The sequence below is a fragment of the Puia sp. genome, assembly GCF_036500295.1.
Lineage (GTDB): Bacteria > Bacteroidota > Bacteroidia > Chitinophagales > Chitinophagaceae > Puia.
Window position 1 is genome coordinate 57672 of the sequence record NZ_DASYCH010000003.1, and the last position, 57671, is coordinate 115342.

A 57671-nucleotide genomic window follows, 5' to 3' on the forward strand; every position below is an offset into this window, starting at 1 on the left:
TGACGATCGGATAGTAGCCAGATTCTTTTAACCGGAGCATGACCCGGTTGTCGAGCAGCCGGATATCCCAGAAGATGATGTCTGCGCGGTGTTGGGTGACCAGCGGGTAGAGATCGGCTGCCGATCCGCATTTGCCGGAGAAGGAAAGCTTTGGGGTTTTGGCGATATAGTCCTTGAGGAGGGCGCTCTGCTTGTTGTTGTCCTCCACCACGATGCAGTTGAACACCCCCATCAGCGGGAATCCTTTCATCTGCTGGTGGAGATCAAGCATATTAGTCAAATTTCTTTCCTTTTGTATACCAGATGGAGCCGTAGTTTATAACAAAAGTGACGTTGGCGTAGTTCTCGCGGATCAGCTGGTTCTGGGTGGTGCCTTTTATTCCGTACTGGAAGACGATGGAATAGGCGAGGGGCGATTTCAGGGAGTTTACCCCGAAGCCCACGGTGACGCCCATGTCCCGGATCTGCTTGCCGTTGATCTGCAGATAGGAGTTGCTGTAATAAAGGCCGGTCTGAAAATAACCAAGCTCTACTTTGTTGTTATAGTAGTTCCGCTTTTTGGAGATCTCGAAGCCGAGGGAGCCGCGTTCGCTGCTGATGATCTGGTAATCCTGGCCCGGATAGGCATTTTTGCGTTGTACGCCGTTCCAATCCTGGTAGCGATAGTCTGCGAGCCAGGTATATTTATCGTTATGGGTGATCGAGATGCCGGCGCCGTAGCTGTTGGGCAGGGTCAGATAGGTCTCGATCAACTGTTCATTCTGGATGGGGCCAAGAAGGGAGTCCGAGCCTGTGCCCTGTACCTGTTTATTATAGGAGGCCAGCAGATCGGCTTTCTGGGAATAGACACCGCCGAGGACATAGGACCAGTGCTTGCCGAGATTGCCATAGACCTGCATTCCATAGGTCATGTAGAGATTCTGCAGATTGACGTCGTTTGTCGTGGAAGTCTGGGATGTTCCGGTTCCCAGGTCCTGGATGATATCTTTCTGGTTCAGCTGGCCAAAGATATAGCCGGCATCCACCCCGATGGAAATGTGGTGGAAGAACTCATAAGAGTTGGCCCAGTAGGCTTTGTTGACGCTGCCATGTCCCTGGTAGTAGTGGTTGGCTGCTTCGTTATTACTACCCTGGATAAAATAGGGTACGTTGAATTCGTAGTTCTGGGTGCTGAAGGGCACCAGGCCGATGCTGGTCCCCCAGTTTTTTGCCGCTTTGATCCCCATGGCAAGCCGGCGGAAGGTGATATCACCGGATTGGGTGCTGGCGGGTGTGACGGGACTGCCGGAATATTGGATAAAAGAACCGCGGAGACTGGTCTCCATGGTGAAATACTGGTTGGCCAGTCCGGAGAAGGCAGCGGGGTTATTGTTGATGAGGAAGCGGTTGCTCCGGTAGGCGATACCTGTGTTTCCGAGGCCGGTGGTACGATTGTAAAAGCCGTCCTCCACATCCCCGATACCCATCTGGGAGTATGGCTGGAAGTTGTTTTGCGCCATCACGCATAAAGATGTTACCGTGAGCAGCGAAAACAGGATCGATATTTTTATCCGATTAGGTATCATTTATTTATTGATGGGGATATAACGAAATATAGTAAACGTTCAGCATGATCCTTTGGGACACGGGATAGGACTGGTCGGCGACGATCAGCCGGTTGAAGGAGGATACGTTGGCCGGTGCGGGTACACTGAGGATCACCCCGGTTTGGGTGGCGGTGGGTCCCTGGTCCAGGAGCAGCGCCTTGATAAAGGCGGTGACGTCATAGGTGTAGAGTGTGTTCTGGGGGTGGAAATAGTCGATCGTCAGATTGCCTGTCTGGCTTCCTGCAACGCCGGTGGCGGGAATGGGCTGGAGGAGCAGGTTGTTCTGGTCCGTGGAAAAGATGCCTACCTGTTGGGGCATCCGCCAGGTGGTGGTATAGCTGCCCGGCACGGGTCTCACGGTCAGGGTAGCCCGTAGCAGGCCGATATAGTCCGGCCGCAGCGCGATCGAACTGATATTCGGGAAGGTGAGTTTGACGCTTAGGCCGCCGATGTTCTGTACGTACCCCACGTTGCCGACTTTGGAGGACACGGTCGCGGGAGGCGACTGCGGGTTACTGGTCGGGAACTGAAGATTGTCGATCGGTTTTCCAGCAAAGGAGGGGTGTCCTGAGAAGTCGGGCTTGCCGCCGTAATGCCTTGCTATCTGGTTGAATTGAAAACCCTTATCTGTTATATTGAAATCGATGAATTTCCCTTCGCTGCTGACGCCATTTTCCCGGTAGTAGATGCGCATAATGGCGCTGTCCATGAATCCGTAGATGAGGTTGGACGGGCTTGTTTCAGGTGTTGATAGGCACAGACCGGGAAACCAGCGTTGCCATTTGGTGGTGTTGATGAGGGTGTCGGATTTGTTGTAGACCATGTTGTACAACTGTTGGCCGAGGGCATAGTCCATGGGGATGCGGACGGTGTCACCGGTGCCCTGACTGGTGTTGGAAATGCCATTGGTTCCCGGCCGGTTGGGGAAGATGCGGACACTGGTATTGCCGAGCTCGGGGCCGAGGGGCAGGCTATTGTCGCTGAACCAGCCGTTCTGTCCATTGGCAAAGTCAAAGATGGTATCTATCTGGTTGACGGCGTACTTCTGGAAGGCGGTGGTATCCCCATAATAAGGATTGCCGGTCTTCGCGAACAGGACGAGGCCGATGGAGTCGTAGTTGTCTGCCCTCGGGTCGAGTGTGGGCAGGGTCGCCGGGGGGAGGAGGCGCCAGTAGGCCCGGCTGCTTACTCTGCCGAGAAAATCATCATTATAGGTGCCCGACATGAGAAAGCCGGTGGAAGAGGTGGCAACGGAGTCCTCGTCTATTGTGGAGACCACCACGGTAGAGCTGTCTACAAGAACAATATTGGCGCCGGTGCCTTCGTCGGTATAGGTGCTGCCGAAGAGAAGGTCAGGCTGTTTTTGGCAGCCGATTAGAAAGAGCGAGGCCAAGAAGGAAGAGGACAAAAGAAAAAGCAGGTCTTTTCTCAAATATTTATGTATAGTCATGCTGGTTTTCTTAATCGATCCAAAGGCCAGAATGTTACGGCTTCGGCATTGGAGGCGCAATTTGCGCCTTTTTGGCGAATTTGTGCAATATTAGGGGCGTCAGTTGTTACTATTTTGTTAGTATGTATCAAAGATATCAAAAAAACGACCAACCGCCCTTTTTTATCTACCAATGGAAAACGTTCCACGCTCTGTCCGGGTCTTGAAATGGGCCTGTCGATCCTTTGTTAATTGTTCTCTTTCAGAACGATAGAAGATGGCCGGCGTTAACAAAACGGCCGGTTGGGAAAAGCCGCGTGGAATTGCGCTTTGTATAGAAAAATCCGGGGTTCATCTATTAAATCTTTGTGAAAATACATTTTAACGAATTTCCTATGTCCACAAAGAATACTTTAGCGCAAAATATCAAAAAAATTATGAAGCGGATCAACATTACTTTGTTCGCGTTAATGTTACTAGGTATCCTGTTTTCCTGCACCAAAGCTAGCATCAACTATACACAAAACGGCAACTGGGTTGGCCGTGCCACCTTCCCCGGACAGGTTAGTGGTTTCGGGGTTGCCTTCACCATCGGTGAAGCTGCCTATGTAGGCACAGGTATCAATCCGCAATTTCCCAACCAGCGTCTCAACACTTTCTTTAAATACACTCCCACTACGATCCCCGATCCCCTGCCTTCGCCTACCTATTATGATAGTACGCTTGGTACGTGGTCCAAATCGGCAACTTTCCCCGGCGCTCCCCGCAGTAATGCAGTTGCGTTCACTGTAGGCGGTATCGGCTATGTCGGTACGGGTGTCGGCAACGACGGTTATACGGTGCTTGCGGACTTCTGGGCCTACAACCAGGCTTCGAACAGCTGGTATGCGATCGATTCGCTCCATGACCAGGGCGGTGTCGCCCAGCCCCGCCTCGATGCGGCTGCATGGGGTTTTGACACCGTCGGTTATGTACTTACCGGTACCGACAACCTGAACTTTTTCGTCGACGTCTGGAAATACAGCCCCGCCACCAACAAATGGACTCCGAAGCCCTACCTGCCTGGTAACCCCCGCAGCGGTGCTACTACCTGGGTTTACAATGGCAAAGGTTATATCTTCGGCGGCTTTACGACCAGCGGTCAGCATGAGGTCAACAACTACGCCTATGATTTCTGGGTATTCGATCCGCAGAAGGCAGAGACCGATACGCAGCATATCTGGAGCCAACTTCGGGATATCTCCAATACCAACAGCGGCACTTATGACGATGGATATACCAACATCGTCCGGAAATACGGCGTAGGCTTTACCATTGCCAAGACGGCAACCGGCGACAAGGGATATATTACGCTTGGCCAGAACGGAACGTCCATCACCTATACCTGGGAGTATGATTTCGCCACCGATCTGTGGACGGAAAAAACGCCTTATGAAGGTGCACCCCGCAGCGGTGCTGTCGGCTTTACCCTGCAGAATCGCGGCTTTGTCGGTACGGGGGTCAGTCAGGGCAATTCGGGAGCCTTCCAGGATCTGCGTGAATTCTTCCCCAATCAGATCTATAACCAGTTTGATTAATGGCTTTTCTGCGCAAATGGGGTCTTTCGATTCTGATGCTGCTGGTCATCATCGGGACTTTTTCCTACGGGTTCTACAAGCGTAAGAAATGGAACAACGATCACGTACTGCTGGAGTTGAAGGCGATACCGGTGAAGAACGGCTGGGGTTATGATATCCTGCAGAACGGTCATCCCTGGTGTCATCAGGACTATATTCCCGCGGTTAGTGGTTACCGGGTCTTTCGGACGAAGGAGGATGCGCTGGCGGCAGGCAAGATCGTGTATGACAAGGCGATAGCCGGGAAGCTGCCGGACATAACGGAAGCGGAAATGCGGAGTAAGGGCATTTATATCCCGCCGGTGGACTCCACCGCCAAACCGCCCGCCGACCAGATAGTCGGGGTTAAAAAAGATTCTACGAAACTGAAGTAATCATTTTTTTGATATCTGCAAAGGAAACCCCGCGCCACTGCGCGGGGTTTTTTATCTTTAGGTTATGAGAATCCTATTTACAATTCTGATTGCGCTTTGCGGCGGCGGGTTGCTGGCGCAGACGCCTACGGTGTCGAAATTCGATCCACACAAAGCATTCGATCCACTTTTTTATCCTTCGGGGGGTACGGTTTACCGCAGTGCCGGCGGTGCGCCGGGTGATAAATACTGGACCAACCGTGCCGACTATGCGATCCACACGACGCTGGATACCACCCAGCATTCGCTTAGCGGCGGGGTGACGGTGACCTACACGAATAACAGTCCCGATGCGTTGCCATGCCTCTGGCTGCAACTGGACCAGAATATCTACCGGGCCGATTCGCGTGGCGAGGCCACCAATCCGGTGACGGGCGGCCGGTGGTCGAACAAGAAATTTACAGACGGAGATGTCATCAAGTCGGTCATGCTGTTGATCGATGGGAAGGAAGTGAAGGCGGACTATGTGGTTTCGGATACCCGGATGCAGATCCGGTTACCGCAGGCCCTGAGGGGGGGAGGCGGCGTCCTCCGGTTTCGGATCGACTATTCCTTTTCGATCCCCGAATATGGTACGGATCGGATGGGGAGGCAGTTGATGTCGGGTGGCTGGATCTATGAGATCGCCCAATGGTATCCCCGGATGGAGGTGTATGACGACGTCAGCGGGTGGAATGTGTTGCCGTATCTCGGCCAGGGCGAGTTCTATCTTGACTATGGCAATATCGACTATACGGTGACGGCGCCGGCCAATATGGTGGTGGCGGGTTCGGGGGAACTGCTGAACCCGGCAGAGGTGCTGACTGCGACGCAACAAAGCCGGCTGGCCAAGGCGAAGACCAGTGATAAGACGGTGGTGATCCGGTCGGCAGCGGATGTGAATGATCCGAAGGCAAGGTTGCCGAAGGCGATGCTGACCTGGCATTTTCGTTGTAACCGGACCCGTGACGTGGCCTGGGCGGCTTCGCGGGGTTTTATCTGGGACGCTGCCCGGATCAATCTTCCGGAAGGAAGGAAGGCGCTGGCGCAGTCCATCTACCCGGCGGAGAGCAATGAGGCGGCTTCCTGGCAGCGGAGCACGGAATTTGTAAAAGGCTGTATCGAACTCTATTCCCAAGAATGGTTCCCCTTTACCTATCCCGTGGCTACCAATGTGGCCGGTCTGGTGGCCGGAATGGAATATCCGGGTATCGTCTTCTGCAGTAGCGGCGAACGGGGCGGTGGATTGTGGGAAGTGACCAACCATGAGTTTGGTCATAACTGGTTCCCGATGATCGTCGGGTCCAACGAACGCAAGTATGCGTGGATGGACGAAGGATTCAACACCTTTATCAATGGCGTCGATACCAAGGTCTTCAACCGGGGCGAGTTTGCGCATAAGTCGGACGCGCAACGGGCGGCACCCTTTATGTTCGGGGATAAAAGTGAAGCGCTGCTTACCGTTCCCGATGTGATCCAGGCGCAAAACCTGGGTTCGGCGGCCTATTCCAAGCCTGCCATGGCGCTGGACCTGCTGCGAAAATATGTTTTGGGTGAGAAGCGCTTCGACTATGCTTTCCGTGCTTATATCCGGCGTTGGGCGTTCAAGCATCCAACGCCGTGGGATTTCTTCCGCTGCATGGAGAATATGGGTGGTGAGGATCTGGGCTGGTTCTGGCGGGGATGGATGCTGCATAACTGGCGGCTGGACCAGGGCGTGAAAGGCGTCAAATATGTGGAGAGTAGTCCGGAAAAGGGTGCCGTGATCACGATCGAGAACCTGGAAGAAATGGCTATGCCGGTGGTGATGGTCGTCGAGCAGGAGAACGGCAAGACGGATACGCTTACCCTGCCGGTGGAGATCTGGCAGCATGGCCCCACGAAGGATGTTGCTTATCCTTCGACCTCGAAGATAAAACGGATCGTTATCGATCCGGCGCATGATTTCCCGGACTTCAATCCTGCCAACAATACCTGGACCGGCGCGGCCGCCGAAAAACCTGTTCCTGCGGGGGTATCGGCTACTACGGTGATCGACAAATTCCTGAGCGCCATTGGTGGCCGGGAGAAGATTGCGGCGATAAAGGACCTGGAGATCGTAGCCACGGCGAACGTTCAGGGGCAGGCCGTGATCGAGACCATGAGGTTCATCACGCCCGATGCTGCGACGCTGGACATCGAGTTGCCCGATATGAAGATGCATGCCGTGCATCTGTCCATCAGCAAGGACAGCGTTACCCTGTCACAGGGGGGGCAGAGTCCTGCGCTCGATGAGAAAACGAAGACAGAGATGCGGGAGAATACCGCTCCTTTCCCTGAGGTGAACTTCTTAAAAGAAGGATATAAGACCGAGCTGACGAGTATAAAGAATCTGGATGGAACGGATGCTTATGAGTTGAAGGTGACCGGGCCGACGGGGAAGGTGAGTCTCTATTACTATTCGGTGGAAAGCGGACTGCGCATCCGGGCGGTAAAACGTACGGGGCAGGGTGAGACGACGACCGATTTCGGTGATTACCGGGAGGTCAGCGGCATCAAATTCCCCTGGCATATCGATGACAACCAGGGTCAGGTGGATCTGGATATGACGGTGAAGACGATAAAAGTTAATTCAGGGTTGACGGCGGCGGATATGAAGTAGGGGCCGCCTGTGGACGGCCCAACGATCAGGTTCCGTGAAGAAACTGATTTTGGATATAATCGACAACGGGCACCAGTTGCTGACCCGAATCCTGGTAGATCTTTAGCTGCCGGTCGGCGCCGGTGCCCGTTTGTAATATCTTCTCCGCGAAATGGGTATCTTCCCGGCTGCCGAGGTGGTCGACGACGTCGTCGACAAAATTCAGCAGTTCGTAAATGAGTGCGCGGGTGTTGACCTCTTCTTCCTTGCCGAAGTCGATGAGATGGCCGTCGATGCCATACCGGCTTGCCCGCCATTTGTTCTCGTTGATCAGGGCGCGGGAATACTGGATATAGTTCATATTCTGCAAACGCAGCTTATAGATCTTTACGCAGATGGCCTGGAAGAGGGCGGTGATGCACATCGTTTCGTCGATGGTCATCGGCACGTCGCAGATGCGGAACTCGACTGTGTTGAAGAAGGGATGTACGCGGAGGTCCCACCAGATCTTTTTGGCATTGTCGATACAATTGGTTTTCACCAGCAGCTTTACAAAATTGTCATAGGCTTCGATGCTTTCGAAGTATTCGGGGATGCCCGTGCGCGGGAATTTATCGAATACCTTTGTCCGGTAGGATTTGTATCCGGTCAGTCTCCCTTCCCAGAAGGGGGAGTTGGTGCTGAGTGCATACACGTGCGGCAGGAAGTAGCGGGTGGAGTTGGCGATATGGTTGGCCATTTCCCGGCTTTCCATGCCGACGTGGACGTGGAGGCCGAAGATCAGGTTGCTGCGGGCGGCTTCCTGGAGTTCGTTCACGATCTCGCTATACCGGGCATGTTCGGTGATCAGCTGGCTTTCCCAGTGACTGAAGGGATGGGTGCCCGAGGCGCCTATCTGCAGTCCCAGGTCGCCGGCAATTCTGGCGATGGTGCTACGAAGGGTAGATACGTCTTTTCGCGCCTCGTGGATATCCTGGCAGATATCGGTGCCCACTTCCACGACGGCCTGGTGCATCTCCGCTTTTACCTTGTCGCGGATGACCTTCTGGCCTTCGGTTACGATCTTTTGTTCATGACTTCTGAGCTCTTTTGTCGTTGGGTCGAGGACCATGTATTCTTCTTCGATGCCCAGAGTGAAATTGCGGTAATTGATGTCAGCCATTCGTGCAATTTATAAGGTGAGGTTACGGTGTCCGATGCTATATTGAAGATATTTGCCCCAGGTGAGGTTGTCGGTATCGTTCTGGTGGTTGAGCGCCCGTTCGATGGCGTACTCGGCGGAGGTGTCCACTACCCAGTTGAAATTGTCCTCGCCTACGCTGGACTTTTCCGCGTCGGGGGCGGGGTTGCAGAAATCGATGGCATAGGGGATGCCATCGCGGACCGCCAGTTCCACCGTGTTGAAATCGTAGCCCAGCCAGGCGTTGATGCGAAGGACGATCTCTTCCATTTCCTGCAGCCGTTCGGCGGAGGGGCTGAAATCCGCGCTGTACCGGAGGTGGTGCGGGTTGCGCGGCTCATAGGGCATGATCCTGACATATTTTCCGCCGATGCAATAGCAGCGGTAGTATTCGGTGAAGACGATCTCTTCTTGTAGCAGCATCACCAATTGGCCGGTTTCGGCGTGTTTCTGATAAAACTCTTCGGCGCTGTGAAGTTTATAGACGTTTTTCCATCCGCCGCCCGCAAATGGTTTCATATAGGCGGGGAAGCCGATATAGTCGAAGATGCCGGGCCAGTCGAGCGGGAAGGCGAGGTTGGAGAAGGATTGATCGGTAGTGTCGGACGGCAGTTCGCGGGACGGGATGATAACGGTCTTGGGTACCGGAACGCCGGTGCGGGTGGCGAGGCAGTTGTTAAAAAATTTTTCGTCGGCGCTCCACCAGAAAGGATTGTTGATCACGGCGGTTCCGCAGAGTGCTGCATTCTTCAGGTAGGCGCGGTAAAAGGGAACGTCCTGGGAGATGCGATCGAGGATGACGGCATAACCGCTGCTCTCGCCCTGGACCACCTTATCGATCCGCACGGGCTCGGCGGTGATGCCGGCGATATTCTTTCTGTTGACGGCTTCGATAAACGCCATCGGAAAGCTTCTCTCTCGTCCGTAGAGGATACCTATTTTTTTGTTGACGCTCATAACCTATACAATTTTTTGGAGGTAAAGGGGGAACATTTCTTTCCATACGGGCCAGTCGTGGTCGCGTCCGCTGCGCATGTCCAGCCAGTGGGGGATGGATTTGGCCGCGAGCAGGCGGCTTATCCATTCGTTCTGTCCACGGCAGATGTCGTGTTCTGCGGTGCCCAGCACGATGCCCATCTGCCAGAGAGCGGGATCGTTTGCGCCGGCGATAAAATCTACGGGATTATTGAAATAGACGTTGTCGTCGTAGTAGCCGTCCGTGAACGAGCGGATGTCGAAGACCCCGCTCATCGAAAAGCAGTAGCCAACGTGGCCCGGATGGCGGAAGGCGAAATTGGCCGAATGATAGCCGCCGAAGCTGCAGCCGGCTACGGCTACGCGGCTATGGCCGGTGTCATGCAGGGCGCGGGGCAGGACCTCTTCGAGGATCAGCCGGTCGTAGACCGAATGCCGCCAGGCTCTTTCCGCGGGGGATGCCGATTTGTTATACCAGCTTTCGCTGTCGAAGCTATCGGGGCAGTAGATCTTTATTTTTCCGTTTTCCAGGAAGCAGCGGGCGGTCTCGATCAGTCCCTGGTCTTTGTTTTGGTAATACGTTCCGCGGGAGGTCGGGAACAGGATGACGGGATAGCCGCCCTTTCCAAACACGAGCATTTCGAAGTCCCGGCCGGCTGCCGGGGAATGCCATTTATGATATTCTTCGTCTAAATCCATTTATGTTTAAATATACTATTTTTGACGCTATGTCGATAGAAAAGAGCACGAATATCAGAAGGGAGACTATGGCGTTGGCGTCGGTTTCCCTGGGCCGTACGGTGACGGTGGATTTTTACCTGCCGGTCAGCCTGCAGGATATGCGGAGTGCGAGTCTGTTGCTGATCAATGACGGGCAGGACCTGGCCCGGTTGGGGCTGTCCGGGATCCTGGATGACTTGTATAACCGCGATCAGCTTGCGCCCCTGCTCTGCGTGGGGATCCATGCGGGTGAGGAGCGGAATATGGAGTATGGGACGGCGGGTCAGCCGGATTACCAGGGCTGGGGTGCGAAGGCGGGCGGCTATACCCGGTTTATCTTTGATGAATTGGTTCCTGCCGTGAGGCGGAAATATCGTGCACCCGATTTCCGGGAGAAGGCATTTGCGGGGTTCTCCCTGGGTGCTCTCAGTGCGATGGATATCGTCTGGAATCATCCGCAGGAGTTTTCCAAAGCCGGCCTTTTCTCAGGCAGTTTCTGGTGGCGGACGAAGGATAAGAACGACCCTGCTTATAATGAGCATACCGACAGGATCATGCAGGCGGAGGTTCGGGGGGGCGGCTACTATCCGTGGTTGAAATTCTTTTTCGAATGCGGAACGGAGGATGAGCAGGAGGATCGCAACGGGAATGGGGTCATCGATTCCATCGACGATACGCAGGAGCTGATGCGGGAGCTGGCGGTAAAGGGATATGATGCGGCGCGGGATATCCGCTATCTGGAGATCGCCGGCGGCCATCATGATGTGGCAACCTGGGCGAGGGCGATGCCGGAGTTCTTACTATGGGCGTTTGGTAAATAGATGATTTTAAAAAAAGAACCCGGCTTTTGGCCGGGTTCTTTTTTTATTAGTTGAACAGGTAACGAACGCCGAACTGCATCTGCCAGCGGGAAGAGATCGCGGTGCTGGGAGAGAAGCTGTTGACGAGCGGTACGAGGTTCTTGGCATCGGAGTAAGGGAAGGAGAACAGTGGGGTCTTGCCGTCTGCGCCCATCCCTTCGAAACGCAGGAAGTTGTTGATGTTGGTCGTACGGACCACACCCCAGTTCCGGTTCAGCAGGTTGCCGACGTTCTGGATGTCGACGCTGAAACGCAGGGTGTGTTTGTCCTTGCTGCCGCCATTCTTCGTAAAGAAGTAAACGTCTTCCGTCACGTTGAGGTCGAGGTGCTTATAGTAGGGCAGTGTAACGGAGTTGGACTCTGCGTAGTGACCCTGGTGCTTGTACAGATAGTGGTCCTGCTGGATGAAGTTGCTCAACTGCGTCCAGATCTGGGCAGCGGTGCGGGGATCGGCAGCGGTACCGCTTGTGGAACCGGTGTGGCTGGTCTTGTTGTAGGAGCCGGCATCGATCAGGCTGATGTCGGAGGCGCTCTTCGGGATATAGATCAGGTCGTTGCCTGTGTTGCCATCGCCGTTGAGGTCACCGTTGTAAACAAAGGAGGTGGCGCCGAAGCTTTGTACTTCGTATACGGCGCCGATGGAGGTGGCGAAATGTCCGCCGTATTCTTTGCGCCAGTTGATGTAGGCAATGACCCTGTTGGGGCTGTACCAGCTCGGACGGCCCAGCGTTGCGGCGTTGGGGTTCGTATTGGAAACGGCGCGGGTGGACCAGAGTGTGCTGGCGGTGCTGCCGTTCTCCATGGTGGACTTCACATCCTGGTGGGTGTAGGAAGCGCCTACCTGGAAGTTGCGGATCGTTCTGCTGATGCGGGCGGTGGCGGCGTAGGACCAACCCTTGTTGGCATTGCCCAGCCAGATCACATTACCCAGGTTGGGGTTTTGCAGGGTGGCAGGAGCCGGCGTTCCGCTGTAATAGGTGTTGCTGGCGTTGTAGCCGCTGGTAGCCGTCGGGTCGCTGTTGTAGCGGGTGCGGGTATCCCCGCCGTTGTTGATGGCGAAAGCGCTCTTTTCCGTATTCAGGTTCTGGTTCGCCATATAGGTGGCGTTGATGTCCTTCGAGTAGGTGAACTCACCGGTGACGACCCAGTCATCAGGCAGCTTCTTGTCCAGGCCGACGCTTGTGCGCAGCTTGGTGGGATATTTGAAGTTCTTCGAGATAACGTTGACCGAGTAGCTGGTCGGTGTGGCGGTCTGGCTCTGGCCTTGCAGGGCGTTGTTCAAACCGGCTTGTGCGCTGGGGAAGAAGGGCTGGTTCTTGTTGTTGAAGGAACCGAGGAGCACGCCGTTGTTGGCGGCCTGGTTCTCGATCCATACGAAGGGCGGAGCGCCTTCGAAGATACCGGCACCGCCGCGCAGTTGCCAGGAACGATCGCCGTTGATATCCCAGTTGAAACCAACACGGGGAGATACCACCAGGAAGCCCGAGGGCGCATTGCCTACGTCATAACGAGCGCTATTCTTAAAGGTAAGGGCATCGAAGTTGGGGTTATCCGTGAACTTGTTCTGGTAGCTGGTGTAGTCGAACCGGATACCATAGACCAGGGTGAAGGTGTTGGTGACCCGGTATTTATCCTGTGCGAAAACGCTCAGGTTGGTGGCACCGGCATAGGCAAAGGGGAAGGCGCCGCCCTTCAGCGTGGAATAGGACTGGGAGTAGGTTTGTGCAGTACCGCCGCTGAGGAACTGGTCGAGGCTGGCGAACTGGTAAACACCCTGGTAACCGGGGGCGAAGGCATTCGAGTATTTCTTATAGCTGTTCTGAGTACCGAAGGTGATCTCATGTGCTCCTTTGTAGAGGGTGAAGATATCCGTCAGGTTGTAGGAGTCCATGTTCAGCACGTTGTTGTACGTGAACGGCTCGTAACCGAATGAGGTGTAGACGTTGCCTGCACTGAGGATATCGACAAAGGGCATGGTGGAAACGGGGGAATGTGGGGTGCGGAAGTCCCGTTCGCGGGTGTAGCCAACCTGCAGTTTGTTGGAGGCGGCATTGCCGAAGCGGGTGTTCAGCTCGGCGATCCAGATACCCAGGTTGTTGTTGATTCGATAGCCCGCAGAGTAGAAGGGCATTGCGAAGGTACCGGGACTCTGACCGCCAACGAGACCACCGGCGCCGATTGCCCGGCTGGTGCTGGGCTGCTGATCCTGGTAGGATTTCAGGTAGTTATATTTCAGTGTCAGCGTGTTGGCGTTGTCGATGTTGTAGTCGATGCGGGCGTTGACTTTGTAGCTATTGGTCTGGAAGGAATAGCCCTGGAAGGGACCCGGATCGTAGTTGTAGTTCGTTTTGAGGAAGCTGGCGAGTGCGCGAAGGGTATCGGCGTTGGCCTGGGAAACCGAGCTGCCGGATGGCGGATGGCTTGCATCGGAAGCGATCACGCTGGTAGCGGGAGCGGTTTGGATGCTGCGTTCGGCATTTACAAAGAAGAACAGCTTGTTCCTGATGATCGCACCACCGAAGCTGGCGCCTTGCACTTTCAGGCTGAGGGGTGTTTTGAGGACCACGTTGTCATCTGCCTTGTAGCCGATGTTATTCTGATTTTTGAAATAGTCATAGATAGACCCTCTGAATTGGTTGGTACCGCCGCGGGTAACGGTGTTGACACCGGCGCCGGTGAACCCACCCTGACGGACGTCATAGGGGGAGACGTTGACCTGAACCTGGTCGATGGCATCCAGTGCAATTGGTTGGGCGCTGGCCTGGCCGCCGAGAGTTCCCGAAAGACCGAAGGAGTTGTTGAAGTCGGCACCGTCGACGGTGATGTTGTTCATGCCGGGGTTGGCGCCGGAGAAGCTCTGGCTACCGAAGTTGAGTGTAGCCGTAGGTTCCAGCCGGGTAAAGTCCTGCAATGAACGGGCAACTGTCGGCAACTGTTCCAGCTGAGAGCGGTTGACGATCTCCTGGCTACCGGTATGACTGTTATTGAAGATCTTATTCTGACGTCCTGCTGATACCAGGACACCAGCCAGTTCTTTGGATTCGGGGGTCATTTTGGTATCCGAGGTGAAGTCCTGACCGATGGAGAGAGAGATGTTTTCCTGTGTTTCAGTTTTGAAGCCGACATAGCTCACGGTGAGGGTGTACGGGCCGCCTACACGCAAGCCGGCCAGGTTGAAGCGGCCATCTTTCCGGGTGGTGGTGACGTATTTTGTTCCCGTCGGCACGTGCAGGGCCGTTATAGTCGCTCCGCCGAGGGGGGAGGTTCCGTCGGAAACGCTACCCAAGATCTGGGAAGTCGTCTCCTGGCCAAATGAATACAAAATGGACAGAAGGGTGAATGCTGATAATAGCAGTCGTTTTATCATATAAAGTGGTTTTTGCGGGTGCAAAGGAATACAGAATTTATATGACTGTACTCATAAGCAGATTATGAAATCATTAACAGATAGCAGGCAGATGCAAATTTTTCGCAGGATGGAGGACGGAGAGTGGACTTGTTAAAGAAACGCAAACATAGAAAAAGGCTGCTCGATCATGGTTAATTAATATTGACAATTTATGAACAAAAATGGACCTTTAGGGCCGCTAATGGTTTTTGGGTATCCGAGCGCAGCGAAGGATAGGAACGAGGAGGACCGTGGCGAAGCAGGTCCGACGAAGTTCGGAGCGCAGCCGAGGCGGGAGGACCGTGGCGAAGCGGGTCCGACGAAGTTCGGAGCGCAGCCGAGGCGGGCAACTGGGGGTGGGAGTTGGCCGTTTATAACTTTCCCGGGTATTTATTGTTATTTTTGTAATTAAACAAGGATTTTGATGCTATCTAGTATTGAGAGCGCCATTGAAGCCATAAAACAAGGAAAGCTGGTTATCGTTGTGGATGATGAAGATCGTGAGAACGAAGGGGATTTCGTCACTGCCGCGCGCAATGTGACGCCCGAGATCATCAATTTTATGAGCAAGGAGGGCCGTGGATTGATCTGCGCTCCGCTGGTGGAGGATCGGTGTGATGAGTTGGGTCTGGAGTTGATGGTCAATAAAAATACGGCGCTTCATGAGACGCCTTTTACGGTGAGCGTGGATCTGCTGGGTCATGGCTGTACCACGGGTATTTCGGCCAGCGACCGCGCCAAGACGGTGCAGGCCCTGATCAACCGTGCCACTCAGCCTGACGATCTTGGCCGTCCAGGGCATATCTTTCCCCTGAGGGCAAAGCGTGGAGGGGTATTACGGCGGGCTGGTCATACGGAAGCCACGATCGATCTGGCGCGACTGGCTGGTTTTGAACCGGCGGGGGTGCTGGTGGAGATCATGAATGAGGACGGGTCGATGGCGAGGCTGCCAGAGCTGCTGAAGATAGCCAAGAAATTCAACCTCCCCGTTGTTTCGATAAAGGACCTGATCGAATACCGGTTGAAGACCGACTCCCTGATCGAAGAGGTTGTGAGGGTCGAGATGCCTACCAAGTATGGAGATTTCAAACTGATCGCGTTTCGCGAGAAGAACACCAATAACGAACACCTGGCGCTTATAAAGGGCAGCTGGACGTCGGGCGAACCGGTGCTGGTCCGGGTGCATTCCTCCTGTTTTACCGGGGACATCCTGGGATCGTTTCGCTGTGACTGTGGCGAACAGCTTCACGAGGCGATGCGGCTGGTGGAAAAAGAAGGGCAGGGTGTTATCCTTTATATGAATCAGGAAGGACGGGGTATCGGCCTACTGAATAAGCTCAGGGCCTATAAGCTGCAGGAAGAGGGAATGGATACGGTGGAGGCCAATCTTCATCTCGGTTTCCCGATGGACAAGCGGGATTATGGGGTGGGGGCGCAGATCCTTCGCTACCTGGGGATCTCGAAGCTCCGGCTGCTCAGCAATAATCCGCGGAAGCGGGCTGGTCTGCTGGGTTATGGGCTCGAGATCGTCGAAACGGTGCCGATCGAGATCCATCCGAATCCGCACAATGAAAAATATCTGCAAACAAAGAGAGATAAGCTTGGGCATGAGATACTGAAATAAACAATAAACCCTGCGTCAGCAGGGTTTATTGTTTAGTAGTTACGGGTGGCGGTGGTGGGAGTGGGGGCTGCACCGTTTTCTTCTTTTTCTTCTTTTTAAACAGTTCGTCGAGGCGATCGAATTCGCGGCGGTAGGAGATGCTGGTGCCGCTGCTGTTCTGCGTGTGATTACCGGTGGACAGGTAGTTATATGAATCCCGGTAGAAGAAAGTCAGGGCCACGCGGCCGTCGGCGGTGATCTTGTATTCCGCGTTGATATCGGGCAGGAACTGGAAGGAGGACACTGCAGTTTGTGCCGCCGTCATCCCGAAATCGAGGGCGCTGCCGACGGTGAGCGTCAGCTTTTCGTTCATGAATTGCTTGGCGATGGAAACGTTGAGATTTGTGCGGTTGTAGTTGAGGCCGCTTTCGTCGGGATTGTAATAGATCAGGTAGTTGCCGTTATAAAAATTGGTGTTGAAGTTGACCCGGAGGCTTTTATCCTTGAAGATGCTTTGCAGCCGTTGGGATACCAGTTTTGAGAAGCCGTTGGATACGGCGCCTGAGATGGTGTTGACGACGACATTGCCCACCGCGGAGGATGCGTCGAAGGTGTTGGTGCTGTTGGACAGCGGGACGAAGCTGTTGAGTACGACCAGGCAGGACACCTGTTTGTTGAGTTCGTTGGGGTCGTTTTGAATACGGGCAAGCAGGGTCTGGGCATCCTGATCGTTCCGGAGGGGGCTGCCCGGCGGAAGATCGATCTGGAAGGCGATGTTTGGCGACATCAGTTTCCCGGTGAGGTTGGCCGTCACGATAATATCACCCCGGTAGCGGCGGACATTCTCGTCCTGGATGCCGACGGAGTTATTGAGTCCCAGGTCACTGAACCGGACGTTCTCGGCGCGGAAGGTGGCGGCGATGCCGATGGTCGCGTCGTAGGGATTGCCGTTCCACTGGATATAATTACCCACGCCTTCGCTGAGGATAAAGGGCTTATGGATAAAGGACTGGAAGGTGAAGTTGTAATTCCCGCGATCGATCTCATAGCGGCCGTTCAGGGTAAGGTCGTCCGTCGTTCCTACGCGCATGACGAGGTTGCCATGTCCATTGGTTTTTATGATATCGCCGCTCAGTGGGTCGAGGATCATATAGACATTCGCAAAGTTGTTGGCATACATGTCGAGATTCACGAGCAGGTTGGAGGACTTTCTGTCCGCCAGGCTATGTTTCATCTCCTTCCCATAAACGCGCCATTCGATGAAATCGGCTTCGCCGCTTTCTCTGCTGAAGGAAGGGGGCAGGTAGATGTTCGAGCTGTCGGTGGGTTCCCCTTTGATGTTCATGATCATGTTCTGTTCGGGGCCGGTTAACGTCATTTTTGCCTTGCCGATCACGGTACCATAGAACTGGCTGTTGTCGGTTGCCCGGGTATCCAGCAGGAGAAGCCGGTTGGTGTTGAGTTCGAAGTCAAAGCCCAGATCGTCGAAGGCATGGTGCATCAGCCGGCCGTGGAGCAGATCGGCGGTGTGACCGAGCCGGTCTTTTAGCTGCAGCGTCCCGAAGTCGATCGTATCCTTTTTAAAGCGGATGGTCGCCGTGGGGATCTTATAGGTGCATTGGGTGTAGGCTACTTTCAGGGAAGCGTCCTTTAACTGGACCGTTCCGAGATAGTAGAGATGAGAAGGGGGGCCGGTGATCTGCAAGGTGCCGCTGGCGTTGCCTGTCAGGTTGGTGAAGATACCGCTGAGGTATTTTTCCAGCATGTTCACTTTCATCGTGGCGACGTTCGTCGTGATATCGATGGGGGTGCCGGCGTTGTCGGCGGTATTGATCACGGCCTTTGTATCGAAGTGATAGTCTTTGTTGTCGGAGTGTACGGTGGCGTTGATGGCGCCGGTAGACTTCTGATAGCCCGCGGTGAGGTCGAGCCGGCCGATGGAGTCGTTGTCGAACCGGAACTGCTCGACCTGGCCCTGAAAATTGATGGTATGGTTACCGAAGGGGTTGATGATGTCCGTGCTGCCTGTCAGCAGTCCTTCGAGCCGTTCGGACTTGACAAGATAGGGGGTGAAGTCGCCGATATTGATCCTTTTCAGATCGATATGGATATCGTTCCAGTTGCCTTCGCCGGACGGGTGTGTGGTTATGGCGACGGACTGATCGCCGCTGTGGATATTCATGCCGTCGGCTGAGAGCACGTTGCTGGTAAAGGCCAGTTCTCCATCCTTGTCGATGACCCAGGTCTTGCTGTTGATATCGAAGGTTGATGGGTCAAAGGTGAGTTTTACTCCGGTGGGCAGGGTGCGCACCTGTGCCGAGATATTGGCGGAGTTGAGGGTTTGGTTGGCGCTGGTCTTTACCTGGAGGCTGGACAGGTCGTTGGAACTCCGAAGGTGGATCACGGTACCTGGAAAGTGCAGGCTGTCATTGATCAGCACGTCCCCGATGGTGGTTTCCATGGAGATACTGTCGAGATTACCGGTCCCTTTCAGGACGAGGTTATTAAAGACGACGCTCTTGTAGCCGAAGGAAGGGATATCCGCGTTGAGGTCGAGCAGGTGTTTGTCGCGGGTGTCGATGCGGCCGGCGATGATGGAATTGTTAAAGCCCTTCAGGTCTTTTTCGAACAGGTCGATGTATTCATCCACTTTTTTTGTGGAGATCACGAAAGTGAAGTTCTGATTGGCGAGTTCCGTCTTTGCGGGCTTTATATAGCTGGGATAGTATTTATTGAGAAAGGTCTGAAAGGAGGCGGGCAGGTCTTTTATGGAGAATTCCCCGGCGATGGCGCCGTCGAACTCATTACTTACCAGGACGATCTTTTTGTTGGTTCCCTCTACGCTGGATTCGAGGGTGAGCGAGTCGAAGGAGACCCGGTTGCCGTTCTTGAACAGGGAGGCGTCGTAGATGCTGGCGTGACCGAGGAAGTTGTCGACGTCGTCCCCGGTGAAATTGCATTTGAACTTCCCGTCGAATTCCACTTCCTGGTTCGCGAAGTGCAGCCGGGTGAGATTGGCTTTGGCCACTTCGGCCTCGAAGTCGAATTTTGGCTGCTGCTGGCTGAAATCGACCAGGCCGAGAAGGTGGGCATCGAGGTTCGGGTCGCTTGCGATCAGTTCACCATTGAAACGTTTTTTTGCGACGGCGCCATTCACCTGGATATGCTGGTAGGTATAGCCGTTGAATTCGATGCTGTTGATCATCCCGTCCAACGTAGCGCTGAGGGTGCCGGTCCTGAGGCCCGTGCCGTTTATTTTTCCCTGGAAGGCGATGCGCCCCAGGTTATCATTGTCAAGGAAGGAACCCAGCCGAAAGCTGTCCGTTGTGATCGTCCCGGAATAGATGGAGAGACCGGACGGCGGGAGCTTCATGTCGAGGTTTGTTTCGATGGTGCCCAGGTTTGTTTCGAGGGTACCTTTTGTGACGAAGTCCCTGACGGTCCCGGTAAAGTCGCCCCTGAAGCGCAGCCATTCGACGTGGTCGAGGCGTGGTTGCCGTACCTGTCGCAGGGAGGGGATCAGGGTGGACATGTCTTCGTAGGTGGTGCGAAAGTCGTTTGACTTGAATTCGATAAGGGTCTTTTCGATATCGGGCAGTCCTTTCAGGTGGATATCCCCATTGAGCAGGGTGTTCTTGCCGGCTTCGACGACTACCTTGCGTCCCTGGAGATCGGCAACGGTGCCCTGCAGGTTGCCGGTGATACGAATACGTTTATTCCAGCCTTTCAGCCCGGGTGCGAACCAGGCGATGTCGTCGGTGTCGATCTCGGAGTCGTTGAAGTCCCCTTCCATCCGGATCTTTGTTTCGAAGTCGGACATGTCGTCGAGGGTCTTGAAGCGCATGGCAAAGAAATGCCGGAGGTGGCTCTTATTTGTCTGGAGGTCGAGGCGGGCGAATTCCATGGCTTCGGGGAACCACTTGATGCGTGCATTGAGCTTTTTTACTTCGAGTCCGCTGCGCTCTTTTGTACTGAGCGAGAGTTGTGCGGTGAGGGTATCGCGATTGAGCCGGAAATTGGCGAAACTGGTGTTTATCTCGTAAAAGCGGATATGGTTGCCGTCAAAGTGCTTGTTGATGACGGTATCGCCGATTTTCCTATTCTGAAAGGAGCCGTTGTGGATCGTGATGCGGCCGGCGGTAAGGTCCCATCCGGCCGGATTTAGCCTCAGGTGGAGGGGATCGTTGATGATGGGTATCGTATCTAGCGGCGGGTGAGCACGCCGGCCGGTGTAATTGGAGAGGATAAAGTCGGGCTGGGTGAAATCGAGGGTGCGGATGCGCGCTCGTTTGTCGGTGAGATCGATGGTATCGGCGTCGAGGCTTAGCGATCGCAGGTGCAGGTCCATGTCTTCGCCGCGCCATGCGTCATGCTTGAGAAAATGGACACTTGAAAGCTCCACCTCTTTCAGATCGAGTTGAAGGCCTCTGGCTGTATCCTTTACTTTTTTTAGGGTGGTATCGGTATCGGTGAAATAGTCGACGAGGAACTGATAGTTCCAGACCGAGTCGGTGCGCTGGAGCTTTACGGTGGCGTCTTTGAGACCGATATACTGTAGTTGGGCTTTGTCTTTGAAGAACCACCAGTCGGTGATGTTCACCCTTACCGTGCCGGCGTACAGAAGCGTGTCGCCTTTGTTGTCTTCGACCAGCGTACTTTCGAGCAACATTTTGTTAAAAAGCGAGAAGTCGACGCTTTTGACATGGATGCGGGTGTGAAGGTCATGCGAAAGCCTTGAAGTTACGCGGCCAACAAGCCAGGTTTGAACGGCAGGCAAGTGGATAAGACCCCATAGCGAGAGCATTAATAGTAATAAAACCAGTAATGTATTACGGAGTATTTTCCAAATCTTTCTCAGGGGCTATCCTTTTCTGGTGGCAAAATTAATGCTTAAAGGGGGATGTGTGCAAATTAAGTACCAATTTCCCCCTTTAGAGACTGCGCACCCCGTTAAAAGTTTACGCCCTCAGCCCTTGTGTTTTTCTTGCATGTGTTTGTTGAAAGTCTGTGATTCTCCTTTTGGGATGGACAGGCTTTTCCAGTTCTGATCGAGGATCATCTTGCCGATATAGACGATCTGGCCGACATGGTGTGGATAGTGGGCCAGTTGCCGGTTGATGGCATCGATCGCGATGAGTGGTTCGCGGCGGATCGTGATGGTTTTGAGCAGGTCTTCGTCCGTTAGGGACCGCAGGGTCTCCATCAGGCAGCGCCAGCCTTCTTCCCACATGCGGATGAGCTCTGCTTTTGAACAGGCGGGCGGGCTGAATTCTTCGTCCCGGTTGCGGCCGGGTTTCTCGCCGTCTTCCGTCAGGAAATTGGTCCAGCGGCTGCGCATATTGCCATGCATGTGCTGGATGATGACGGCGATGCTGTTGGAGGAATCGCCTGGAGCAAAGTAGAAGTCTTTTTCTTCGAGCTGGGTGAAGGTCATGTCGCCCAAAACCTTATAGGTGAGGAAGCGTTTGATGACGGATTCGAGATAGACTGTGCCGAGCGTATTCATAGAAAAATATTTTTAGTATCCTGCTGCGGTGTCGTCGCCGCGGCGATCGCCGACGGCTTCGATCCTGTGGTCGGGGTGGATCTGGATGACCTCGGTACGGCCGATGCTACCGCGCCGTTTGATGGTATAGCCCATGGCTTTGAGTTGCTCTTCCACGTCCGTGGGGAAACCCGATTCGATATAGAGCTCATCGGGCAGCCATTGGTGATGGAATTTGGGTTTGTTGACTGCGTCTTCGGGGCTGAGGTGGAAATCCAGGATGTCCACCAGGGTTTGGAAGACGGAGGTGGTTATGGTGGTGCCGCCGGGGGTTCCCACGACGAGGCTGACCTTGCCTTTGTCCAGAACGAGGGTGGGGGTCATGCTGCTGAGCATGCGTTTGCCGGGGGCAATGGCGTTGGCTTCGTTGCCTACGGCGCCGTACATATTGGGGACGCCGGGTTTGACGCTGAAGTCATCCATTTCATTGTTGAGAAAGAATCCGGCGCCGCCGACGACCACTCTGCTGCCGTAACCGCCGTTGAGGGTAGTGGTGATGGCGACGGCGTTGCCCTGGTCGTCCACCGCTTCGAAGTGGGTGGTCTCTTCGGACTTCGGGTTCAGGACGCCGGCGCTGATCTCTTTGCTGTTGCCGGCCTTGTCATCCTGAAAGGCTGTCATTCTATGCCGGAGGTAGGTCTTGCTGGTGAGCGTATCTACGGGTACGGAATAGAAGTCCCGGTCGCCAAGGAATTCGGCGCGATCGGCATAGGCTAAGCGTTCGACCTCGGTCATGAGGTGGACGGCTTTTACGGACTCGAAGCCATAACTGCCGAGGGGCCGGTCTTCCACCATCTTCAACATCTGCTGGAGCACTACGCCGCCGCTGCTGGGCAGGGGCATGGTGACGATGCTGTATTGCTTATAGGGGAACACGGAGGGTGTCCGTTCCTTTGCAGTATAATTTTTCAGATCGGCGGTGGTGATGATGCCTTTGCCGCGTTGCATCTCTTCGAGGATCAGCCGGGCCGTTTCCCCTTCATAGAAGCCTTTTGCTCCCTTGTCGCGGATCAGGCGGAGAGTTTTGGCGAGGTCCTTTTGGATGAGGGTGTCGCCTGCCTTCCAGCCGGCTTCCCTGACAAAAACGGGTGTGACGGTGTTGTATCTTTTGAATGCCGACTGCGTACCGTTGAGGCTGCGGGCTTCCGCTTCGGTGATGGCGAACCCATTCTCCGCGAGATCGATGGCGGGCTGGATCAGGGTGGCGATGGGTAGTTTGGCATATTTCAGTTCGGCGAAGACGCCGGCGATAGCGCCGGGGACACCCGATGCAAGATGGCCGTTCTGGCTGAGGTCGGTGCGGGCGTTGCCTGCCGCATCGAGGTACATGTCACGGGTAGCCGCCGAGGGGGCCATCTCACGGTAATCCAGGGTGATGTTCTTACCAGTGGCGGTATGTGCAACCATAAATCCGCCGCCGCCGATATTGCCCGCCGCGGGATAAACGACGGCCAGTACGAGTTGGGTCGTGATGGCGGCGTCGAAGGCGTTGCCGCCCTTTTTGAGGATTGCCACGCCGGCATTACTGGCCAGCGGGTGGGCGGAGACGACGGCGCCGTGGGAGACGACGGCCTTTTTTTGAACGCTGTATTGATAAGGGGTTGACTCCTGTGCATAGAGGCGGACACTTATTGATATTATTAGTGTGCAAAGGATCGAAAAGCGGATGAGCGGTTGCCGCATAGAGAAGAATGGTTTTACGTGAGTTATCCCGAAAGTTACCATTTTTTTATCTTTCATTGTTTACTTACATTCGTCCGTCATGAAATACAGTCTCCTATTCGGTCTGCTGCTTTCTGCCTGCTGCTGTTCCGCTGAGAACCCTCCTTCGCCGGAAGCATTTCTTGGTTATCCCCTGGGAGCGCACTTCACCCCACATCATAAGATCGTCGGCTATTTCCAGGAGGTCGCGAAGGCGGTGCCTGATGAGATGAAGCTGGAGCAGTACGGCACGACGTATGAAGGCAGGCCGTTGTTGCTGGCCTTTATCGCCAGTCCTGAAAATTTACGGCGCCTGCAAGATATCCGGCAAAACAACCTGCGGCTCGCCGGCGAGCTGCATGACAAGGCCCCGGATGAGCATGCGCCGGTGATCGTGTGGCTCAGCTACAATGTGCATGGGAATGAGCCGGCCTCTTCCGAGGCGGCCATGAAGATGCTATACGAACTGGTGAATCCTGCTTCCACGCGGGCAAAGGAGTGGTTGAAGAACACGGTGGTCATCATCGACCCTTGTATCAACCCGGATGGCCGTGACCGCTATGTCCACTGGTATAACGATGTTGTCGGCGCGGAGCCGAATCCCGATCCGCAGTCGCGTGAGCACCAGGAGCCCTGGCCGAGGGGCAGGACGAATCATTACAATTTCGATCTCAACCGCGACTGGGCCTGGCAGACCCAGACGGAGACCCAGCAGCGGCTGAAGCGATACAACCAGTGGCTTCCTCAGATCCATGTGGATTATCATGAGCAGGGATTCAACAACCCTTACTACTTCGCGCCCGCCGCGGAGCCGTATCATGATGTGATCACCCCCTGGCAGCGGGAATTCCAGGTACTGATCGGAAAGAACAACGCCCGGTACTTCGACCACAACGGCTGGCTGTATTTTACGAAAGAGGAGTTTGACCTCTTTTATCCCAGCTATGGGGACACCTATCCCATTTATAACGGCGCCATCGGAATGACCTTCGAGCAGGGGGGTATCGGTGCGGGGCTGGCGGTGCAGACCGCGGATGGCGACACGCTGACCCTGGCACAGCGGCTGGAGCATCATTTTACGACGGGGATCTCGACGGTAGAGATGGCCTCGGCGAATGCCGACCGGCTGATAAAGGAATATCATAACTATTTTATTGCGAGCATAACGCATCCCGGCGGGGAATACAAGGCCTATTATCTGCGCAACGACAGTTTTGGCGACCGGCTTGAGCGGTTGAAGGGATTTCTGGACAGGAACGGGTTGCATTATGTATCCGTGAATCCGGGGATGCTGACGGGAGTCGACTATGAAACGGGGAAACCTGTTACGTTCAAGGCGGCTGCCGGCGACATCGTGATCAATGCCAATCAACCGAAGTCCAACCTGGTGCGGGTGCTTTTCGAGCGGCGGTCGCGGATCACCGATTCGATCACCTACGATATAACGGCCTGGTCGGTGCCCTATGTGTATGGGGTGCAGGCGTATGGCCTGAATGAATACGTCGTGGCTTCGACCCGGCCGATCGCGGGCGATGCAGAACCGGTCGCTCAGGGACAGGCGCCGGCGGATACTACCTATGCGTATGCCGTTCGCTGGACTGGAATGGGGAGCGTTCGTTTTCTGACCCGGCTGTTGAAGCAGGGGATAAAGGTCCGGTATGCCGAACGGCCGTTCCAGTCGGGCGGGGTATCTTTTGACAATGGGACGCTGATCGTACCGTCGACGGGTAATCGTGGGCTTGGGGACCGGCTTTGGCCGATGTTGAAGAAAGCCGCGCATGAGGCCGGCGTTGCGCCGCAGCCGATAGCCACCGGGTTTGTGGACAAGGGGGCCGATTTTGGCAGCGGGCTTGTCCATCTTATTCACCGCCCCCGGGTGGCGGTGATGACGGGTGAAGAGACGAACAGTCTGAATGCGGGCGAGGTATGGCATCTCTTCGAACAGGAGATAGGCTATCCCGTTACCCTGCTCAATACTGAATCGCTGGGGAGGATCGCGTGGAAGAACTTTGATGTAGTCATCCTGCCGAATGGAGATTACCGTGGTCTGGAGGAGAAGGGCGTGTCAGAATCCCTGCGCAACTGGGTACGGGAGGGCGGCAGACTTATCGCCATGCAGAATGCCGTGGATCAGTTGGCGCGAATGGAATGGGGGATACGGCTCAAAGGAGATGATGGCGACAAAAAAGACGATGACAAGGATAAGAAGGGGGATGACGATACGAATCTGCACCGGTATGGCGACCGGCAGCGCGATGAGGCGGCCAGCAGTGTCCCCGGCAGCATCTATAAAGTGGAACTGGACAATACGCATCCGCTTGCGTTTGGTTATCCCGATCATTACTATACCCTGAAAGAGGACGATAAGGTGTTTGAGTTTTTGAAGGACGGCGGCTGGAATGTCGGGGTGATCCGCAAGAATGGTTATGTCAGCGGGTTTACGGGTGTCAAGGCCAAGATGAAGATAAAGGATGCGCTTGTCTTTGGCGTGATGGAAATGGGCAGGGGGGCGGTTGTTTATATGGCCGACGATCCGCTGTTCCGCAGTTTTTGGGAGAACGGGAAACTGCTGTTTTGCAATGCTGTTTTTTTAGTACGATAATAAATGAGTTTTTACATGAATCGGGTATTTGCCTTTCTTCTGGCGGCGGCGGTTTGTGGTATGACGGCATCGGCCCAGGGGCCTGAGACCGTTACTTCCGCTGAGATCTATCTGCGATTGAATAAATTGAATGTTCTGGGAACGGTGCTGTATATGGCTGCGCATCCGGATGATGAGAATTCCCGGCTGATCGCCTATATGGTGAAGGACCGGCTTTACCGTACGGCTTATCTGTCGATGACCCGGGGCGATGGGGGGCAGAACCTTATCGGTGACGAGCAGGGCGTCGATCTGGGTTTGATCCGAACCCAGGAGATGATGGCTGCGCGGCGGGCGGATGGCGCCGAGCAATTTTTTTCGCGGGCTTTTGACTTTGGGTTTACCAAATCGACGGATGAAGCGCTGGCCACCTGGGGTAAAGAGAAGGTGCTTAGCGATGCCGTCTGGGTGATCCGTAAATTCCAGCCCGATGTGATCATCACCCGGTTTCCGCCGGACAGCAGGGCGGGTCACGGCCATCATTCGGCCTCTGCGGTGATCGCGCAGGAAGCCTTTACGGCAGCCGCGGATCCCAGCCGGTTTCCCGAGCAATTCAAATATGGCGTAAAACCCTGGAAGGTGAAGAGGATACTCTGGAATACTTTCAATTTTGGCTCGACGAATACGACCAGCGAGGATCAGCTCAAGATCGATGTGGGGGGATTCAACGCCATCGTGGGAAAGAGTTATGGGGAACTGGCCGCGATCAGCAGGACCAATCATAAGAGCCAGGGTGCGGCGCTTACGCCTGCCCGGGGGCAGTCCATGGAATATTTTACGCTGGTAGCCGGTGACCCGGCGCATGGTGACCCGATGGATGGAGTGGAGACGAGCTGGCGGCGGGTCGAAGGGGGAGAGAAGATAGAAGGGATGGTGAAACAGCTGATCCGGGATTTTTCGCTGCTGCATCCTGAGAAGTCGGTACCGGGACTTGTCGAGGTATATAAGGCTGTCGACCAGTTGACGGATGGCTACTGGAAGACCCAAAAGCTAAAAGAGATAAAGCAGCTGATCGCGGACTGCAGCGGGCTGTGGCTGGAGGCGGCGACGCGGACCGCGTATGCCGTGCAGGGGGACTCGTTGGGGATCACCGTGACGATCGACAACCGGCTGAACGCACCGCTGGCCGTCAGCGATGTCTCGCTGAATGATGCCACCGGTGGATTTACCGTACCCATGAAGCAGGTACTGGAAGGGGACAAGAACTATTCCTTTTCGCGAAATATCTATGTTTCTCCTGATAAGCCGGTGACGCAGCCATATTGGCTGGCGCAGGAGATGTCGCCGGGTTCGTTCAACGTGAGCGATCAGCGGCTGATCGGCGACCCGCAGGGCGCCGCTGCTTATTCTGTTTCCTTTCGGCTGACGGCCGGCGGGCAGGAGCTCGTCTATACCCGGCCGGTGCAATATAAACATACCGATCCCGTAAAGGGAGAATTGTACGAACCGGTGACAGTGTTGCCGCCGGTGACGGCGCAATTCGACCCCGAGCTGGTATTGTTTACCGATGGGGAAGAAAAGGGTATCCGGGTCGAAGCCACGGATCGGACGAGCCGTCTCGGGCTGCCGAAATTTACGCTGACGCCGACGCCTGGGGTCACGGTTGGGCCGCCGTCGGGGCTCTCCTGGCTCGCGAAGGCGACCGCAGGCAAGACCGAGACCATCACGGCGGGTTTGACGTTTGAGCATGCGGGTCGCCGGGACACCGCCCTCCAGTTGAAGACCATTGCGTATGATCATATTCCCCGGATCGATTATTTCCGTCCGGCGCGGGAGAAGTTCGTACTGGCGGATGTGAAGATCGCCGGGCACCGCATTGGCTATATCGAAGGGGCGGGGGATAAGGTGCCGGAGGCGCTTGTGCAGATGGGATATGAAGTGGTGATGCTGAAAGAGAAGGACTGTACGCCGGCTTTTCTGAAATCGCTGGACGCGGTCATCGCCGGGGTGCGGGCGTATGATGTGCATGGCTGGCTGGGGGCGAGACATGAGGCACTGATGGATTATGTAAAAGAAGGCGGTAATCTTATCGTGCAATATAACAGGGACAACCTGGGCCGGATGTCGACGGCTATCGGTCCGTATCCCTTTGCCGTCTCCAACCTCCGGGTGACGGACGAGAAGGCCCGGGTCAATTTCCTGATCCCGGATCATGCCGTGCTCAACTATCCCAACAAGATCGGCCCCGCCGATTTTGAGGGATGGATACAGGAGCGGGGGATCTATTTTGCGGGACAGACCGATCCGGCCTACCAGCAGGTGTTGTCGATGAACGATCCCGGCGAGCAGGAGCAGAAGGGCAGTCTGGTGATCGCGAAATATGGGAAGGGGACCTTTGTCTACACGGGTCTGGTGTTCTTCCGGGAACTGCCGGCGGGGGTGCCCGGCGCTTACCGGCTGCTGGCAAACATTATTGCATTGAATCAAAAAAGAGGATTCTAAGGACCATGCATCGAAGAAGGGATATTGCTATTGTAACAGCCATTGTCGTGGGATTGGTAGTTGGCCGGTTTATCAAGCGGGCCACATTTGGGTTGCTGGTTGGGCTTTTTATCGGTCTGGTGGTGTCTATGCTGATGGCTAATCGTAATAATAACCGAAAATAAGATGGACGAGGAAAAGGTACCGCTGTTCAAGAGCTGGAAGACCTGGTATAGACTGGTCATCGGCTTTCTCGTGATCTGTATCGCCATTTTTTATCTGTTGACCAAACACTTTTCATGAGCCGGCCTGACTGGATCGTACTGGCGCTGACATTGCTTGGGATCATTGCCTATGGCTTGTACAAAGGACGTACTACCAGGGATCTGGATGGCTATTTCCTGTCCAACAGAGCGGTGCCCTGGTATATGGTGCTGTTGGGTATCATGGGTACCCAGGCGAGCGCGGTCACCTTCCTGTCGGCTCCCGGTCAGGCCTATACGGACGGGATGCGGTTTGTCCAATACTATTTCGGGTTACCGTTGGCCATGGTGGTTCTCTGTATCAGTTTTGTCCCGGTATTCCACCGGCTGAAGGTCTATACCGCGTATGAATACCTGGAGCAGCGGTTCGATCTGAAGACCCGGACCCTCACCTCTTTTCTCTTCCTCCTGCAGCGGGGGCTCAGTACCGGGATCAGTATCTCCGCGCCGTCCATTATCCTTTCGTCCCTTCTGGGCTGGGACATTGTGTGGACGAATATCTTTATGGGTGGGCTGCTGATCATTTACACGGTGAGCGGCGGCGCCAAGGCGGTGGCGTATACACAGCAACTACAGATGGTGATCATCTTTAGCGGGATGACGATCGCGGCTTACCTGGTGGTACACCGGTTGCCGGCGGGGGTGGGGTTGACGGAGATCCTGCATATGGGAGGCAAGGCCGGGAAACTGAATATCATTACCACGGGTTTTAGCCGCAAGGGCGGGGGCTTTGACTGGAACGACCGGTATAACCTGCTGAGTGGGATTATCGGCGGGTTCTTCCTGGCCCTTTCGTATTTCGGCACCGATCAATCACAGGTTGGCCGCTATCTTACGGCGCGGAGCGTCAGCGAGAGCCGGCTGGGACTGTTGTTGAACGGGCTTGTCAAGGTGCCGATGCAATTCCTGATCCTGCTGCTGGGGGTGATGGTCTTTGCCTTTTATCAGTATAATCATGAGCCGGTATTCTTTAATAAGTCGCAGATCGACCTGTTGGCTCATTCCAAATACAAGGATTCGTTGTCGTTTGTGACCACGAGGTATGACGCGGCGGAGAACCAGCGGTTAAGCACCCTGCGCGGTCCCGGGACGACGGACGGGCCGGCGGATCTTGTCGATCCTTCGCTGCTGGAATCGCGAAAGGAGGCGTTGGAGAAGGAGAAGGCGGGTTATAAGGCGACGATCCGGCGCTGGCTGGACGATCCTGCCGTGGGTGGCGATTCCAACGACACCAACTATATTTTTTTACGCTTTGTCACCGACTATCTGCCGAAGGGACTTGTCGGATTGCTGATCGCCGTTATCTTCCTTGCCGCCTGGGGTTCCATTGCCGCAACGCTCAATTCCCTGGCCTCCTGTACGATCATTGACTTTCACCGGCGATTCTCTTCAAAACAGCTGACCACCAACAGGGAATACCGGCTGTCGCAGATGTATACCTTCTTCTGGGGGATCTTCTGTGTAGCTGTGGCGCAGTTGGCGTATAATCTCGGCAACAGCCTTATCGAAGCGGTGAATGTGCTGGGGTCGTTGTTCTATGGCGTGATACTGGGGATATTCCTGGTAGCGTTCTACCGGCCGAAGGTGACGGGGTGGCCCGTCTTTATCAGTGCAGTTATCGTGGAGATCGGGGTCATTGTGCTGAATATTCTGAGCCGCAAGGGCATTGTGTCGCTGAGTTTTTTATGGTTCAACCTCGTCGGCGCTGCGGGCGTGATGCTGTTGAGCGAGGTATTGCAGGCGGTGATGAAAAAGAAACCAGTCGACGAAAAACCCGGCTGAGCGCCGGGTTTTTTTATTTGTTAGAGGGTAGCTATCAGTTTTTCGTTTAGCGCGACATAGTCGGCGTTATTGGCCTGTTTTGCGAGGTCGATCCCTTTTTGCGCGGTGGTTTTGGCATCGGCTTTTCTGCCCATTTTTGCGAGGCAGCGGGCTTTCTGGTAGACGATGAAGAAGGAGCCGCCGGCGGAGGGATCCTGGGCGATCGCTTTGTCAAACCATTCGAGGGCCTTGTTCAGGTCTTTCCCGTTGTCAAGATAATACAGGGCGGCGCTGAAATAGGGATGATTATCCTTGTTCATGGCGTTGTCGATCTGTGCCATGACCCGGCTGTCGATATCCGAGGTGATGGGCAGAACGACAACCGTGTTTTCCCAGATCAGTTGCAGATCGCAGGAAGAGGGGGTGACGTTGGCAAAGAGGATGGAGAAGGTCTCCATGGGAAAGGGCAGCTGGAAGGGTTTTGCTGTTACGCGTACGACATCCTGGTCGGATTTATAGGCGGCCGGGTTGGTGACATCCAGCTGATGTGTGATGATGAGGGTCCATTCATCGGCGCCTGGGATGGTCAGGAGGCCGTATTTCCCGGCGGGGATCTTTTTATCGCCGATGGTCACGGCATCGCCAAAGGTGAGCGTAGTCGCCTGGTTGGCGCCGGTGCGCCATACTTTCCCAAACGGCACGACATCGCCAAAGATCTTGCGACCTTTTATTCCCGGACGGGAATAGGAGAGCTCTATGGAAGAAAGACCGAAGTCTTGTTTCACGAACTGGGGAGTCGAAGGCGGTGGCGTCTTTATAGACTGTGCATAGGAGCTTTGGTACAGGCCGGCTGTAAGAACAAGACAAGCGAGTAATTTGTACATGGAGTGGTGGTTTTGAGCGGCTAAGATAAGTAAAAAGGAGAGCCGAAGCTGGGTAAAAAAGGGGATCAGGGGAAGCGGAGGTTCACTACGGCCCGGACTTTTCTACCCCGGAGCAGTTTCCATGCCGGTCCGCCCGAGATCAGTTGGATCAGGCCGGCGTCGTGGGCTGGGGAGAGGGATTGTTCGATCTTGAATTCTGTGAGCTGTCCTTTCTGGTCCACCTGGAAGGAGACCCGTTCGATACCGGTGATGGCAGGGTCCAGTTTCAGCGTTTGTTTAGCTGTGTCGAGATATTGCTGGTAGGCGAGTCTGCCGATGACGGGGTATGCTTTTATCCATGCTGAATCCAACCGCGTATCGCTGTCTTCCGACGGGGCGGCCGCAAACGTCTCTTTGCGTTTTGCGCCGAAGCCGGTGACGACGACTTCGTCCAGGCTGGGTTTTGCTTCCTGCAGCTGGATGATATTATTGGTCAGGGCGTTGGTATTTAGTGAGACGAGGGCTTGTTTGTAACCGATCTTGGCCACTGTCATTTGCTGTGTGGTGTCGTGGAGTTGGAATCTGAAAAAGAAGTAGCCGCTGGCGTCGGTCCGTGTTGCGATCCTGGGCGCGTTGTTTAGGAAAACGGAGGCGTCCGGCAGGGGGCGGTTATTGGCATCGACGACGCGGCCGTAGAATGCCATGGGTTGCGAATTGCCAACCGTGGATGCCGTGCCCCGAATATGGATCACGGCAGACTCTGTCTTTGGCTGTTCGCGGAATAGATTTGCCTTTGGCGGGGGGATGGTTAACGCGTAACTGGTTGTGTCGGTCATTGTGGCCAGTTTGACTGAGTTGGTTGCGCGTTTGGCCGGGCGGGTGGGAGCAGTAGCTGTGGCGGGGGGAGTAGTGGCGGGGGCAGTAAGCGTCAAGGCATCGGAAGCTGTTGCGGGGATAGTCGCCGGCTGCGGCTGGGTGGTGGCCGATGGCGCCGGGCTGACTGCCGACCGCGGGTTTGTTTTTGTGACGGCGACGTCGACGTTTTCCATTGCCTTGTGATCGAAGAGCGTATAATACGCCGTCAGGCCAACGCCGGCCAGTAAGATGACGGCGGCTGCAACCCGGAATGCGGTTCGGCGGAACCAGAGGATGGGGGCTTTTTGTTCTTTCTCGTCGACGCGGGCGGCGAGTTGTGATCGTAAGCTGTTGATATCGGCTTCGAGCAGTTTGGCGTCCGCGAGGCCTTCGAGGGCGTCCGCCAGGAAGGGGTCGTCGAGGGCTGCCCGCTCGAGCTGGTGCATCTCCTGCGGAGAAAGCTCCCCTTTCAGGTATTTGCGAACATCCGTATCGGACCAGGATCTGCTATGGTTGCCGGTGTTATTCATTGGTGATTACGAGGGCGGGGTCGATTCCCGTCTCCTGCCGTTGCATACATATTTTCAGATTTCGCCGGCCGTTCTGGATATGACTGCGGACTTTGTTCCATTCCACGCCGGTGGCGGTTTCAATCTCTTTATAACATTTGTTTTGCAGGTAGAAGAGCTGGATCGCGGTCTTTTGGTCGGCGACCAGCGATTCGATGCATTTTGACAGCCGGTCAAACTGTTCTTCCTGCTCTATCTTGTCATTCAGATGCAATTCTTCGGCCGTTTGCATATGCTCCGGGTCGAAGGATTGGAACCTTTTCCGGCTGGAGGCGCGTAACTTCATCAGGCAGTGGTTCTTAGCCAGGGTGTAAAGCCAGCCTTTGAAATTGCCGACCTCGTGTTTGAGAAGTTTTTGTGCTAATTCTTCGAAGATGTCCATGACGGCATCCTTCGCGGTTTCGGATTCCCCGAGATACTTCAGGCAGACGCCATAAAGCAGCTGCAGATAGCGATTGTATAGCTGCGCTACTATTTTCAGGTCGGAGGATTGCCGGTAGGCGGCGATCAGTTCGAGGTCGCCGGGCTGGTCAGCGGAGCCTGCAGAGGGTGGTATGTCCTTGGGAAGGGCCAAAACTCGTTCGGAGAACAAAGTAAGAAAAATATTTCACTGGCGGAATGCCGGGTGGTAGCGGTGGAGGGTTTCGCGGAGATATTCACGGTCGAGGTGGGTATAGATCTCGGTGGTGGTGATGCTCTCGTGGCCGAGCATTTCCTGGACGGCGCGGAGGTCGGCGCCTCCTTCGACGAGGTGGGTGGCGAAGGAATGCCGGAAGGTATGGGGGGAGATGTTCTTTGTGATACCGGCCTGGCGGGCCAGGTCACGGATGATATAGAAGATCATCACCCGGGTGAGCCTGGTGCCCCGCCGGTTGAGGAACAGGATGTCCTCGTTGCCGGGTTTTACCGGGGAATGGATGCGGATCTCCTGTTGATAGAGGCGGATATATTTTGTCGCGGCGTCGCCGATCGGCACCAGCCGTTCTTTATCGCCTTTGCCGATGACGCGGATATAGCCGACGTCGAGATGGAGGCAGGATATGCGGAGGTTGACCAGTTCGCTGACGCGCAGGCCGCAGCTGTACATCGTTTCCAGGATGGCTTTGTTGCGGCCGCCTTCGGGTTTGCTGAGGTCGAGCTGACCGATGAGGGTTTCTATCTCATCGAAGCTGAGGACGTCCGGGAGTGACCTTTTTTGCTTTGGAGATTCCAGCAGGGTAGTGGGGTCTTTGCGGACGATCTGTTCGATAAAGCAATATTTATAAAAGGAGCGGATGCCGGAGAGGATGCGGGCCTGGGAGGCGGCGTTCAATCCGATGCCGGCGATCCATTGGAGGAACTGCTGAAGGTCCTTTAACTCTACCGCGTCGGGGTTTTTGAGTGTGCCGGCGGTCTGCAGGTATTGGGTGAACTTATCGATGTCCCGGAGATAGGCTTGGACCGAGTTGTCGGAAAGCGATCGTTCCAGCTGCAGCCAGGCCTTGTAGCCTTTTTTATAGGGCTCCCACATGGATCGAAGATACCGATCAATCCCTATATTTGCAGACTATGGCAACAGTTAATTTACGTTCGTTCAGACAGGTCGTTCTTCGTAACAAAGGGCGGATGAAGCGTTTTCTGACCAAGTTGGAAAAGAAGAGACCCACGGGATTTCATGCGCTGGAGATCGAGGCGAATAAGGAAGCCTGGGAGCGTACTGATTGTCTGGACTGCGCCAATTGCTGTAAAACGATGTCTCCGACGTATACGCCCGAGGATATCCGCCGGATATCCGCGCATCTGGGAATGACGCCGAAGGCGTTTCGGGAAAAGTGGCTGTACAAGGATAAGACCGGGGATTGGATGAATGTAAAACAACCCTGCCAGTTCCTTGACCTGAAGACCAATATGTGCGATATCTATGCGGTGCGGCCGCGTGACTGTGCGGGATTTCCGCATCATGTCAAAAAGCGCATGAACGGGGATTATATGCACATGTACAAGCAGAATATCGAGTATTGTCCCGCGACGTACCGGATGGTCGAGTCGGTGATGGAGAAGCTCAACGGTCACAAGTAAACATCTTCAAAAAGCATATATTCCGGGGGGGTGGGGTGGCTCAGCGTGATGGCGAGTACATCGTATTGCACCCGGTGAAAGCCTGGCCATTGGGCCAGCCAGCCTGCGCTGCCTTGCAGGATGTGTTCCAACTTTTTACGGCTTACGCTTTCTTCCGGGTGACCATAGCGGGTGGATCGGCGGCATTTGACCTCGATAAAGTGAAGGACCGACCGGTGGCCTGCGATGATATCCACTTCGTAGCGGCCATGACGGAAATTCCGTTTGAGAATGGTGAAACCTTTTTTTGTGAGCCATTGAGCGGCGAGCTGTTCTCCTCCCGATCCCACTTCCGTGTTGGACAGCATTTTGCACGAATTTTGATTATGTTTACAACATGAAACAAGATCGGAAAGTTTTCAAGTTAGCCGGTAAAGTTCAGAATTATGCGTGGGGCGGATCGGCTTTTTTGCCGCAGCTGCTGCGCTTGCCCAACCCCGAGGGGCATCCTTTTGCGGAGTACTGGATGGGGGCGCATGATTCCGCGCCCGCGGACCTGGAAGGGGTTGCGTTGAATGAATATATCGGCCGGGATCCCCGGGAGACGTTGGGTTCGTATACTGCTGACCGGTTTGGCCGGCTTCCCTACCTGCTCAAGATATTGGATGTAAAGGATATGTTGTCGATACAGGTGCATCCCAGCAAGGAAAATGCGGAGTTGGAGTTTGCCGCGGAAAACAAACGCGGGGTCGCTCAAAATGCGCCCGAGCGGAATTACAAGGACGACAATCACAAGCCGGAGCTGATGGTGGCTCTGAGTGAGTTCTGGCTGCTGCATGGGTTCAAACCGGAGGAGCAGCTGATGCAGGCGCTGGATGCGACACCGGAACTGGCCTTTCTGGTCCCGCTGTTCGAGAAAAAGGGGTATCAGGGACTTTATCAGGCCGTCATGGAGATGCCGCAGCTGGAGGTGAACGACGTGCTGGAGCCGTTGCTGGAGCGGATCGTTCCGGCTTACCGGGAGGGGCAGTTGAAGAAGAGTGAGGAAGACTTCTGGGCTGCGCGTGCGGCTTTGACGTATGATCAGCCGGGCAAGATAGACAGGGGCATCTTTTCGATCTATTTCTTCAACCTGCTGAATCTGCAACCGGGGGAAGCCATCTTCCAGGATGCGGGGTTGCCGCATGCCTATTTGGAAGGGCAGAATGTAGAGATCATGGCCAACTCGGATAATGTGCTGCGCGGCGGGCTGACCCCGAAACATGTAGACGTTACCGAGCTGCTTAAGCATATCCGTTTCGAGGCGACGCATCCGCGTATCGTGGCGGAGGATTATGGTCCGGGGCGGATCGCGGTGTTTCGGACACCCGCGCCGGATTTCGAGCTGAGTAAGATAAGCCTGCTGAAGGGAGAGATATTAACCATCCGGGCTCATTCTGCGGAGATCCTTATCGTGACGGAAGGGAAGACCGGGGTTATAGAGCAGGGGGCGGCGCCATTCAGCCGGAAGGCGGGCGAGGCGTTTCTGGCTTTTCACCAGGCGAAGTTCGAGCTGAATGCGCAGGAAGATACGATGATCTATCGGGCGGCGGTGCCTGCGGCTTTATAAGAGAAACGCCGCCGGGACTTGCGTCGCGGCGGCGTTTGTTATTTTTTGAAATACAGGCCGAGGATGGCGAGGAGCATGGTGACGAAGAAAGCGAACATCCAACAGATAACGTCGGATTTGACGTCGGCTATTTTGACTTCCAACTCCCCTTTGAATGTGGTTAGTCTGAGGTCTATTTCTCCTTTGAATGCGGCCATTTCTCCTCGTATTTGGGCAAGACCGGTGTTTAGCGCGCCTCTTATTTGGGCCAATTCCTCTTTGGTGACAAATCCCGTCATATACTGTTTCCTCCTTTTGGCTATTTGATGATACAAGCAAGCAAGAGGGGGGAAAGGTAAAGTAAAAAACTAATATTATTAGTTTTTGCCTGACTCTTTTTCGAAAAAAATATCCACATCGAGCGGGCCGTTGTCTGCGGCGGCGGTTGCTAATTGATCGCAACGGTTGTTATAGGGGTTGTCGGCGTGGCCGCGAACCCATATGAAGCGGAGTTTGTATTTTTTTGAGAGCTCATGGAAATGCAGCCAGAGATCTTTGTTCTTTTTGCCGCCTTTGAAATCGGTGGCGATCCAATTTTTCAGCCAGCCCTGTTCGACGGCTTTGACGACATACTGGCTGTCGGAATAGATGGTGACCTTCAATCCTTCTTTTGTCAGTGCTTCGAGGCCTGCGATGACGGCCATCAGTTCCATCCGATTGTTGGTGGTATAGCGGTAGCCGCCCGAGAGTTCTTTGCGGTGTTCGCCCCAGAAAAGAATGGTGCCATAGCCGCCGGGTCCGGGGTTACCCCGCGCGGCGCCGTCGGTATACATGATCAGCTCGTTGCTCATGGCGCAAATATATGTCAGACCTGGAAGACGCCGGTCCTGAAATCGGCGATCTCGCGGTTGTGGGAGGCTGCGTAGAGTCCTTCGGCGATGACGCGGCGGGTGTCGGCGGGGTCGATGATCGCGTCCACCCATAGGCGTGCGGCTGCATAATAGGGCGAGGCCTGGCGGTCATACCGGCCCTTGATCTCGTCCAGCAACTTCTTCTCTGCCGCCGGATCGATCTCCTGGCCTTTTGCTTTCAGGGCGCCGACCTGGATCTGCAGCAGGGTTTTTGCGGCCTGGTCGCCACCCATCACGGCGATGCGGGCGGTAGGCCAGGCGTAGATGAATCGCGGGTCGTAGGCCTTGCCGCACATGGCGTAGTTGCCCGCGCCATAGGAGTTGCCGATGATGATCGTGATCTTGGGGACGACGGAATTCGCGACGGCGTTGACCATCTTCGCGCCATCCTTGATGATCCCGGCATGTTCGCTCCGCGAGCCCACCATAAACCCCGTGACATCCTGAAGGAAGACCAGTGGGATCTTCTTCTGATTGCAGTTCATGATGAAGCGGGCCGCTTTGTCGGCGCTGTCGTTATAGATGACGCCGCCCATCTGCAATTCCCCTTTTTTATTTTTGACGATCTTCCGCTGGTTGGCGACGATACCGACGGCCCAGCCTTCGATGCGGGCATAGCCGCAGAGGATGGTCTTGCCATAGTCTTCCTTAAACGGTTCGAAGCTGTTTTCGTCCACGATGCGGGTGATGATATCGACCATATCATAGGGCTTTGTCGCATCCGAGGGGAGAATGCCGTAGAGCTCTCCGGCGGGATGTTTTGGCGCTATGGGTTTTATGCGATTGAATATCGGATTGCCGGCAGGATGGCCGAGCCGGGAGAATATCTGCTTTACCTGGTCGAGACATTCCTGTTCGGTCTTGAATTTATAGTCGGCGATGCCCGAGATGGAGGTGTGGGTAACGGCACCGCCCAGGGTTTCCGCGTCGATGTCCTCGCCGATGGCTGCCTTTACAAGATAGGGGCCGGCGAGGAAGATGCTGCCGGCGTCCTCGACCATCAGTGTTTCGTCGCTCATGATCGGCAGGTAGGCGCCACCGGCCACGCAGGGACCGAACACGGCGGCGATCTGGGTGATGCCCATCGCGCTCATCCGGGCATTGTTGCGGAAGATGCGGCCAAAATGTTCTTTATCGGGGAATATCTCATCCTGCATGGGCAGGAAGACACCGGCGCTGTCCACGAGGTAGATCACCGGCAGATGGTTTTCCATCGCGATCTCCTGCAGGCGGAGGTTCTTTTTTCCGGTGATGGGGAACCACGCGCCCGCCTTTACCGTCTGGTCGTTGGCGAGAACGATGCATTGGCGGTTGCTTACATAGCCGATGCCGGCGACGGTGCCACCGGCGGGACAGCCACCCTGCTCTTCGTACATCTCGTAACCGGCGAAAGCGCCCAACTCGATGAAGGAGGAGCCTTCGTCCAGCAGGTAGCGGATACGTTCCCGTGGGGTGAGTTTGTTTTTTTCTTTTTGTTTTTCTATGGCTTTCTTACCTCCGCCCAGCGCTATTTTCTCCAATCGGTGTTTCAGCTGGCTAAGGGCCTGGCGCATCGCGTCTTCGTTCTTGTTAAAATCCAGAGTTTCCGCGTTCATAGCCAAATTTAGAATATTTTAGCGGTATGTCCGGCCGACGTAAAATAACATGGATATGCCTGGTAGCGCTTGCGGCCGGCATCAAGCTATTTTCCTTTTTCCCGGCCGCCGTGGAGCGATGGTATTCTACGGGTGTTTATCCGGTCTTGTCCCGGGGGCAACGCATACTTTTTGGCTGGGTGCCGTTCAGCGTTGGCGATCTGCTCTACCTTGCGGCGGGCATCTGGCTGCTGATCGCGTTGGTCCGCGCCATCCGCAGTTTCGTCCGGCGAGAGGCCGGGTGGCCCTGGATCCTTTCTTTTGTCCGCCGCACGATCTTTGTTTGCCTTTGGGTCTATGTGCTGTTCAACGGGCTTTGGGGGCTCAACTATGACCGGAAAGGCATTGCGTATCAGTTGCAGCTGAAAGTGCATCCCTACACGACTGCCGAACTGAAATCACTGACCCTGACGCTGATCGACAGGCTGAACGAACTGGACAGCCTCGCCCGCACCGACAGACACCAATTGGACCGTCACGGCTATCTGTTCACCCGCGCGACCGCGGCCTATGACAGCCTGGCTTTAACCGACGACCGGTTCCGTTATCCGTTTTCTTCCGTCAAAGCCTCTCTTTTTAGCTATATCGGTTTGTATATCGGCTATAGCGGCTATTACAACCCCTTTACCGGTGAAGCGCAGGTGAATACCTGTCAGCCGGGGTTTACGCAGCCTTATACCACCTGTCACGAGATGGGGCACCAGTTGGGTTATGCCCGGGAGAACGAGGCGAATTTTGCGGGTTATCTGTCGGCGAGGTCCTCGCCCGATGCGGCCTTCCGGTATTCCGCGTATTTCGATCTCTGGATGTATGCGACGGCGGAGATGTATTCCCGGGACTCTTCCTTTGTAAGAGCGCAGGTCAGGCGCCTGCATCCGGCGATCCGCCAGGACTACCGTGACCTGAAGGCCTTTTCCCGGAAATATGCCAATCCCTTCGAAACCCGGGTCTGGCAGTTGTATGGCGGGTATCTGCGAGCCAACCGCCAACCGAGGGGAATCGTCACTTACAGCGAGGTAACGGCCTGGCTTATCGCCTATGCCGGGAAGGTGGGCTGGGACAAACTCTAAAACAATCTAAAAGGCATTCTTCCACATCATGCTCTCGATGGGTTTGTCGGGCTGACCATTGTATTTGGCATTCTTCTTCTGGTTGTATTTTACCAGGATCTCGCCGTCCACGGGAAAATAGATCAACTGCCCTACGGGCATACCCTTATAGACCTTGACGGGTTGTTTGACCGAGATCTCGAGGGTCCAGTTTCCGCAGAAGCCGACATCCCCTTTTCCGGCCGTGGCGTGGATGTCGATACCCAGGCGTCCGGTGGAAGACTTTCCTTCGAGGAAGGGGACATGTGCATGGGTCTCGGTATATTCGAGGGTAACACCCAGGTAAAAGACATGTGGATACAACACAAATCCCTCTTCCGGGATCTCGAAATACTCGATCTCGTTGTGTTTTTTGGCGTCGAGGATATGATCCCGGTAGGTGGCGAGCCATTTGCCCAGGTGTACATCATAGGAATTGCTTCCCAGGCAGTCGCGGTCATAAGGGTTGATCTTTATCGTCCCTTTTTCTATCTCTTCAAGAATACGAGTATCGGATAGGATCATGTTGAAATTGGTTATGTTTGTTGCGAATATGTGAATATAATTTTATAGATGCCCCTGTTTTATCAACATAATATCAACCAAGCCACAAAGTTAGGGATTTGGCATATTGAAGAGCCGGAATCCTTTTTTCTCGAGAAAGTCCCTTTAAAGAAGGATGTTTCGCACCCCTTTAAACGTCTGCAGCACCTGGCGGGCCGGTATCTGCTGTCCTATCTGCTGCCCGATTTTCCGGTGGAAGAGATCCGCATTGCCGATACCCGGCAGCCCTTTCTTGCCGGCGACCGGTATCATTTTTCCATCTCGCATTGCGGGAATTATGCCGCGGCGATCGTCAGCTCCAACAGCAAGGTAGGGGTGGATATCGAGTTGATCACACCCCGGATCGAACGCCTGGCGCCAAAATTCCTGGATGACGATGAAATTCATTTCTTCAACGAGGACTATGCGCAGTTTCTCGAACAATGGGGGCTGCGGGGACGGGTCTTCCAGGAATTCCTGACGTTGATCTGGAACGCCAAAGAAGCGATCTTCAAATGGCATGGCCGGGGAGAACTGGACTTTCGCAGGCATATGAAGCTGGAGGGCAGCCTCAACCTCGAAGGCGATTGGATCAAGCTGCCTTTTGTCTTCGAGAAGTCCAGGAAGATACATTTAGTGGTGGAGGGAAGGATCTTCGAAGAGCAGTCGCTTACCCTTGCATGGGTATTGACCTGACCAATTGCCCTGATGGGTAAGGCCTCCAAGAAATTCCTTTATAAGGGGTAAGAAGTTCTTAGTCCGGCAGAAGTTCGTCATCGGTGTCTTCCAGTAGCTGGACATCGATGGCGTCCTTTCCGGCGATACCTTCTATCGAACCGCGGACATGCGCCGCATTCAGGAGCACTTTTTCCAGCTGTTTTTCCCGGGCTTTCCAGAGGCGTTCCATCATATCCCGTTCTTTCTGGATGGACTGTTTCATGGACAGAAAACCTTCGCGGATGGCCTTCCACTGTTCGCTGAACTCGGTGCTGGTGAGATAATCATACAGCAGGTGCATCTTATCGCCTTTGTTCTCCTGGGATTTGGAGGCATTGTAGACGCGGATCAGCCCGTCTCGCAGCACATGGGACAGGGCTTTTACTTCGGCAAAGGTGCATACCCATACGCCGTTGACCTCGCCGAACCGTTCGAGATCTTTTGGCATCGTCTGGGTGACGATGACGGCGATCATCGCGCCCTGGCTCCGCATGTCGGCTTTCAGTTTTTCCACCCAGTCCTGGGAAAAAGACTGGGTCCGCTTGCTTTCATAGATGATCTTACCGCATTCCTGGCCGAAGTTGTTGCGGACCGTCTGGATGCAGTCCGCGCCTTTTGCGCCCTTGGCGACGGGACCGATCTCGTCGAAGGGAAAACGCGACCGCAAGAGTTCTTCGAGGGCCAGTTCCTGCACTTCACCCTGTAGCTGCATCGATCCCTGTTCGGCTTTTCGTCTCATCTCTTCGGCGAGCTTTTTCTGATCTTCGAGTTGTTTCTCGAGTTCTTTCAACCGCAGCTGGAATTCCGTCTCTTTGGTGGCGACCCGTTGCTCTTCGAGTTCCCGGATCTCTTTTGAGAGTTTGATCCGTTCGTCCTGGAGCCGGCGTTGCACGGATAGTTCCAGTTCGGCCTCTCTGTTGGCCAGTTCCTGTTCTTTTTTGAGGAACTGTAATTCTTTCTGGCGTGAGGCTTTTAGCTTTTCTTCGTTGTCCCTGTTGGCGGTCTCCAGCATCCGGAGTTTGTTTTCGAAGTCGGTGCTGATGGATTTGCGCAGATTTGTTTCCAGCGAGGTGCGGAGTTCCTGTTCGCGGCGGACGAATTCATCCTGTTTTTTCTGGAATTCCTTCTCCTTGTCCTTGACAAAGGTTTGCATCTTGTCGCGGAGGTCTTTTTTATATTCTTCTGCCATGGCTTCCTCCATCGGGAATACATGGTTACAGTTGGGGCATTTTATTTCGGTCGGCATGGATGAATTTTATCGGCTAATGATGGGCCTTCGGCCGGCGAACCTGTGGTCCGCCCTTGCAAATATACAATTTGAGGGGATGCTGCGGTTTATGGCCAATTTGTAGCTTTGCATTGGATCAAAAGCTAATCGTCATGAACAAACACCTACTTACGGCAGCGCTGGCCGGCGTATTGCTATTGACCGCCTCTTCCTGCGCCCGCAACCCGGTCACGGGGCGAAAACAGTTATCTCTCGTTTCGGAAAGCCAGGTTCAGGGCATGGCCCTTACGGAATACAAGAAATTTCTCACCACCAGCAAAGTCGCTTCCGCTACGGATGCCAATGCCCTTATGGTGAAAAGAGTAGGGAAGCGGATCGCGGATGCCATTACAAAGTATTACAACGAACACAACGCACCCGATGCGCTGAAAGGGTATACCTGGGAATTCAACCTTGTAGAGAGCAAGGAGATCAACGCCTGGTGCATGCCCGGCGGAAAGGTGGTCGTTTACACCGGTTTGCTGGCTGTTACCCAGAATGAAACGGCCCTGGCGATCGTGTTGGGGCATGAGATCACCCATGCGGTGGCGGGGCATGGCCGGGAGAGGATGAGCAATCAACTGCTGGCGCAGGGCATTCAGGTCGTCGGGAATGTCGCGCTGAGCGGCGATCCCGCCACGGTAAATGTCTTCAATCGGGTGTATGCCCCTACCGCGCAGATAGGCGTGCTGTTGCCTTATTCCCGCAAATTCGAATATGAGGCCGATCACTATGGGTTGATCTTCGCGGCGATGGCGGGTTACGATCCGCGCGAGGCTATTCCTTTCTGGAAGCGCATGGCGGCTCTTGGGGGTGAGAAGCCACCGATATTGTTAAGCGATCACCCGGCGGATGCGGACCGGATCAGGAAGCTGGAAGGGTTGATGCCGGAGGCGGTGAAGTATTACGATCAGGCGAAGCGGTAACGGCGATGGGGCCGGGAGTCTAGTGGATACCATGCTCTTTCTGATAGGATTGCGGGCTTTTGCCGGTGATCAGGCGAAAATTCCTGTGGAAGCAGGTGAAGTTATTGAATCCGCTCTCGTAGCAGAGCTGTTTTATGCTGATGTGATTGTCGAGAAGCAGTTTGCAGGCGTGGCCGATGCGGATCTCGGTCAGGAACTGGGTATAGGTCTTGCCCGTGCGGGATTTGAAATAGCGGCAAAAGGAATTGGGTACGAGACCGGCGACGGATGCCACCTCGCCGAGGTAGATCTTGCCGGTGAAATGTCGGAAGGTGTAGTCATAGATGGCGTTTATCCGGTCGTTCTCGGACTCGGAGTAGTCGGGGCGGAAGCCGATGGAGGAAAGCAGCTGCAGGTGATCGGATGTGGCGAAGAGGGAAAGACACTCGATGAGTGCGATGATCCGGCCAATGCCTTCCGCCGAATGGATCTTGTGGACGAGGGCAGGCACTTTTTCTTCATCGCGGGCGCTTACGAGGATGCCGCGACGCGCTTTTTCGAGGAGGCTGCGGATCGGCTTTGTTTCGGGTAGGGAGAGGAAGGCGTCGCCCCAGAAGTTCTCGGAGAAATGAATGACGGTGGAATGGACGGTCCCTTCCGCGTTGAAGTGGATATCGTCATAGCGCCAGTAATGTGGAAGATTGGAACCAACCAAAATGATATCGCCGGGTTGAAAGCGTTTGATATGGTCGCCGACGAACTGGGTGCCGCTGCCCTTGTGAAAAATGATCAGCTCCACTTCGGCATGGTAATGCCAGCGGTTGTTGATGAACGGGTCCCTGTCTTCCCGCACGCTAAAGGAGTGCTCGGGCGTCCGGGGTACTTTTAATAATTTCGGCTTCATGGCTATCCTAAAGATACCACTCTTTAGGGATAAGCTGCCGTTACGAGATAGCTGCCGATGTGAGCACCGAACATATAATGTTCGGTAGTGCGGTCTTCCAAAAGTTTGTCGCGAAACCAGAACATATCCTCGATAAGTGTCGGCGCGCTTGTTGTTACATCGCCCCAATCAGGGGTTTTTGTTTCTACTGTATAGGATTTGGGATTTACCACAAAGCAAACGTTGCCGAGTCGCCCGATACCTGCCAGGATATTGGCATAGGCATAGATCTTACCATCGCGGATATGATATGTAAGACCACGTCCCAGGTTCATGAAAGCTTCGTAACGTTTATCGAGGAAAACCTGGTGGAGCAACTGGTACTGCTTATCATAGAAAGACATGATCGCGCCGTTGCCATGCCAGATCGTTACCGGGCTCGGTGGTGGGACTATTTCTTCGTATCGGATCTCTTTGGTCACGACAAGGGTGTCGCCTATAAAAAAGATGCCGGCGGGTCTGAATGCCTCTACCTCCTTAAAATGCTTTGTTTTTTCCAGGTCCGGATTGTTTTTGAACGATCGGAAGTAGTCTTTGTTCAACTGAACGGATTCAAGGGTTTTGGTCTGTCCCGAGGCAAAGTCAAAAACAAACGAGCCGATATTCCTGTGGCGGGATCGATCGTCAGGATTGGCCACGGAGAAGACCAGGGCGTCCTTGTCGTTTGGACTGAACATTCCCCGGATGCTGTTATCATAATCCCAATAGTCGGAACTGTACTCGAAAGGACAGGTCACTGTCTTTTGCAGTTTGCCGTCGCGGCCGAATTTTTCCGCCGTAATTACCCCTTTGGTAAAGCTGACGATACCGATCTCGCCTGCTTTGTTGGAATAATTGCCGAGATAGATATCGGCTCCGATGGCTGCTCCGGTCAATGGCACGACGACCGGCTTGAAAGAGTCCGAGAAATACACGGCCGACAGGGCAACGGTATTCCGCAATCTATTGTACTCCTTCCAGCTTTTTTCATTGCCAACGTCGCCTTTTTGACCCGTTGTGCGAACGAGGAAAAAGTGAAAATTGCCCTGGTGGTCGCAATTGACCGTACAATCCAGCATATTTCCGCTTTCGTTATTATAAATAAGTTGGTCCCCGACGATCGCTTTCGTCCCCGGATCTATAAGCAACGCATGGATATTTTTTTTCACGGTCCAACCTTTCCCCCAAGTGTCGCAATAGAAGGCCAGGACTTTGCCTCTCCACTGGGCTAGTTCCCAAACCTCTCCAGGCAACGGCAGTTCTTTTTGGATGGAACCATCCTGACTTAGAAAGACGATCCCTGAGCGTTTCTCGTTATAGTCGAGAAGGGCAACGCCGGTGGAGTCGCTGGTATATGCGATTTTATAAATCTGCCATTTTTGTTTTGGCGATGCGGCGCTTTTCTGAGAAAAGGCAGGGGTTGCGGATAGGAGAAGAAGCAGGATACAGAGGTTTTTCATGCCTATTAGAACGTCCGGTACCCTAATATTATTATTGCTCCCATTGCAGGGCAAAATACTCGCACCGGCCAGTATCGCCATTTTCCAGGTTATGGGGGACGCCGGAGGGCAGGAAGACGAGATCGCCGGCCGCCGCTTTTTGGTAGCCGTCGGCGATATGCATCCGCACATGGCCGCTGCGCATCAGGATGATCTCTTCGTTGCGGTGGACATGCTGGGGGTGGCTGATCTGGCCGGCCTCGAGAGTTGTCGCATGCATATCGATCTTGTGGAGCCAGGCTACGGGGCGGCTGAAGATGGGGCGGCTTTCTCCTTTGTCGGTCTTTTTCATGGTCAGCTCGGGCCAGTCCAGCAATACCGGCGGACCCGCCTGTTTTGCCCGGTCCTTGTCGATGCCGCCTTTTGCCCGGAAGGACAGCAGGTAACAGGTGGCGTTGGCGGTGCCGGTGTTGAGGATCGACGGATCCTCGCCGGCGGAAAACAGCGCGATGCCCCCGGGGCCCAGTACTTTATGTGCAGATCCGATGGTCACGGTGAGACTCCCTTCGCGGACGATAAGCAGATGATCCGCTGCCTCGTTTGCCGCGGGGGAGAACGATTTGCCGGCAGCCAGGAGATAGGCGTGGATATCCAGCCAGGAGAGATCCCTGGTTACCCCTGTCAGCAGATCGCGGGTTTCTCCGTATTTTGTCGGATGGGGCTTTGCTTTGTCCCATTCGGCTACTCCGGCAGTAAGGGTGTCCGGGGCACCGGTCTGGGTCGTGACGGTATCGCCGATACTGATCTGTGCGGTTGCCTGAGAGGCGGGAAACAATGCCGGGACAACGAGGATAAGGGACAACAATATTGGTTTCATTATGTTAATTTACAAATTTATGGATAGACCCAAAATATGAATAAAGCAAGAACCCCGCTTTCCGAGGCTCCACTGACCTGGAAGCAACGGATCAACGCGCTTCGCAACCTGCCGCGTTTTTTTGCGCTCGTTTGGGAGACGAGTCCGCGGATCATGCTATTCAATGTGGTTGTGCGGATTGCGCGGTCGGCGATCCCGGTTTCCACGCTGTATATCGGCAAGCTGATCATCGACGAAGTGGTCAGGTTACTGCGCATTGGCGACGTTGGAACTGCGGCGCATGGGCCGGCGGGGCTTTCCCATCTGTGGCAGCTGGTTGCGCTGGAATTCGGGCTTGCCCTTCTTTCGGATGGTTTGATGAGGGTGGTCATGCTGATGGATAGTTTACTGGGCGAACGCTTTGCCAATTTTACTTCGGTCCGTATCATGGAGCATGCCGCTATGCTCGATCTCGAGCAGTTCGAGGACACCAGCTTCTATGACAAGCTGGAACGGGCGAGGCAACAGACCAATGGCCGGACGGTTCTGCTTTCCCAGGTGCTTGGTCAGGTGCAGGACCTGATCAGCATGGCATTTTTGGCTGTGGGCCTGATGGCTTTCAATCCCTGGCTTATCTTGCTGCTGCTGATCGCCGTGGTGCCGGCGTTTTTGGGCGAATCGCATTTCAACGACCGGAGTTATGCGCTGATGCGGGCGCAGACGGCGGAGCGCCGGGAGCTGGACTATCTCCGCTATCTGGGCGCCAGCGACGAAACGGCAAAGGAGGTAAAGCTCTTCAGCCTTTCGCGTTTTCTTATAGACCGGTTCAAAGGCCTTTCGGATAAGTTTTACGAGGATGCGCGAGACCTGGCGGTACGGCGAAGCGCCTGGGGTGTGCTGTTTGCCCTGCTGGGGAGCGTGGGTTATTATGGCGCCTATGTCTATATCATCTTAAAGGCCGTAAATGGAAGACTGTCGATCGGCGATCTGACTTTTCTAGCCGGTTCTTTCCGGCAGCTGCGATCTTTATTGGAAGGCATCCTGTCCCGCTTCACCAGTGTTTCGCAGGGTGCGATCTATCTGCAGGACCTCTTTGAATTCTTTGAGATCAAACCCCGGATCGTCAGGATTGCCCAGCCGCGGCCTTTTCCCCAACCGATACGCGAGGGATTTCGTTTTGAGGATGTCGGTTTCCGGTACCTGTACTCCGAACGCTGGGCCAACCGTCATCTGAATTTTACGCTCCGGCCCGGTGAGCGGCTTGCGCTGGTGGGTGAGAATGGCGCGGGCAAGACCACGCTGATCAAGCTGCTGACCCGGCTGTACGATCCCACCGAAGGCCGGATACTGCTCGATGGCATCGATCTGCGGGAGTATGATCCCGAGGAAGTGAGACGTAATGTCGGGGTCATCTTCCAGGACTATCTGCGTTACCAGATGACGATGGCGCAGAACATCGCCGTGGGCAATATCCTTAACAAGGACGACCGGACGCTGATCGAGGCAGCGGCGGAACAAAGCCTCGCGAACCTGCTGGCGGACCGGTTGCCGAACCGCTATGACCAGGAACTGGGGCGGCGATTTCGCCAGGGCGTCGAGCTGTCGGGGGGAGAGTGGCAGAAAGTTGCGCTGGCAAGAGCGTATATGCGGGATGCGCAGCTGCTGATCCTCGACGAGCCTACGGCTGCGCTTGATGCCAGGGCCGAATTTGAGGTGTTCCAGCGATTTTCTGAATTGACAAAGGGGCGAACGGCCGTGTTGATCTCACACCGGTTCAGCACGGTACGAATGGCCGATCGCATCCTGGTGCTCGACAAAGGCGAACTGCTGGAGGTGGGCAGTCATGCGGAATTGCTCGAAATGGGTGGACGGTATGCGGAGTTGTTTCATTTGCAGGCGCAGGGGTACCGGTAGGGCTGCAAGATCGCGGCGATGGACCAGCGAATCCGCGGGCCTGCGGCCGGCGGGAGGCTTCAAGGTTGCTTCAAAATTAAATCCGAGTTTTGCGACGATGAAAGTGCTCATTATCGAGGACAACCAGGAATTGGCTCGTAATATCCGGGATTACCTCGGCAGGGAGGGATATATCTGCGAGTCCTGTGAGACGGTGGAGGACGCCCGGGAGAAGCTGACCCTTTTCCAATATGATTGTATCCTGCTGGATATCGGGCTGCCCGACGGCAGCGGTATCGGGCTGTTGAATCTTATCCGCAGCGAGCACAAAGAAAGCAATGTGTTGATCATCTCGGCCAAGAATGCGCTGGATGACAAGATCATCGGTCTGGAGAAGGGTGCGGACGACTATATTACGAAGCCTTTTCATCTGGCCGAACTGCATGCCCGGATCCGCGCCGTGTATCGCCGGAAGAACCTGGGCGGCGCCAGTATCGTGGAATTCAACGAGATCAGCCTTAATACCGACACCTTTGAGGCGCGGATCAACCAGCAACTGCTGGATACGACCCCAAAAGAGTTCGATCTGCTGCTCTATTTTATCGTCAATAAAAACCGGGTCCTTTCCCGTCAGGCCATTGCCGCGCACCTTTGGGGCGACTACACGGATAATTTGGCTAATTTTGATTTTGTATACCAGCACGTCAAGAACCTGCGGCGCAAGATCAGCAATGCGGGTGGGACGGATTATATCAGTACGGTATATGGGCTGGGGTACAAATTCAATTCACACAAACAGGAGTGAGGCTAACGACAAAATTCACGCTTTGGTATTTCGGCATCATGCTGTTGGTGCTGCTTATCGGTGGCGCTATCGTCTACTACGAGATCCAGTGGAAGATCAGCACGGTGGAAGTGGTGCGGCATCAGCGGCTGAACGATATTATCGCCGGTCAGATCCGTCAGGGCGGCGATTACCGGGATCATCCTACGCGGAAAAGAGCAACGGTGACGGTCATCCCGGCCGACTCCGTGCCTGCCGGCGTCAGTTCGTATTATACCCGGGGGGTCGACTGGAATCCCGAGTTTCAGCGGGACGAGTTCAGGCTTATGGTCACCTCGTTCTATCTGATCGAAGGTGTACAATACCGGGTGACGACTTATTCCTTTATTCCTTCTTTTTATCAGCTGCTGCCCGGCGTCGTCGATTCCTTTAAGTGGATATTGCTGGTGCTGCTGGTGCTGGTTGTCATCATGGGTGGGCTGATATCCAAATACATTCTGGCGCCCTTTAAGCGGACGATGCGGGTGATCCAGGCTTTTGACCTAAAACAGAAAGAACCCATCCGGTTGGCGCAGACGCGGACCTCGGAGTTCACGGAATTGAACCAATTCCTGCGGAAGATGACGGAAAAAGCGCAGGAAGACTATCAGTCGCTAAAGGAATTTACGGAGAACGCCTCGCATGAGTTACAGACGCCTACGGCGATCATCCGGGGAAAGCTCGACCTGTTGATGGAATCAGATATCCGGGATGAGCAGGCCGTGCTGATCGCAGAAATGCAGAACGCGCTGGAGCGACTGTCGCGGATCCATAGTTCGCTGACGCTACTGACAAAATTGGAGAATAAGGAATACGAGGCGAAGGAGCCGGTATCCATGAGCAACCTGGTCCGGGAAACGCTCAACAGCCTTGACGAACTTATCCAGATGAAGTCGCTGCGGCTCGACGTGCATATTGAAAAAGGTGTATATGTTCCCCTGCATCTGGCGTTGGCCGATCTGCTGATCACCAACCTGATCAGCAATGCGATCAGGCACAATGTGCCGCCCGTTGGCGGGACGGGCTTTATCCGGGTGGATCTTAGCCGGGAAGGGCTTGTCCTGGTCAATAGCGGCCGGGAGCCGCGGGTCCCAACGGCAGAATTATTCGAACGGTTTAAAAAAGGTAATGCGGGCAGTGATTCCATCGGGATCGGCCTTGCCATTGTCCGCCAGATATGCGAACTGAGCGGTTTTGATATTGTTTATGAATACTCCGAGGGGCGGCATGGGGTGGCCATCAGTTTCCTCTCCCGGGTCCCTGCTTCAAAATTGCTTCAAAATGTTTTGGTCCCTTTACATTCTTAAGAAGAATAGTAAATGTCAAAACAGCCAGTTTTCGGCTTTATCTGGGTGCTTGCGTGCACCCTTGCGACCGGACGGACGAGCGCGCAGGTGTTGACGATGAGACAGGCGGTGCAGAATGCTCTCAATAATTATGGAACCATTCGTGCAAAAGCCAATTATGTCAAAGCCTCGCAGGCCAATGTAAAGGAAGCAAAGCGGGAGTACCTTCCCGATATCAATTTCGGCATTCAGCAAGACTATGGAACGGTGGCGTCAGCCTACGGTCCGGCAGCGCCTGGCAAGGCGCCCGGGGTCTCCTCGTCGGGACCTATGTTCGCCACCCAGAACTGGAACGCGGCTTTTGGCGCGCTTTATCTTACTAATGTCAACTGGGACTTCTTCCAGTTTGGTAAATACAAGGAACGGACGATGGTCGCCCAGCGCGCACTCGACCGGGATCTGAGCGATCTCGGCCAGGAGCGTTTTCAGCAGGGTATCCGGGTCTCGGCGGTTTATCTGCAACTGATCGCCGCGCAAAAGCTGATCATTTCCCAGCAGAATAACCTTGACAGGGCCATTGCCTTTCAGACGGTGGCTACTGCCAGGGCCAAGAGCGGGCTCAATCCGGGGGTCGACTCCTCACTCGCCAATGCGGAGGTGTCCAGCGCCCGGATCGCGCTGACCAATGCCATTGAAGCCGAGCAGGAGCAGGCCAATGCGCTGGCCCAGCTGATGCAGGTGACTGCCCCCGACTCGAATAATTTCTCACTGGACTCCGCGTTTGTCGACAGGGTCCCGGGATCCCTTACCCATTCGCCGGCGCAGCCGCTCAAGGAGCATCCCTTGTTGAAGTTCTTCCAGGACCGGGTCAGCGTCAGCGACGAACAGGCCAAATTCCTGAGGACGCTGCAGTATCCGACCTTCTCGCTTTTTGCCATCGGCCAGGACCGGGGTTCGGGTTTCGGCTACAACTACGGGCCTGCCAACCCAAATGGGTATACGCAAAACTATCTCAAGGGGGTATCCTTTGGCACCGCCAACTACCTGGTTGGGATCGGGGTCTTCTGGAATCTGACCACGCCGATCCGGGTCCATCAGCAGATCGTAGCGCAGAAATATACTTCCGCGGGTTTGCAGGAAGAGTATGGGTTGATCAGCCAGGAATTACAGGCGCAGACCGTACTGGCCGAAAGCCGGATAAAGAATGCGCTTGCGAACTATAACGAAGCGCCTATCCAGGTAAAGGCGGCGTCGGATGCCTATGTGCAGAAAGAGACCTTATACAAGAATGGATTGGCTACCATCGTCGACGTGACGACGGCCGCCTTTGTTTTGAATCAGGCCGAGACCCAGCAGGACGTCATCGACACCAATGTCTGGCAGGCGCTGTTGTTCAAGGCGGCGAGCACCGGGGATTTTGCATTATTCATCAACGAATTTTAATCGCATCATATGGGATTGATCAGACTCGCGCTTAGAAAACCTATAACCATTCTCGTGCTGGTGGCGGGACTTCTTTTCTTTGGTATCGGCGCCGTTCGGAGCATCAAGATCGATATTTTTCCCAACCTGGATCTGCCGGTGATCTATATTTCGCACCCGTATGGCGGCTTTACGCCCGATCAGATGGAGACCTATTTCGGCAAGCAGTATGTGAACCTGCTGTTGTATGTAGGCGGTGTAAAGAGTATCGAGTCCCGGAACATCCAGGGCCTGACGCTGCTCAAGCTCACTTTTTATGAAGGTACGAATATGGCGCAGGCGGCTTCGGAGGTGACCGGGTATATCACCCGGGCGCAGGCGGCATTTCCACCCGGTTCGCAGCCGCCCTTCATCCTTCGCTTCGACGCCAGCACCCTACCGGTGGGCCAGCTGGTATTGAGCAGTGCTATCCGGAGCAATAGCGAGCTGCAGGACCTTGCCAACGTATATGTTCGGGCGCAGTTCAGCAGTGTGCCGGGGCTGGTGTCGCCGGCGCCCTTCGGCGGCACGCCCAGAACCATCGTCATCCGGGTCGATCCGGACCTGATGCGCAGCCATAATCTCACGCCGGACCAGATCGTGGCGGCGTTGCGGCAGAACAACCAGCCTACGCCCGCGGGGAATGTGCGCATCGGCGACCTCAACTATTTTACTCCTTCGAATACCACGATCCGCGAGGTAAAGGATTTCGAGAATATCCCCATCTTCACCAACAGCGTACAAAACCTTTATCTGCGGGATGTCGCCAAGGTGGAAGACGGATCGGATATCACCGCGGGTTATGCGCTTGTAAATGGAAGGCGCAGTGTATACCTGCCGATCACCAAGGCGGCAGCCGCGTCCACCTGGGATGTCGTGCAAAGCCTCAAAAAAGCCATCCCCCGATTCCAGGCCCAGTTGCCGGAGGATGTCAAGCTGTCTTATGAGTTTGACCAGTCGACCTATGTGATCAATTCGGTGAAGAACCTGCTGAGCGAGGGAGCCATCGGCGCGATCCTGACGGGGTTGATGGTGTTGCTCTTTTTGGGGGATACCCGTGGCGCCGCGATCGTGATCCTGACGATCCCCATCTGCGTTATCTCCGGGGTACTTTTCCTGAACCTGTTCCATCAGACCATCAATATCATGACTCTGAGCGGGCTTTCGCTGGCCATCGGTATTTTGGTGGATGAATCGACGGTAACGATCGAGAATATCCACCAGCATCTGGCGATGCATAAGCCCAAATCGCTGGCCATCTGGGATGCCTGTAAGGAGATCGCTTTTTCGAAGCTGTTGATCCTGTTTTGTATCCTGGCCGTATTTGCACCAGCCTTCACGATGGGCGGCATCCCCGGTTCGTTGTTCCTGCCGCTTTCGCTGGCCATTGCCTTTTCGATGATAACCTCCTATCTGATGGCACAGACCTTTGTACCGGTGCTGGCCAACTGGATGATGAAGGACCATCAAGGGAAGGGTGGAAAGAAATTTGCTTCCGATGAGGAAGAGTTCCGGGCTTCCGGTTTGAGCGCCGCGGATGAGAAGCATGTTGCGGAGGAAAAGCAAAAGCTTATGGAGCATGGGACGGGTAAGGATGGGAAACTGACGCGATTCGACAAGTTCCGGATGCGCTATCTCCGGTTTATGGACCGGATGATGCCCGCGCGGGCGCCGATCGCGCTGCTCTATATCGTGCTGGGGATGGGCGGCGCCTTTCTGCTGCTGACCCATATCGGCCGGGACGTGTTGCCGAAATCCAATGCCGGCCAGTTTCAGGTGCGGTTGCGGGCGCCCGACGGGACCCGGATGGAGCGATCGGAGCAATATATGCTCGCTACGCTGAAGGTCCTCGACACTTTGGTGGGGCATGAAAATATCTCCGTTACTTCCGCGGTGGTCGGGATGCACAGTTCCCAATATTCCACGGACCCCATTTACCTGTTCATGGCGGGGCCGCAGGAAGGGGTCCTGCAGGTCAGCCTCAAGGAGGACTATAAGGTGGACATGGACGATCTCAAGGACCGGCTCCGGAGATCGTTAGCACAGGATATGCCGTGGCTGAAAGTATCTTTCGAGCCGATCGAGCTGACCGATAAGATCCTGAGCCAGGGGTCGCCGACGCCGATAGAGATAAAGCTGGTGGGGAAGAACAAGAAGCAGAATGAAGTCTATGCACAGAAGGTGATCGACCAGCTAAAGCAAATCCCCTATCTGCGGGACGTGCAGCTGGACCAGGCCATTCACTATCCCGCGTTGAATATCGATATAGACAGGGTCAGGGCCGCACAGATGGGCACTACGGCCGATCAGATCAGCCGGAGCCTTGTGGCTGCGACGTCCTCTTCCCGTTTTACGGAGAAGAACCTCTGGATCGATCATAAGAACAACCTTTCCTACAATGTGCAGGTGCAGATCCCCGAGAACCTGATGACGAGTATCCATGATGTCGGCGAGATCCCGCTTTCGCCGAATTCCGGCCGGCCGCTGATCAGCGATGTGGCGACCATCACCCGGGACACCGTGTATGGAGAGGCTGACGATATCGGTGCGACGCCGGTGCTTTCGGTGACGGCCAACCTTTACAAGAAGGACCTCGGCCATGCGGCCGTCGATGTCGACAAAGCGCTTGCCCAGGCCGGAAAGCCGCCTCGCGGGCTGACTGTCGAGACCCGGGGGCTTACGCAGGTGCTGACCGAGACCCTGGACAGCCTGCAGATCGGATTGATCACCGCGGTGATCGTTATCTTCCTTATGCTGGCGGCCAACTTCCAGTCGTTCAAGGTCTCGCTTGTCACGCTGTGTACCGTACCCGCGGTGCTGCTGGGGTCACTGGCGCTGTTGATGCTGACCGGATCGACTCTCAACCTGCAATCGTATATGGGGATGATCATGTCGGTCGGGGTCTCGATCTCCAACTCGGTATTGCTTGTCACCAATGCCGAGGAGTTGCGGCTCAACACCGGAGATGCGTTGAAGTCCGCGCGGGAAGCGGCTGCCACGCGGCTTCGCCCGATCCTGATGACCAGCGTTGCGATGGTCGTGGGGATGCTCCCGATGGCTTCGGGTTTTGGGGAAGGTGGGGATCAGGCCGCGCCGTTGGGAAGGGCCGTTATTGGCGGGCTGATCGCTTCGACGTTTGCGGCGCTGCTCTTCCTGCCATTGATCTTTGCCTGGGTACAGCGAAAGACGACGACCCAATCTGTGTCCCTCGATCCTTCAGATAATGCAAGTAAACATTATATACCGTCATTGTATGAACAAAATGAAAAATAAAACAACGTCCGCGCTTTTGCCGGCACTCTGTCTGGTGGTGCTTGCCGGCATGTTCAACAGCTGTTCTTCTTCGGATGGCGAAGAAAAGGCGAAGCGCGCGAACGAGACCCCGAAAAAGGACAGTGTGGCTGTGCCTACGGCGACCTTCCAACTGGTGAAGGGGCAGTTGTCCACCGATCTCTACGTTCCCGGGGAGCTGATTGCATTCCAGCAGGTGGATCTGTATGCAAAGGTCAACAGCTTTGTCAAAAAATTATATGTCGATATCGGCTCCGAAGTACGGGAGGGGCAGTTGCTGGCGACGATGGAAGCGCCGGAACTGCAGAGCCAGCTGGCAAGTGCGGAATCGCGGGTGAAATCGCAGGAAGCCATTTTTATTGCCAGCAAGGCTAACTACGACCGGATCGTGGAGACCAGCAAGACGCCAGGCACCATTTCCCAGAACGATGTGGATCAGGCGGACGCCCGGCAAAAATCCGATCTGGCCCAGCTGGATGCGGCGAAGGCTGCGTATAAAGAGGTCGCCGAGACCCTCAAGTATCTGGAGATCCAGGCGCCCTTCAGTGGGGTGATCAGCGCCCGTAATGTAAACCTCGGCGCCATTGTGGGGCCATCGGGTAAGGGATCGGAGCTGCCTATCTTCACCTTGCAACAACAAAACCATCTCCGTCTCGTGGTGTCCGTACCCGAAGCGCTGACCGGTTATCTGCGGGATAAACAGGAAGTGAGTTTCTCGGTCAAATCGGCGCCGGGCCGTCATTTCACGGCCACCGTAAAACGGCTGGCGGGCGCATTGGATAGCCGGCTTCGTGCGGAGCGTACTGAAATGGATGTATTTCCCAAGAATAAGGAATTGCTTCCCGGCATGGTCGCTGAAGTGGATCTGCCGATGCCTGCCCGGGACAGTGTGTTCGTTGTGCCGGCTACTGCCATTGTCAATTCAACGGAGCGGATCGCCGTCATTCGCGTAAGCAGCGACCATAAAGCCGAATGGGTGGATGTACAGATGGGCAGGACCCAGAGTGGTAAGACGGAGGTTTATGGGTCTAAGCTGAAAGAAGGGGATACGATCGTCACGCATGCCAATGAAGAGATCCGGGACGGGTCACCCCTTCGATAGAGGCCTAATGGGTGGGTGTGGCGGCCGGAGCGGCCGGGGTTGCGGCCGAACTATCCGGGACCAACGGCGCCCAGTAGTTGCCGGAAAGGATGATCAGATCGATCATCTTGATGCTGTTGTCGTAGTAGTCGAAATCCTTTAATTTAAAGCGGATGATATAGTCCCAGAGTTTGTTCAGCCATTCCTGGTTCTCATGGCTGGCCATTGCCGAGACGGCGAAGGGACAGATAAAACACAGGGCTTCGAAATACCGGTGAGGCAGATCGGTACCGGAGAGATCGTAGCCGGCCGAGATATTGTCGGGGTTGCCTTTTGTGGTGGTGCGGATCCATGCGTTTATCGGCGCCAGGAATTCCGCCGCCCGTTTGTCACCCGAGACCAAATAGTCGGCGGCGATACGCCAGGGAACGCGGCAGGCGTTGAAGTTATACAGACCGTCATATTTCGATTCCAGGTAATTGGGCTGCGCGGGAACGGCCGTGATGGTCCCGGTATATCTTGTATTCGGTTCATCATCGCCGGCGCCGTGTGCCGATGTCATGATGGAATTGCCGGTATATCCCTGACCGGGCCGCAGCGAAATTTGTTTTATGAAGTCGGGTACCAGCCCCACTTCGGGACTATAGGTATCCTGTAGGTAATGAAACAGCCGATAGTTGTTATTGAGTACACTGTCCCAGGTTGAATCTCCCGTTATCGCCCGGAAGGACCGGATATGTTCCGGCATGAAATCACTCGAGCGCATATCATAATAGTCTCTGCTGTGGGGTGATTCCCCATTTGCTTCCATTACAATATAGGTGATCGGGTTGATCTCTTCCCGCTTGATGGCGGCGATCATCGCCAGTGCTTCCTGCCGGTAAGGGATATTGGTTTGTCTGCCCCATTGTGCGTCGGCGATGAGCAGAGAGTAGGCGATG

Annotated in this window: 43 protein-coding genes (2 of these 43 cut by a window edge); 19 read left to right on the top strand and 24 right to left on the bottom strand. The window is 54.8% G+C overall.

The genetic code is table 11. The annotated features are described in order from the left end of the window. From VGM48_RS01035 to VGM48_RS01045, 3 genes are all read right to left on the bottom strand, one after another. Positions 1–271 carry the 5' end (the start) of a LytR/AlgR family response regulator transcription factor gene (locus VGM48_RS01035; protein WP_331575703.1) on the bottom strand. 476 nt of this gene lie to the left of the window's left edge, so the window shows 271 of its 747 coding nt (coding positions 1–271); it begins with the start codon at positions 269–271; its stop codon lies off the left edge, out of view. A gap of 1 nt (position 272) precedes the next feature. Further along, entirely contained in the window at positions 273–1499 is a 1227-nt protein-coding gene (locus VGM48_RS01040) for a hypothetical protein (RefSeq protein WP_331575705.1), read from the bottom strand. Between the two features lie 70 nt (positions 1500–1569). Continuing rightward, positions 1570–3036: a DUF4270 family protein gene (locus VGM48_RS01045; RefSeq protein ID WP_331575707.1), complete on the bottom strand. Its 1467-nt coding sequence runs from the start codon at positions 3034–3036 to the stop codon at positions 1570–1572. Positions 3037–3452: 416 nt separating this feature from the next. Between VGM48_RS01045 and VGM48_RS01050 the strand changes: the two genes are divergently transcribed. The 3 genes from VGM48_RS01050 (at position 3453) to VGM48_RS01060 (ending at position 7664) form a co-directional block, all read left to right on the top strand. Then, positions 3453–4592, top strand: a complete 1140-nt coding sequence (locus VGM48_RS01050; RefSeq protein ID WP_331575709.1) for a hypothetical protein — start codon at positions 3453–3455, stop codon at positions 4590–4592. Further along, entirely contained in the window at positions 4592–5005 is a 414-nt protein-coding gene (locus VGM48_RS01055; RefSeq protein ID WP_331575710.1) for a DUF4907 domain-containing protein, read from the top strand. Before VGM48_RS01050 ends, VGM48_RS01055 begins: the two co-directional genes overlap by 1 nt. A gap of 64 nt (positions 5006–5069) precedes the next feature. Beyond that, positions 5070–7664, top strand: coding sequence for a M1 family metallopeptidase (locus VGM48_RS01060; protein WP_331575712.1), 2595 nt, complete (start codon positions 5070–5072; stop codon positions 7662–7664). Positions 7665–7689: 25 nt separating this feature from the next. Here the strand turns inward: VGM48_RS01060 and VGM48_RS01065 are convergent, their stop codons facing one another. The 3 genes from VGM48_RS01065 to VGM48_RS01075 are packed head-to-tail and all read right to left on the bottom strand — an operon-like array spanning position 7690 to position 10497. Beyond that, positions 7690–8805, bottom strand: coding sequence for a carboxylate-amine ligase (locus VGM48_RS01065; protein ID WP_331575714.1), 1116 nt, complete (start codon positions 8803–8805; stop codon positions 7690–7692). A 9-nt stretch (positions 8806–8814) separates the two neighbouring features. Next, the gene (locus VGM48_RS01070) at positions 8815–9780 is read right to left on the bottom strand and encodes a hypothetical protein (protein ID WP_331575716.1); all 966 of its coding nucleotides are present in this window, start codon (positions 9778–9780) and stop codon (positions 8815–8817) included. A gap of 3 nt (positions 9781–9783) precedes the next feature. Next, on the bottom strand, positions 9784–10497 hold the full coding sequence (locus VGM48_RS01075) for an esterase family protein (protein WP_331575718.1): 714 nt from the start codon (positions 10495–10497) through the stop codon (positions 9784–9786). A 29-nt stretch (positions 10498–10526) separates the two neighbouring features. On the opposite strand from VGM48_RS01075, the gene VGM48_RS01080 reads away from it, so the two are divergent. Continuing rightward, entirely contained in the window at positions 10527–11339 is an 813-nt protein-coding gene (locus tag VGM48_RS01080; protein WP_331575720.1) for an alpha/beta hydrolase, read from the top strand. A 46-nt stretch (positions 11340–11385) separates the two neighbouring features. Here the strand turns inward: VGM48_RS01080 and VGM48_RS01085 are convergent, their stop codons facing one another. Next, positions 11386–14745: a TonB-dependent receptor gene (locus VGM48_RS01085; protein WP_331575722.1), complete on the bottom strand. Its 3360-nt coding sequence runs from the start codon at positions 14743–14745 to the stop codon at positions 11386–11388. 445 nt (positions 14746–15190) lie between these two features. On the opposite strand from VGM48_RS01085, the gene VGM48_RS01090 reads away from it, so the two are divergent. Next, positions 15191–16390 carry a bifunctional 3,4-dihydroxy-2-butanone-4-phosphate synthase/GTP cyclohydrolase II gene (locus VGM48_RS01090; protein ID WP_331575723.1) on the top strand — a complete coding sequence of 400 codons (1200 nt, stop codon included), beginning with the start codon at positions 15191–15193 and terminating at the stop codon, positions 16388–16390. A 25-nt stretch (positions 16391–16415) separates the two neighbouring features. On the opposite strand, the gene VGM48_RS01095 is transcribed toward VGM48_RS01090, so the two are convergent. The 3 genes from VGM48_RS01095 to ggt form a co-directional block, all read right to left on the bottom strand. Further along, a complete protein-coding gene (locus tag VGM48_RS01095) occupies positions 16416–21173 on the bottom strand; it encodes a translocation/assembly module TamB domain-containing protein (RefSeq protein WP_331575724.1) in 4758 nt (1585 codons plus the stop codon). A 162-nt stretch (positions 21174–21335) separates the two neighbouring features. Next, positions 21336–21875: a DUF1572 family protein gene (locus tag VGM48_RS01100; protein ID WP_331575725.1), complete on the bottom strand. Its 540-nt coding sequence runs from the start codon at positions 21873–21875 to the stop codon at positions 21336–21338. 12 nt (positions 21876–21887) lie between these two features. Beyond that, positions 21888–23597 (bottom strand): gamma-glutamyltransferase, encoded by a 1710-nt coding sequence (ggt, locus tag VGM48_RS01105; RefSeq protein ID WP_331575727.1) that lies wholly within the window; start codon positions 23595–23597, stop codon positions 21888–21890. Between the two features lie 79 nt (positions 23598–23676). On the opposite strand from ggt, the gene VGM48_RS01110 reads away from it, so the two are divergent. The 3 genes from VGM48_RS01110 to VGM48_RS01120 all read left to right on the top strand — a co-directional run bounded on the left by VGM48_RS01110 (position 23677) and on the right by VGM48_RS01120 (position 30722). Next, positions 23677–26217 (top strand): M14 family metallopeptidase, encoded by a 2541-nt coding sequence (locus tag VGM48_RS01110; protein ID WP_331575729.1) that lies wholly within the window; start codon positions 23677–23679, stop codon positions 26215–26217. Positions 26218–26232: 15 nt separating this feature from the next. Further along, positions 26233–28698 (top strand): PIG-L family deacetylase, encoded by a 2466-nt coding sequence (locus tag VGM48_RS01115; protein ID WP_331575731.1) that lies wholly within the window; start codon positions 26233–26235, stop codon positions 28696–28698. A 278-nt stretch (positions 28699–28976) separates the two neighbouring features. Next, complete coding sequence (locus VGM48_RS01120; RefSeq protein WP_331575733.1) at positions 28977–30722, top strand: sodium:solute symporter; 1746 nt, start codon at positions 28977–28979, stop codon at positions 30720–30722. A 20-nt stretch (positions 30723–30742) separates the two neighbouring features. On the opposite strand, the gene VGM48_RS01125 is transcribed toward VGM48_RS01120, so the two are convergent. The 4 genes from VGM48_RS01125 to xerD all read right to left on the bottom strand — a co-directional run bounded on the left by VGM48_RS01125 (position 30743) and on the right by xerD (position 34498). Continuing rightward, positions 30743–31585 (bottom strand): DUF2911 domain-containing protein, encoded by an 843-nt coding sequence (locus tag VGM48_RS01125; RefSeq protein ID WP_331575735.1) that lies wholly within the window; start codon positions 31583–31585, stop codon positions 30743–30745. Between the two features lie 65 nt (positions 31586–31650). Next, on the bottom strand, positions 31651–32949 hold the full coding sequence (locus VGM48_RS01130) for a carboxypeptidase-like regulatory domain-containing protein (protein WP_331575737.1): 1299 nt from the start codon (positions 32947–32949) through the stop codon (positions 31651–31653). After that, positions 32942–33580 carry a sigma-70 family RNA polymerase sigma factor gene (locus VGM48_RS01135; RefSeq protein WP_331575739.1) on the bottom strand — a complete coding sequence of 213 codons (639 nt, stop codon included), beginning with the start codon at positions 33578–33580 and terminating at the stop codon, positions 32942–32944. Before VGM48_RS01135 ends, VGM48_RS01130 begins: the two co-directional genes overlap by 8 nt. A 15-nt stretch (positions 33581–33595) precedes the next feature. Next, entirely contained in the window at positions 33596–34498 is a 903-nt protein-coding gene (xerD, locus tag VGM48_RS01140; protein ID WP_331575741.1) for a site-specific tyrosine recombinase XerD, read from the bottom strand. A 38-nt stretch (positions 34499–34536) separates the two neighbouring features. On the opposite strand from xerD, the gene VGM48_RS01145 reads away from it, so the two are divergent. After that, positions 34537–35046 carry a YkgJ family cysteine cluster protein gene (locus VGM48_RS01145; RefSeq protein ID WP_331575743.1) on the top strand — a complete coding sequence of 170 codons (510 nt, stop codon included), beginning with the start codon at positions 34537–34539 and terminating at the stop codon, positions 35044–35046. Here VGM48_RS01145 and VGM48_RS01150 read toward each other — a convergent pair. Next, the gene (locus VGM48_RS01150; RefSeq protein ID WP_331575745.1) at positions 35037–35393 is read right to left on the bottom strand and encodes a YraN family protein; all 357 of its coding nucleotides are present in this window, start codon (positions 35391–35393) and stop codon (positions 35037–35039) included. The genes VGM48_RS01145 and VGM48_RS01150 overlap by 10 nt on opposite strands. Positions 35394–35422: 29 nt before the next feature. On the opposite strand from VGM48_RS01150, the gene manA reads away from it, so the two are divergent. After that, positions 35423–36634, top strand: a complete 1212-nt coding sequence (manA, locus tag VGM48_RS01155) for a mannose-6-phosphate isomerase, class I (RefSeq protein WP_331575747.1) — start codon at positions 35423–35425, stop codon at positions 36632–36634. A 38-nt stretch (positions 36635–36672) separates the two neighbouring features. Here the strand turns inward: manA and VGM48_RS01160 are convergent, their stop codons facing one another. The 3 genes from VGM48_RS01160 to VGM48_RS01170 all read right to left on the bottom strand — a co-directional run bounded on the left by VGM48_RS01160 (position 36673) and on the right by VGM48_RS01170 (position 39119). Beyond that, positions 36673–36831 carry a hypothetical protein gene (locus tag VGM48_RS01160; protein WP_331575749.1) on the bottom strand — a complete coding sequence of 53 codons (159 nt, stop codon included), beginning with the start codon at positions 36829–36831 and terminating at the stop codon, positions 36673–36675. A 159-nt stretch (positions 36832–36990) separates the two neighbouring features. Continuing rightward, positions 36991–37464, bottom strand: coding sequence for a ribonuclease HI (rnhA, locus tag VGM48_RS01165; protein WP_331575750.1), 474 nt, complete (start codon positions 37462–37464; stop codon positions 36991–36993). Between the two features lie 14 nt (positions 37465–37478). Then, positions 37479–39119 carry an acyl-CoA carboxylase subunit beta gene (locus VGM48_RS01170; RefSeq protein ID WP_331575752.1) on the bottom strand — a complete coding sequence of 547 codons (1641 nt, stop codon included), beginning with the start codon at positions 39117–39119 and terminating at the stop codon, positions 37479–37481. Between the two features lie 26 nt (positions 39120–39145). Between VGM48_RS01170 and VGM48_RS01175 the strand changes: the two genes are divergently transcribed. Further along, entirely contained in the window at positions 39146–40228 is a 1083-nt protein-coding gene (locus VGM48_RS01175; protein ID WP_331575754.1) for a DUF3810 domain-containing protein, read from the top strand. A gap of 6 nt (positions 40229–40234) precedes the next feature. Here the strand turns inward: VGM48_RS01175 and dcd are convergent, their stop codons facing one another. After that, complete coding sequence (gene dcd, locus VGM48_RS01180) at positions 40235–40771, bottom strand: dCTP deaminase (protein WP_331575756.1); 537 nt, start codon at positions 40769–40771, stop codon at positions 40235–40237. Between the two features lie 48 nt (positions 40772–40819). Between dcd and VGM48_RS01185 the strand changes: the two genes are divergently transcribed. Next, positions 40820–41485 carry a 4'-phosphopantetheinyl transferase family protein gene (locus VGM48_RS01185; protein ID WP_331575758.1) on the top strand — a complete coding sequence of 222 codons (666 nt, stop codon included), beginning with the start codon at positions 40820–40822 and terminating at the stop codon, positions 41483–41485. Between the two features lie 58 nt (positions 41486–41543). Here the strand turns inward: VGM48_RS01185 and VGM48_RS01190 are convergent, their stop codons facing one another. Beyond that, on the bottom strand, positions 41544–42752 hold the full coding sequence (locus VGM48_RS01190) for a DUF2130 domain-containing protein (protein WP_331575760.1): 1209 nt from the start codon (positions 42750–42752) through the stop codon (positions 41544–41546). Between the two features lie 134 nt (positions 42753–42886). Here VGM48_RS01190 and VGM48_RS01195 point away from each other — a divergent pair, with 134 nt between their 5' ends. Beyond that, the gene (locus VGM48_RS01195) at positions 42887–43699 is read left to right on the top strand and encodes a M48 family metallopeptidase (RefSeq protein ID WP_331575762.1); all 813 of its coding nucleotides are present in this window, start codon (positions 42887–42889) and stop codon (positions 43697–43699) included. Between the two features lie 19 nt (positions 43700–43718). Here the strand turns inward: VGM48_RS01195 and VGM48_RS01200 are convergent, their stop codons facing one another. From VGM48_RS01200 to VGM48_RS01210, 3 genes are read right to left on the bottom strand one after another with little or no spacing between them, the layout of a single operon-like run. Beyond that, positions 43719–44582 carry an AraC family transcriptional regulator gene (locus VGM48_RS01200; protein ID WP_331575764.1) on the bottom strand — a complete coding sequence of 288 codons (864 nt, stop codon included), beginning with the start codon at positions 44580–44582 and terminating at the stop codon, positions 43719–43721. 23 nt (positions 44583–44605) lie between these two features. Further along, positions 44606–46060 (bottom strand): hypothetical protein, encoded by a 1455-nt coding sequence (locus VGM48_RS01205; protein WP_331575766.1) that lies wholly within the window; start codon positions 46058–46060, stop codon positions 44606–44608. Positions 46061–46091: 31 nt separating this feature from the next. Further along, positions 46092–46916, bottom strand: a complete 825-nt coding sequence (locus VGM48_RS01210; RefSeq protein ID WP_331575768.1) for a cupin domain-containing protein — start codon at positions 46914–46916, stop codon at positions 46092–46094. Positions 46917–46952: 36 nt separating this feature from the next. On the opposite strand from VGM48_RS01210, the gene VGM48_RS01215 reads away from it, so the two are divergent. The 6 genes from VGM48_RS01215 (at position 46953) to VGM48_RS01240 (ending at position 56751) form a co-directional block, all read left to right on the top strand. Next, a complete protein-coding gene (locus VGM48_RS01215; RefSeq protein ID WP_331575770.1) occupies positions 46953–48809 on the top strand; it encodes an ABC transporter ATP-binding protein in 1857 nt (618 codons plus the stop codon). 97 nt (positions 48810–48906) lie between these two features. After that, the gene (locus VGM48_RS01220; protein ID WP_331575772.1) at positions 48907–49593 is read left to right on the top strand and encodes a response regulator transcription factor; all 687 of its coding nucleotides are present in this window, start codon (positions 48907–48909) and stop codon (positions 49591–49593) included. Further along, positions 49590–50918: a HAMP domain-containing sensor histidine kinase gene (locus tag VGM48_RS01225; RefSeq protein ID WP_331575774.1), complete on the top strand. Its 1329-nt coding sequence runs from the start codon at positions 49590–49592 to the stop codon at positions 50916–50918. Before VGM48_RS01220 ends, VGM48_RS01225 begins: the two co-directional genes overlap by 4 nt. Before the next feature lie 12 nt (positions 50919–50930). Further along, positions 50931–52340 carry a TolC family protein gene (locus VGM48_RS01230; RefSeq protein ID WP_331575776.1) on the top strand — a complete coding sequence of 470 codons (1410 nt, stop codon included), beginning with the start codon at positions 50931–50933 and terminating at the stop codon, positions 52338–52340. A gap of 9 nt (positions 52341–52349) precedes the next feature. Further along, positions 52350–55631: an efflux RND transporter permease subunit gene (locus VGM48_RS01235; RefSeq protein WP_331575778.1), complete on the top strand. Its 3282-nt coding sequence runs from the start codon at positions 52350–52352 to the stop codon at positions 55629–55631. Continuing rightward, positions 55612–56751: an efflux RND transporter periplasmic adaptor subunit gene (locus VGM48_RS01240; RefSeq protein ID WP_331575780.1), complete on the top strand. Its 1140-nt coding sequence runs from the start codon at positions 55612–55614 to the stop codon at positions 56749–56751. The genes VGM48_RS01235 and VGM48_RS01240 overlap by 20 nt, the downstream gene beginning before the upstream one ends. 4 nt (positions 56752–56755) lie before the next feature. Here VGM48_RS01240 and VGM48_RS01245 read toward each other — a convergent pair whose 3' ends face one another. Then, positions 56756–57671 carry the 3' portion of a glycosyl hydrolase family 8 gene (locus tag VGM48_RS01245; protein WP_331575782.1) on the bottom strand. 503 nt of this gene lie beyond the right edge of the window, so only the last 916 of its 1419 coding nucleotides appear in the window; its start codon lies beyond the right edge, outside the window — the gene reads right to left on this strand; it ends in the stop codon at positions 56756–56758.

Bases quoted from the DNA above. Each gene is read 5' to 3' on its own strand.
- VGM48_RS01130 (WP_331575737.1), bottom strand. From the start codon at position 32,949: ATGAATAACACCGGCAACCATAGCAGATCCTGGTCCGATACGGATGTT.
- dcd (WP_331575756.1), bottom strand. From the start codon at position 40,771: ATGATCCTATCCGATACTCGTATTCTTGAAGAGATAGAAAAAGGGACG.
- VGM48_RS01240 (WP_331575780.1), top strand. From the start codon at position 55,612: ATGAACAAAATGAAAAATAAAACAACGTCCGCGCTTTTGCCGGCACTC.
- VGM48_RS01220 (WP_331575772.1), top strand. From the start codon at position 48,907: ATGAAAGTGCTCATTATCGAGGACAACCAGGAATTGGCTCGTAATATC.
- VGM48_RS01095 (WP_331575724.1), bottom strand. From the start codon at position 21,173: ATGCTCTCGCTATGGGGTCTTATCCACTTGCCTGCCGTTCAAACCTGG.
- VGM48_RS01045 (WP_331575707.1), bottom strand. From the start codon at position 3,036: ATGACTATACATAAATATTTGAGAAAAGACCTGCTTTTTCTTTTGTCC.
- VGM48_RS01205 (WP_331575766.1), bottom strand. From the start codon at position 46,060: ATGAAAAACCTCTGTATCCTGCTTCTTCTCCTATCCGCAACCCCTGCC.
- VGM48_RS01210 (WP_331575768.1), bottom strand. From the start codon at position 46,916: ATGAAACCAATATTGTTGTCCCTTATCCTCGTTGTCCCGGCATTGTTT.
- VGM48_RS01085 (WP_331575722.1), bottom strand. From the start codon at position 14,745: ATGATAAAACGACTGCTATTATCAGCATTCACCCTTCTGTCCATTTTG.
- ggt (WP_331575727.1), bottom strand. From the start codon at position 23,597: ATGCGGCAACCGCTCATCCGCTTTTCGATCCTTTGCACACTAATAATA.
- VGM48_RS01040 (WP_331575705.1), bottom strand. From the start codon at position 1,499: ATGGCGCAAAACAACTTCCAGCCATACTCCCAGATGGGTATCGGGGAT.
- VGM48_RS01215 (WP_331575770.1), top strand. From the start codon at position 46,953: ATGAATAAAGCAAGAACCCCGCTTTCCGAGGCTCCACTGACCTGGAAG.
- VGM48_RS01190 (WP_331575760.1), bottom strand. From the start codon at position 42,752: ATGCCGACCGAAATAAAATGCCCCAACTGTAACCATGTATTCCCGATG.
- rnhA (WP_331575750.1), bottom strand. From the start codon at position 37,464: ATGAGCAACGAGCTGATCATGTATACCGACGGCGCCGCGCGGGGTAAC.
- manA (WP_331575747.1), top strand. From the start codon at position 35,423: ATGAAACAAGATCGGAAAGTTTTCAAGTTAGCCGGTAAAGTTCAGAAT.
- VGM48_RS01090 (WP_331575723.1), top strand. From the start codon at position 15,191: ATGCTATCTAGTATTGAGAGCGCCATTGAAGCCATAAAACAAGGAAAG.
- VGM48_RS01060 (WP_331575712.1), top strand. From the start codon at position 5,070: ATGAGAATCCTATTTACAATTCTGATTGCGCTTTGCGGCGGCGGGTTG.
- VGM48_RS01175 (WP_331575754.1), top strand. From the start codon at position 39,146: ATGTCCGGCCGACGTAAAATAACATGGATATGCCTGGTAGCGCTTGCG.
- VGM48_RS01125 (WP_331575735.1), bottom strand. From the start codon at position 31,585: ATGTACAAATTACTCGCTTGTCTTGTTCTTACAGCCGGCCTGTACCAA.
- VGM48_RS01150 (WP_331575745.1), bottom strand. From the start codon at position 35,393: ATGCTGTCCAACACGGAAGTGGGATCGGGAGGAGAACAGCTCGCCGCT.
- VGM48_RS01115 (WP_331575731.1), top strand. From the start codon at position 26,233: ATGAATCGGGTATTTGCCTTTCTTCTGGCGGCGGCGGTTTGTGGTATG.
- VGM48_RS01200 (WP_331575764.1), bottom strand. From the start codon at position 44,582: ATGAAGCCGAAATTATTAAAAGTACCCCGGACGCCCGAGCACTCCTTT.
- VGM48_RS01185 (WP_331575758.1), top strand. From the start codon at position 40,820: ATGCCCCTGTTTTATCAACATAATATCAACCAAGCCACAAAGTTAGGG.
- VGM48_RS01160 (WP_331575749.1), bottom strand. From the start codon at position 36,831: ATGGCCGCATTCAAAGGAGAAATAGACCTCAGACTAACCACATTCAAA.
- VGM48_RS01070 (WP_331575716.1), bottom strand. From the start codon at position 9,780: ATGAGCGTCAACAAAAAAATAGGTATCCTCTACGGACGAGAGAGAAGC.
- VGM48_RS01050 (WP_331575709.1), top strand. From the start codon at position 3,453: ATGAAGCGGATCAACATTACTTTGTTCGCGTTAATGTTACTAGGTATC.
- VGM48_RS01080 (WP_331575720.1), top strand. From the start codon at position 10,527: ATGTCGATAGAAAAGAGCACGAATATCAGAAGGGAGACTATGGCGTTG.
- VGM48_RS01145 (WP_331575743.1), top strand. From the start codon at position 34,537: ATGGCAACAGTTAATTTACGTTCGTTCAGACAGGTCGTTCTTCGTAAC.
- VGM48_RS01170 (WP_331575752.1), bottom strand. From the start codon at position 39,119: ATGAACGCGGAAACTCTGGATTTTAACAAGAACGAAGACGCGATGCGC.
- VGM48_RS01120 (WP_331575733.1), top strand. From the start codon at position 28,977: ATGAGCCGGCCTGACTGGATCGTACTGGCGCTGACATTGCTTGGGATC.
- VGM48_RS01230 (WP_331575776.1), top strand. From the start codon at position 50,931: ATGTCAAAACAGCCAGTTTTCGGCTTTATCTGGGTGCTTGCGTGCACC.
- VGM48_RS01235 (WP_331575778.1), top strand. From the start codon at position 52,350: ATGGGATTGATCAGACTCGCGCTTAGAAAACCTATAACCATTCTCGTG.
- VGM48_RS01075 (WP_331575718.1), bottom strand. From the start codon at position 10,497: ATGGATTTAGACGAAGAATATCATAAATGGCATTCCCCGGCAGCCGGC.
- VGM48_RS01195 (WP_331575762.1), top strand. From the start codon at position 42,887: ATGAACAAACACCTACTTACGGCAGCGCTGGCCGGCGTATTGCTATTG.
- VGM48_RS01100 (WP_331575725.1), bottom strand. From the start codon at position 21,875: ATGAATACGCTCGGCACAGTCTATCTCGAATCCGTCATCAAACGCTTC.
- VGM48_RS01055 (WP_331575710.1), top strand. From the start codon at position 4,592: ATGGCTTTTCTGCGCAAATGGGGTCTTTCGATTCTGATGCTGCTGGTC.
- VGM48_RS01110 (WP_331575729.1), top strand. From the start codon at position 23,677: ATGAAATACAGTCTCCTATTCGGTCTGCTGCTTTCTGCCTGCTGCTGT.
- xerD (WP_331575741.1), bottom strand. From the start codon at position 34,498: ATGTGGGAGCCCTATAAAAAAGGCTACAAGGCCTGGCTGCAGCTGGAA.
- VGM48_RS01065 (WP_331575714.1), bottom strand. From the start codon at position 8,805: ATGGCTGACATCAATTACCGCAATTTCACTCTGGGCATCGAAGAAGAA.